The sequence below is a fragment of the Bradyrhizobium sp. MI1.4 genome, assembly GCF_055811315.1.
Genome location: NZ_JBVVPP010000006.1, coordinates 66150 through 122154, shown reverse-complemented (window position 1 = coordinate 122154; position 56005 = coordinate 66150). Strand labels below are relative to the sequence as shown.

Here is a 56005-nt window from a genome sequence, read left to right as displayed (position 1 = left end):
GCGGGCACGGCTGTTCGTCGATGCGATCGCGGCGATCTGCCGGGATTGCAACGTGCCGGCCTCGCTGGCCGATGTCGGCATTGCGAGGGGTGACCTGAAGAAGCTCGCCGAGGATGCGATGAAGCAGACGCGGCTTCTCGTGAACAATCCGCGGGAATTGAGCTTCGACGATGCGCTGGCGATCTACACCGAGGCGTTCGGCAACCGCGCGGCGGCCTGAGCGGCACAAAGAGTGAGCAGCATGAGCGAGAACGACAAATCGGCTTCCGCTGATTCCGATCCCGGCCTCGAATGGGCGAAGCTGTGGCAGACGATGGCCGAATCCTCGAACCGCATGGTCGAGGCGTGGTCGGGGTCGATGGCACCGTTCATGCTGGCGCGTCTGTCGGAAAAGCCGGGTGGTTTTGGCGACGGCAACGAACTGTCGGCAGCGATCGAGCGGATGGCGCAGGGGCCGCGGCTGGCCGACGTCTGGGACATCGACCGGAAAATGGCGTTGGCCTTTGGGGCCTGGATCGAGATGCGCCAGCGGCTTGCGAGCTACAATGCGGTTGCTGCCGCTCCATGGCCTGAAGCGTCGAAGCGGTTTTACGAGACGATGTCCGCCACCGGTAGCGATGGCTCCCCGCATCCGGAGTGGCGCGAGGCGTTCGCCAAATGGAGCGAAATCTCCAACGAGGAACTGATCCGGAATCAGCGCACCGACGGCTTCTTGCAAGCTCAGAAGGAACTGCTGCAGGCGGGATTGAAGTTACGGAGCCGGCAGGATGATGTCGCTGAGGCCGCGTCAGCCATGTTGGGGCTGCCGACCCGCAAGGATTTCGACGACGTGACGCAGCAATTGACCGAACTCCGCCGAGAAGTCCGTACGCTCGCCCGCCAGATCCGCGACCAGAAGAGCGAAGCCGCACGATGAGCGATCAGGAGAACCAAACCTCGCGCTTCGCCCGGGACATGGCGGCCAACGCCGAGAAGATGTTCAAGGCGACACAGTTGATCGCCAATACGCGGGATGAAGACGTCGCCATCGGCACGACACCGAAGCATCTCATGATGCGCCGCGACAAGGTCGAGCTGTTCCATTATGAGCCGATGGCGGAAGCGACGGCGAAGACGCCCGTCCTTTTGGCCTACGGCCTGATCGGGCGGTATACCATGGCTGATTTACAGCCTGACCGCTCGCTGGTGCGCAGCCTTCTCTCAAAAGGGCTCGATCTCTGGCTGATCGACTGGGGCCAGCCGGGCCGAACCGAGCGATGGCTGAAAATTGATGATTACGTCGATGACTACATCGATGCCGCAGTCGACCGCATCGCGCAGGAAACCGGCCATGACAAGATCACGCTGCTCGGCATCTGCGAAGGCGGCGTCTTTACGACGTGCTACACCGCTCTGCATCCGGAAAAGGTCAAAAATCTCGTCATCACCATTACCCCAATCGACTTCCATGCCGATGTCAAGGACAAGGCCGCGCACCACGGCTTCCTCAACCTTTGGACCCGCAGCCTCGATCCTGATGACATCGACAAGCTGGTCGATACTTACGGCGTGCTGCCGGGCGAGTTCATGAGCTCGGTGTTCTCGATGATGACGCCGATGCGCTCACTGACGAAATACAATGTCGATCTCATCGACGTCGTCGATGACGAGGCCAAGTTCATGAATTTCCTCCGCATGGAAAAGTGGCTCGCGGACCGTCCGCATCATCCTGGCGGAGCGGCGAAGCAGTGGCTGAAGGATCTCTACCAGGAGAACCGCCTGGTCGATGGCAGCTTTGAACTGTCCGGCCGTCGGGTCGATCTGAAGTCTATCACGGCTCCCGTGCTGAATGTTTTTGCGTTGGATGACCATATCATTCCGCCGGACTGCTCGCGCGCGCTCGGAGCGAAGATAGGCAGCACGGATTACACCGAAATTCCGCTGCCCGGCGGCCATGTCGGCCTGTTCGTCTCCAGCAAATCGCAGGGCAAGCTGAGCCAGAGCATTGCCGACTGGCTGGTCGCCCGCGACGCCAATCCCGGAAGTGAAGCCTGATGCGCAACAAGATCGTCGACGCCGCCGAGGCGGTTGCCATCATCCGTTCCGGTGACACCGTCGCCTCGTCCGGCTTCGTCGGCGTGGGAACGCCCGATGAAATCATCAAGGCGCTGGAGCGGCGTTTCGTGCAGACCGGAGAGCCGCGGGACCTTTCGCTGGTGTTCGCGGCGGCGCCGGGAGACGGCGCCGATCGCGGCCTCAACCGCCTGGCGCATCCCGGCCTGATCAAACGCCTGGTCGGCGGACATTTCGGCCTGGTTCCGAAGCTCGCCCGGATGGCGGTCGACAATCACGTCGAGGCCTATAACTTGCCGCTCGGATGCGTATCGCATCTGTTTCGTGAAATTGCGGGGCGCAAGGCCGGGCTTCTCTCCAAGGTCGGGCTCGGCACCTTCGTCGATCCGGCCAATGGTGGCGGAAAGCTGAATGCGCGCACCACCGAAGAGCTGGTGCGGATGATCGAAATCGACGGCGAACAATGGCTGTTCTACAAGGCATTTCCCATCAACGTTGCGATCATCAGAGGTACCACCGCCGACCACAACGGCAACATCTCGATGGAAAAAGAGGCGTTGACCCTCGACAATCTGGCGCTGGCAACGGCCGCCAAGAACTGCAAGGGATTCGTCATCGCGCAGGTGGAGCGCATCGCCGCCTCCGGCTCGCTCAATCCGCGTCACGTCAAAATTCCGAGCGTCTTGATCGACTGCGTCGTCGTTGCGCAGCCCGAAAACCATGTCCAGACCTATGCCACGGGTTACAACGGAGCATTTTCGGGCGAATTGCGCGCGCCGGCCGATCGCAATGTTCCGATGGCGCTGGATAACCGCAAGATCATTGCGCGCCGCTGCGCCCTGGAATTGCCGATGGGCGGCGTGGTCAATCTCGGCATCGGCATGCCGGAGGGAGTCGCCTCGGTTGCCGCCGAAGAAAAGCTGTTCGACTTTGTGACGCTGACTGCCGAGCCCGGCATCATCGGCGGTATTCCGCAAGGCGGTCTCGATTTCGGTGCTTCGATCAATGCAGAATCGATCATCGACCAGAACCAGATGTTCGATTTCTACGACGGCGGCGGGCTCGATCTGGCCTGTCTCGGCATGGCTCAGGTCAATGGCCGCGGCGACGTCAACGTCAGCCTGTTCAATGGCCGTCTGGCCGGCGCCGGCGGCTTCATCAACATATCCCAGAATGCGCGCCGGCTGATCTTCGCAGGCACCTTCACCACCGGTGGGCTCAAGACGTCGGTCGTGGATGGTCAGCTCAAGATCCTCAGCGAAGGCAAGTCCTCGAAATTCATCGACAAGGTGGATCAGATCACGTTTTCGGGCCAGCTTGCCGCAACCAACAGGCAGCCCGTTCTCTATGTGACGGAGCGATGCGTGTTCCGCCTCACTCCCGAGGGTCTCGAACTGATCGAGATCGCGCCGGGTATCGATATGGAGCGCGACATTCTCGCGCTCATGGGCTTTCGGCCCATCATCCGCGCGCCGAAATCCATGGATGTTTCGCTGTTCAGCGAGGCCCTGATGCAGCTCGACGACCGGCTGCTCAATCGGCCGCTGGCGGAGCGGCTGTCGTACGATGCCGATCGCAACACGCTTTTTCTCGGACTTGACGGCTATCGGGTCCATAGAGATGCCGACGTCGAGGTAATCCGGGCGTCGATCCTCGAACTCTTCCATCGTGTCGGACGCCGGTTTTCCGCAGTCGTCAACTACGATTCGTCTTACATCGCTCCCGACATGACGGAGAAATGGTTTTCAATGGCCGCCGAGGTCGAGCGGACCTGCTACGATCATGCCTCGCGCTACACCACCAGCGCATTCATGCGCCTGAAGCTCGGCGACGCGCTGGCCCGCCGCGACGTCGCGCCGCATATCTTCGAAACCTCGGCCGACGCCCACCGGTTTGTCGAATAGACCGATGGGGCTGAAATCCACCGAGTTGCGCCCCACGGACTGGCCTGAAGGACGGCAGAGGGCGCCCGACCGCACCGGATCGGTGCGCGGGCTGACCCGGCGCAGCTTCCATCGTATCGCATTCACGGATTGGGGCCCAGCACCCGCGGTGCGGCCGGTGCTCTGCGTCCATGGGTTGACCAGAAACGGCCGCGACTTCGATCACCTCGCCGCAGTTCTCGCAATGGCAGGGCGGCAGGTCGTCTGCCCGGACTTGCCGGGCCGCGGACAAAGCGAACGGCTGCACGACAGCAGCGACTATGCCTTGCCGCAATATTGCAGCGACATGACCGTGTTGATGGCAGCTCTTGGTGCAACGGAGATCGATTGGGTTGGAACGTCGCTGGGCGGCTTGATCGGGATGGTGCTGGCTGCCCTTCCGGGCAGTCCGATCCGTCGCATCGTCATCAACGACATCGGACCCTATCTGCCCTGGACCGGATTGCTTCGTCTCGGTGCCAATCTCAACGAGGCGCCCAAATCGTTTGAGACGATCGAACAGGCCGAAGGCTACTACCGGCGGGTTCTGGCGCCTTTCGGGCGATTGGAGGATGTGCACTGGCGGCATCTGACAACGCATAGCGTGGCCTGGAGCGTGGAGGGGCGCTGCTTCAAGCCGCTGTGCGATGCGAACATCGCTCAGGCCTTTCGAAACCCTTGGCACTACAGCGTCGATCTCTGGAAATACTGGGATGCGATCGATGTCCCCATTCTGGTCATACGCGGGCAGCAATCGGATTTGCTTTCCGAAGGCGTCCTCAAGGACATGATGCGGCGCAATCGCAATGTCCGCGTTCACACCGTCGCGGACTGCGGGCATGCGCCGGCCCTGATCGCTGACGAACAGATCGAGGTCGTGACGCAGTTTCTGAGCGGCCACGACTCCACTTAGCGCTGAATGCTTCATGCCGAACTGCATCATAACGTGTTAATTCCAACCTGGCTGTCTTCATCATGGCTTCGAAACTCACGCTCAAAGATCCGACCCTGTTGCGCGATGCCTGTCCGGTGGCAGGTGCGTGGGTAGCCGCCGATAACGGCGCCACCATCACGGTCGATAATCCCTCGACCGGCGCCGTGGTCGGACATGTCCCCAACATGGGGATGGCCGAGACCCGGCGGGCGATTGAATTCGCCAACGCTGCGCTACCGGCGTGGCGAGCCCGTACCGCGAAAGAGCGCGCCGTGATCCTGCGACGCTGGTTCGATCTGATGATGGCGAACCAGGACGATCTCGGTGCGATCATGACGGCGGAGCAGGGCAAGCCGCTCGCTGAAGCCAAGGGCGAGATCGCCTATGCCGCAAGCTTCGTCGAGTGGTTCGGCGAGGAAGCAAAACGCGTCTATGGCGATACGATCCCGGGGTTCACGGCCGACCGACGCATCATCGTGCTAAAGCAGCCGATCGGCGTTTGTGCCGCAATCACCCCGTGGAATTTTCCGGCGGCGATGATCACGCGCAAGGCGGGCCCGGCCCTGGCGGCGGGTTGCACCATGGTCGTCAAGCCGGCAAGCCAGACACCACTGTCCGCGCTGGCGCTTGCGCTGCTGGCGGAGCGGGCAGGCGTCCCTCAAGGTGTGCTGTCCGTCATCACAGGTTCGGCGTCGGCGATCGGCGGCGAAATGACCTCCAATCCGATCGTACGCAAGGTGACATTCGCGGGTTCGACCGAAATCGGCAAGAAGCTGATGGCGCAGAGCGCGTCGACGGTGATGCGGACATCGATGCCGCGGTCAAGGGCGCGATGGCTTCGAAATACCGCAATGCCGGCCAGACCTGTGTTTGCGTCAATCGCTTCCTTGCGCAGGACAAGATCTACGATTTGTTTGTCTCGCGTCTGGCTGAGGCGGTTAGTGCGTTCAAGATCGGTGACGGGTTCGAGCCCGGCGTCGCGATTGGTCCGCTGATCGACATCGCCGCCGTGGAGAAAGTCGAAGAGCATGTTTCCGATGCGGTTTCCAAGGGAGCGCGCGTCGCCATCGGTGGGAAGCGCCATGCGCTTGGCCGCACGTTCTTTGAACCGACGGTATTGGCGGACGCCACGCCGGACATGTTGATCTTCCGGGAGGAAGCTTTTGGCCCGGTCGCGCCCGTATTCCGCTTCAAGACTGAAGAGGAAGCGATCCGCCTTGCGAACGATACCGAGTTCGGACTTGCGGCCTATTTCTACGGCCGCGATATCGGACGGGTCTGGCGCGTTGCCGAAGCGCTCGAGTACGGCATCGTCGGTATCAACGAAGGCCTGATCTCGACCGAGGTTGCACCGTTCGGCGGCGTCAAGGAGAGCGGCAACGGCCGTGAGGGTTCGAAATACGGCATCGAGGACTATCTGGAAATCAAATACCTCTGCATGGGTAGCATCCAGAGTTCTGCCACTTGAGCGGCTGCCGGCATCGCGGAACAACGCATGGGCGGAAACCGTTTCGGGCCGTAGCTTGAATGGGGAGGGAGCGGCCACGTAGGGAATAGTCGCAACATTCAGCGGTTTAGTTTTGTTGCTCGGAATATCGAAATTCGCCGCGAAAATTTTTCCGACACTCCGGAATCGAAGTTGCCGAATAAGTGGTCGTTATCATTTATATTCGTGGGACAGGCGCCACTAACAATTCGCTTCACAGCTCAGCTCAACGCGTGAGCGGCCAATCCGTAGACCCACGGCTCGTTTTCCTTTCGGTTGAGGAATCGCCGCCCCTTGGACATGGTTGTGACCGTCTCGCTGATCGCGAGGCGGCTCTGCTGAAGATAGTCAGCAAACAGGCCCGTCTGCTCCCGGGTATCGACGCGGGCGAAACGGCCGGTGAGATCCTTAAGATGCACGGCCGTGAGATGGATCGCGTCATAATCATTGCTGGCGACAATGGGACCGATCACGTGACCACGCCCGAATTCGCGCTTCATGGAGTAGCCGACGGTCTTGCCGTCGCGGCGCAGTACACAGATTGACGCACCTTCCGAAAGCAGAGCAAGCAGCTCCCGGCGGCTCGTGCCGAACGCGCGCTCATCCAGCGCCGCAATCTCATTGAGAGTTTCGGCTGACGCCGACCTCAATTCGCCATCCAGAACTGATGTCGGTGGAAGGGGTGATACGATCTCTCCCTGCCACTGATACACGACCGCTTCCTTGGTGAAGCCCAGCGACAGATAAAGATGATAGGCAGCATCGGTCGAGTTCAGGGCAAGATTCCGATCCTCGCACCGTTCGAACACCTGTTCCATCAGCCATCGGCCGGTACCTTGTGCTTGGGTGCGCGGCGATGTGAGTACCAGGCCGATGGTGGCGAATTCGCGTCCGTGGGGGAACCACATCGCACTTCCGAAAACGCGCCCGATGCCGTCAACAGCGACGATGCCCTGACCGGCGCGGCGCAGGAAATCCCAGTCCTTTGGCCGATGCGGCCAGCCGACGGCAATCGAGAGCGCGTGGAGCAGCTTCACATCAACGTCTCGAATGTCGCGCGCGACCAATTCGAAGGACTTCAGGCGTACGGATCGTCCCATCTCAGTTCATTCCTTCGCGGAATGCCAACGTCTATGGCTTGTCGTGCTTTATGAACCTGCTGCCCAGTTGCGACAGCAGACGTGTTTGCCGCAGCATTGCACGGAAAGCCAGCAGGTTTCACCTGTTTTGGTGCAAGTGTTCGAAATGTTCGGCATATAGCGCACCGATATTCGGCAGAGAAAGCTTCTGCTTGCCGCTAGGCTGTAGATGTCCGGCGAGCTCGCTGCGCGCCAACAAGTCATCGAGCATCTCGCCGCGTGACACGAAGGGTCCCTAGATGGGGTTTCTTTTCAATTCCGATGCCGCTCGGGGCGCAATTTTCCGCCAGATATTTGCGCGCGAGCTCCCCGATCTGGAATTCTACCAGGGTAGGAAAAGCATCGACCCGGAAAAGGTGCGGTATCTGCTGACCTGGAACGTGCCGGACGACGTCTCGCGTTATCGCAATTTGGAGGTGCTCTTTTCGATCGGTGCCGGAGTCGACCAGTTCGTGCCCGAGATCATACCCGATCATGTGATGCTGGTGCGTATGGTCGAGGATGGCATCATACGCATGATGCAGGAATACGTCGTGCTTGGCGTGCTGGCGCTCCATCGCGAGATGCTCGCATATCGGGAGCAGCAGAGAAGGGGCGAGTGGCAAGATATTGTCACTCCACAGGCGACCGAACGCCGCGTGGGTTTCCTGGGCGTTGGGATGCTGGCGCAAGCGGCAATCGATCGCCTCAAGCCCTTTGGATTTTCCCTTGCCGCATGGAGCCGCAGCAAAAAGGTAGTCGAGGGCGTCACCTGCTTTCATGGCGACGATCGGCTGGGCAGTTTCCTGAGAGGAACGGATATTCTCGTCTGTCTTCTGCCCCTGACGGAGCAAACCCGCGGCCTCCTGAACGCAAAACTCTTCTCGCTTTTGCCGATGGGAGCGCGACTGCTGCATGTCGGCCGCGGCCCGCAGCTCGATCAGGCCGCACTCATCGAGGCGCTCGACAGCGGCCGCCTCGCGGCAGCTATGCTCGATGTCACTGACCCCGAGCCGCTGCCGGAAGGCCATGCGCTCTGGGCACATCCGAAGGTCATGATAACGCCGCACATCGCATCCGTGACGCAACCGCATACGGCGGCACAATCCGTCGTAGAAAACATCAGGCGCCACCGCGCGGGAAAAAATCCGATCGGGCTTGTTGATCGAACACTCGGCTATTAACCAGGGATAATGCCATGTCACTTCTGATTACTATCGATACCGATCCGGACTTCGCACCAAAGAACACCTTGCCTGCTCCGGAACGACTCATTTCGGGCAATCCATCCTTCAAGACCTGGGCGCAGGACGCCTCCAAAGCCGAGAAGGTGCTGACCGGCGTCTGGGAAGCAACGCCCGGCGAGACCCATTCCATCAAAGGCACCACTTACGAGTTCTGCCACATCATCTCGGGTCTCATCGAAATTGAGGAAAAGGGTGGTGAGACCAGGACTTACCGCGGCGGCGACAGCTTCGTGATGAAACCGGGCTTTGTCGGCGTCTGGCGCACGATCGAGACCGTGCGAAAGATCTACGTCAGCGCTTATGACTGAGCGCAATGCTCAGAGCGGTCGAAATCTGGCTTGGCAGAACAATCGACTTTCAAAGTCGCGCCTGACCGGCTTCAGCGCCGTCAGGCAATTCTCGATGAAAAAATGCGGTGTGCGGCCTTTATTGCTCAAATGAGCCGGCTTTGCTCGCCAGTCGCAAATCCAAGAGCGTTCTCGTCGTGCAGACCTGCTCGGTTGGCAAGCAGGAATGGCGGAGTTGGGCCCGAAGGCAAAGGAACATGTAGATGATTGCATTGAAGGACAAGGATCTGTTTCGCCAGCAAGGGCTGATCGGCGGCAATTGGCGAGATGCGAGCGCGAAAGCCACTGTCAATGTCATTGATCCTGCCAGCCAGAACGTCCTTGGTACCATCCCCGATATGGGGCGTAACGAGACTGCGGCTGCAATCAACGCTGCGGCTGATGCGTTCAAAGCTTGGAAGAAGACTACTCATGCAAAACGCGCGGCACTTTTGGAGCGTTGGTATGAGCTGATGCGGCAGCATGAGCAGGATCTGGCGCTCTTGTTGACTCTGGAACAGGGCAAGCCGCTTGCTGAATCGCTCGGAGAAATCCGCTATGGGGCATCCTTCGTAAAATGGTTTGCGGAAGAGACACGCCGGATCAACGGATCGACCATCCCTTCACCCACTGCCGATCGCCGCATTCTGGTGCTGAAAGAGCCGGTAGGCCTCTGCGGGATCATCACCCCCTGGAACTTTCCTAACGCCATGATCACGCGCAAGGTGGCACCTGCGCTTGCTGCGGGCTGCACCGTGGTCATTAAGCCATCTGAATTTACGCCGTTTTCGGCGCTCGCGATCGGCGTTCTTGCGCAGCGGGCAGGGATCCCGGCGGGCGTGATTAATATCGTGACGGGCATGCCCGCGGAAATCGGCCAGGAACTGATGGACAATGAAACTGTCCGCAAGATCTCGTTTACCGGGTCGACTCGCGTCGGCGCATTGCTGATGAAAGGCGCCGCCGCCAACATCAAGAAGCTCAGCCTCGAGCTCGGCGGCAACGCGCCGTTCATCGTCTTTGATGATGCCGATGTTGACCGGGCCGTCGAGGGCGCGATTGCGTCGAAGTTTCGTAATGGCGGACAGACCTGCGTTTGCTGCAATCGCATTCTGGTGCAATCCGGCGTTTACGGTGCCTTTGCGAAAAGGCTCGCCAGCCGGGTCGCAAAAATGAAGGTCGGTGCCGGCACCGAAGAAGGTGTCGAAATCGGACCAATGATCAATGGCGCGGCGATAGAAAAGATCAAGCGGCACGTCACAGACGCCCTGGACAAAGGCGCGAAGATCATCTCGCAGAGCGAACGTATGCCGGAAGGTCGGCAGTATGCGCGCCCCGTCGTGCTCGGTGAGGCAACGACTGACATGCTCTTGGCCTCAGAAGAGACGTTCGGACCAGTCGCGCCGCTTTTCCGCTTCGAGACGGAGGACGAAGCGATCGCGATCGCGAACGGCACGCCCTTCGGCCTTGCCGCCTACTTCTACACTGAAAACCTCAAGCGCTCGTGGCGCGTTGCCGAGGCGCTGGAATTCGGCATGGTGGGCCTGAACACCGGCCTGATCTCGACCGAGGTCGCGCCGTTCGGCGGTGTAAAGCAGTCCGGGCTGGGGCGCGAAGGATCCCAGCTCGGGATAGATGAATATCTTGAGATCAAAACGCTTCATGTCGGCGGATTGGAATAAGGGGGCGATTCCTGGTTTCAGGAGAGGAATCGAAGGGTTCTCCGATTTTGCGGCGGACCGCATCCGCGCGACAACACCATGATGCCTCGACAGCGAAGTAACACAATTCTGTCGGATGAGTAGTTCGAACACAGAAAAAGGGAGCGGTTGAACCGCCCCCTTTATTCATCACGCAACAGTCTCTACTGAAATTTTCGAAGGTCTACGTGCCGCGAAAGAGCCCGAAAAGGATACGCCTTCACGCACTTCTTCGAAGGGGCTCCAAGCCGACTGCGGCGGCGAGCCCGCCGATGTCAGCGACCTCACTGTATTCATAGAAGGGATTCGCGGGCTCATGACCGCGGTTCACCCACACCTTGCTCTTGATGCCCAGGTCGTAGGCTGTCATCAGGTCGTAGCGGAAGGAGGATGAGACGTGGGTGATATCTTCCGGACCGCAGCCAAGCTTGTCCAGCATGTATTCAAAGCCTTTCATGTGCGGCTTGTAGGCGCCGGTTTCCTCGGCCGTGATGACCGTGTGGAAGGGCGCGCCGAGCTTCTCGACGTTCGACATGATGAGGTTCTTCATGGAATTCGACAGGATGACCAGCGGAATCTCCCTGGCAACTTTGGCCAGACCCGCCGGGACGTCGGGGTGTGGACCCCATGTGTGGATCTCTTCATTGATGCGCTGGGCATCCTCCGGCCGAAATACGACACCGTTGCGCTTGCACGCGCGCTCTACCGAATTATGCACGACCTCGAAGTATGGCTTCCACGCGCCAAGAACTTCGTCCAGGCGATAGGCGGCGAAATCCTTGATGAAACTTGCCATCGTCGTGGCAGAAAGCTGGGAGGCGTAGACTCGCCTTGCCGCACCGGCCATGTCGAAATTCGTCAGCGTGCCGTAGCAATCGAAAGTGATATATTTCGGTCGGAACTCGGTCATGTCGTGGTATCCTCCAATCCTCTCGGCACCGCGTGCCAGTACGACAAGCATCATAATGAGCATCGCGTAAGATAAAGCGCCGCTTTCGCTGGAGCCGGAAGCAGATTGTGTCGTATCGGCTCGAAGCCTTGGCAGAGAGTTGCGCCAAGCAACCTTTCGAGTTGAACAGCACCGCCACGCGGCGGACGCCGCCGCGGTATAAGATGCGGCGTCGATCAAAAACGAAAGTCAAAACTCCTTTGGCTCAGGCGCAGCTTGGGAGGAACTGCTGTCGTCGATATCCTACTTTGCGTTTCGGGTTGATATGGAGGCCGAAATGTTGAGCAATTCGCTGATCGAGCTGGACCGCGCACATCTGGTTCACCCGGTCTCATCCTATCGCGGTCACGAGGCCTTGGGTGTGCGGGTGTTAAGATCAGCGAAGGGCGCGACCCTGACCGATGCATCGGGACATCAATTGCTCGACGGGTTTGCTGGTCTGTGGTGTGTCAACGTCGGGTACGGACAAGAGAGCATCGTTGAAGCTGCCACGAAGCAGTTGCGCGAGCTGCCTTACGCGACGGGCTATTTCGGGTTGGGCTCCGATCCGGCCATCCGGCTGGCCGCCAGGTTGGCCGAATTGGCGCCTGGCGATCTGAACCATGTTTACTTCACGCTAGGTGGCTCCGATGCCGTCGACAGCACAATCCGATTTATTCGGTACTATTATCATGCCAAGGGTACGCCGCAGAAGGATCAGTTCATTTCCGTCGAGCATGGCTACCACGGATCGTCGACGGCAGGGTCCGGCTTGACCGCGATCCCCGCCTTTCATGCGGGCTTTGGGGTACCTTATAGCTGGCAGCACAAAATTCCGTCGCACTATACCTATCGTAATCCTGTCGGTTCCCATCCTCAGGCTATCATTGCTGCGTCGGTCGCGGCCCTGCGAGCCAAGATCGCCGAACTTGGCGCAGATCGCATTGCGGCTTTTTACGTCGAGCCAATTCAGGGATCAGGGGGTGTCCTCGTGCCACCGCCATCTTGGTTGAAAGCCATGCACGCCGTTTGCAAGGAGAACGATATTTTGTTCGTAGTCGATGAGGTCATCACTGGCTTTGGTCGTGTCGGCCCATTTTTCGCCTGCGAAGAAGACGACGTCGTGCCGGATTTCATGACCACCGCAAAGGGTCTGACGTCGGGCTATGTGCCGATGGGAGCCGTTTTCATGTCCGACCGCGTCTACAACACGATTGCGGACGGAGCCGGCAAGACGGCCGTCGGCCACGGCTACACCTATTCCGCGCATCCCGTCAGTGCAGCGGTCGGGCTCGCGTGCCTGGATCTTTACGAAAATGGCTTGTTGGCAAACGGCCGAAAGGCGGGGCACCGCCTGATGGAAGGCCTTCGCGCGCTTGCCGATCATCCACTTGTCGGCGATGTCCGTGGTCGCGGCATGCTGGCCGCAATCGAGCTCGTCACGGACAAGGAGCGCAAGACGCCCCTGCCGGCGGAAGCTGACGCCGCGCGCCGCATATTCGACCGCGCATGGGACAACGGTCTCGTCATCCGCGCCTTTGCCCAAGGCGTGCTGGGTCTTGCGCCCCCGCTCTGCTGCACGGATGCGGACATCGACGGCATCATCGAACGAACTCGCATGACGCTCGACCAAACCCTCGAAGACAGGGACGTCCGCGCGGCGATGAAAGGATAATCACTGCGCCTGTCATTCCGAGGCCAGAAAAAGCCTGAGCCGTAGCGCCGGCCCGGCGATCTGCCCATGCTCCCCGGGGTGGAGGATTGTTCTTCAGCTATTGAATATGCTTTCGAGAGGCAGATGGGATTTCACGATCGGGGACTTCAGCACGACAAAACTGAAGTATTTGTCGATTCCGATATCCATCTCGACGAGACGTTCCATCAGCGCTTGATATTCGCTGATTCCCGCTGTGATAAACTTCACCAGGTAGTCATATCCGCCCGAAACCAGATGACATTCGACGACCGAATCTATCTTTTCGATGGTCGTGAGAAAGCGCGCGAAATCGATCTGGCGATGATTTTTGAGCGTGATCTCGGCGAACACAGTCAGAGTTTGTCCGAGCTTGGAGACGTCGATCTGGGCGGAATAGCCGGTGATGAAGCCCTCCGTCTGGAGCCTCTTGACGCGCATCAGGCACGGGCTCGGGGAAAGGTTTATCAGCTCTGCGAGCTCGACGTTGGAAGTCCGCCCGTTCTTCTGCAGTTCGCATAAAATCCTGATGTCGATCTTATCGAGCTTCATAGGCAATGCCATGAGATGGGAGCCATAGCGGCGTCAAGGCTTTGAGGCTTCAGCGTCATACGCACTGTCATAGCACCAACCAGCATCCTTTCCCACCGGGCGGAGAGATTGCTTTTCAGAACTCGGCGACCTTGCCCCAGGCACCCGTTTTCAGCCGCTCCGGCCTGTATGGACGCGGGTCGACGATCGGTGCAGTACCAGTAATGATGTCCGCGATCAGGTGCCCTGCGCCGGGACCAATCCCGAAACCGTGTCCGCTGAACCCGGCCGCAAGGATAAAGCCCGGAATCGCCCCCACCTCACCGATGGCGGGAACGCCATCCGGTGTGCTGTCAATATAGCCGGCCCAGACATTGGAGATTGCGACGCGACGGAGTTCAGGCAGCAATTCGCAAGCTCTTTTATGTGTCAGCCGAATCTGCCGCATGTCGGGACGGGGATTAAGTGTCCGGTTCAGCTCCATCGGGGTCGTCTCATCGAGCGCCCACTTCGCCAAGGATTCATGACCTTGGCGCATGCCCTCGAATGCTCCAGGGGCGAGACTGCGCCAGCGGCGAGCAAACATCGGCACGAATTCGCGGGCGAACCTGAATTGCTGCGGCGTTGGATCGACTCGCGCGCGCCCGCTTATCGCCAGCGTGTACCCGCCGCTGCTACGCCGCGTGAGCGACACGACTGCAGTGTGCAGGGCGTCGGGCAGACCCGCCGCGCCAGGAGCCACGGCGAGAATGGACTGGCGCATGGACGCCTGTGGGAAGCGAATGCCGAGCTGGTTGCAGAACGAAGAGGCCCAGGCCCCTCCTGCCATGACCACCGTGTTGGTCCGGATTGTGCCCATTTCGGTCACTACGCCGTTCACCCGGCCGGCACGGAGCTCTATGCCGCGAGCGGCGCAGTGCTGGTGCACCGTGCCGCCAGCCGTCATCATCGCACGCGCGACCACGGGCACAGCCTTCGAAGGGTCTGCCGTTCCGTCGGTTGGAGAGGAGACGCCGCCTTTCCATTTGCGGCCCGTCGCTTTGCCTCTCTCGCTCGCTTCGTTCGTGCTCAACATGTGTGTCGTAACGCCGACCGTCTTTGCAAAATCGCGCCATTTCGCCCAGCCGGTCAGCTCATTCTCGTCATTCGACAGATAGAGAAGCCCGCAGCGGCGGAAGCCCGTGTCTTCCCCGGTCTCCTGTGCTACTCTCTCCCAAAGATCGAGACTCTTGGTGGCGATCGGTAGCTCGCGTGCGTCGCGATTCTGTTGACGGCACCATCCCCAATTGCGACTGGACTGCTCGGCGGCGACACGCCCCTTCTCTAGCAAGGCGACCTTAACGCCGCGGCGGGCGAGATAGTAAGCCGTGAACACGCCCACCACGCCGCCGCCAATGACGACGACGTCAGCCTCTTGAGGCAGAGACGGGCTTGATTCAATATGGATGAGCGGCGCACTCATGAAGCGAGGACTCCCGGCGTTTGACCTATCGTAGCTGAGCATTCGCGGCAGGTGCTCTGCGGGAATTTGTGATTAGACGGAATATTCTGCGGTTTGCCGACTACTGTTCAAGCTATTATTGCGAGAACACGTTGCTCGCGCCCACCTCATTCGCCAAAGCACCAGGGCATCAGGCGTTGAGCGCGTGCAGCCGTGCCGTGCACAAGGCAGGCCGCCTGAGAGTTCTCTCGTCGCGGCGCAGACTGAAATGCCAGATGGCACTTCGTTTTCAGAACTTCCTGCTGCCCATACGGCGCGTTTCGGCGACTCTGGGGTGATTGAAGCAGTCAAACTCGCGAATGCCGGGTCAATGTCGATCAGTGGCAGAAGTTCTAAAGGGACGCTGGATGAGCCTTGTCCAGGAACAGACCTCCACAAGAGCAATCAAGCTGGATGGGACTGTTAGCTCCACGAACTTCGATTCAGTGATCGAGTTGGCCGCTCGTCCGATGTTTTGGCTTGAGCGACAGCTTTTTCCTGTCGAGCACCAAGCTTTGAATCATGTCGCACTCTCCGAACAGGGAATGGCAAAATGAGCGGCGAATTTTCGACCTGTCCGATCGTCGCGGCGGCAACAATGGCCGAAGAGCCAATCCGCAGCAGAATGACCCAACGCCGTTGAAAGGGGAGACTGTTCAAATGGCCTCTGCCTCTCAGGCTGTAGCTTCGGAAGATGTGGCACTCTCGGTGCGCGACCTGACCGTGAGCCTGCCGGCCGGGATGGAGCGGGCTCACGCCGTCGAGAACGTCTCCTTTGATCTGAAGCGCGGTCAGATACTGTGCATCATTGGAGAGTCCGGATCGGGCAAGTCGGTGACAGCCAATGCGATCATGGGGCTTCTGCCCAAGGCGATACGTGTTACCTCGGGTTCGATCGACCTGAATGGGACCGACATCGTAGCCATTTCGCCCGATAAGCTCCGCAACCTTCGCGGCCGCGTCGTCTCGATGATCTTTCAAGATCCGCTCTCAGCGCTCAATCCGCTGATGACCGTGGGCGCGCAGATCGAGGAAGTGATGGCAGCGCACGACGTTGGGACCGCGAAATCCCGTCGCAGCCGCGCCATAGACTTGTTGGTTGAGGTCGGCCTTCCCGATCCGCAACTCATGTATCACCAGTATCCATTCCGGCTTTCGGGCGGGCAACGGCAGCGGGTGATGATCGCCATGGCTCTGGCTCTTGAGCCCGCGATCCTGATTGCGGACGAGCCGACGACCGCCCTCGACGTGACGACGCAGGCGCAGATCCTCAAACTGATCCGCGACATTCAGCGCCGCAAGGGAATGAGCGTGATGTTCATCACCCATGACTTTGGAGTCGTGGCGGAGATTGCCGATTCCGTTGTGGTGATGGAGAAGGGTCATTGCGTGGAGCAAGGCAGTGCCGAGCAGGTGCTCAAGTCGCCCAGTCACCTCTATACGCGCCGCCTGATCGCGGCCGTGCCGCACCTGACCGGCAAGGACCGCAATCCCTTGGAAGCCGCCGACAGGGCGTCAATCCTGAAGGTCGAGTGTCTGGTCAAGACCTATCGTAGCGGCAGTGCGCTTTTCCGTACGCAGCGCATCGTGCCTGCGGTCAATGGTGTCTCGTTCGATCTCACGCAGGGCCGCACGCTAGGCGTTGTCGGAGAAAGCGGTTCGGGCAAATCGTCGCTCGGGCGGCTGCTGATCAAGCTCATGGAGAGCGACGGTGGCTCGATTTTCTTCGAAGGCCGCGACGTCGCCCGGCTTACCGAGGCCGAGTTTAGGCCGCTAAGGCCAAAAATCCAGATGATCTTCCAGGATCCTTTTGCGTCGCTCAACCCGCGCTCGACGGTCGGGCAAATTCTCACAGTCGGGCCGGTCGCGCATGGCGTGCCGCACAGAGAGGCTGGTGAGCGGGCGCGGGAGCTTCTGTCCCATGTCGGCCTGGATTCAGGCGCCTTCGACCGCTATCCGCACGAATTTTCCGGCGGTCAGCGCCAGCGCGTCGGCATCGCCCGTGCGCTGATGTTCAAACCACAACTGCTGATCGCCGACGAAGCCGTCTCCGCGCTTGATGTCTCGATCCAGGCCCAAATCCTGAAGCTGCTGGATCAGATTCAGCGGGAGACCGGCGTCTCGATGATCTTCATCACGCATGATTTGCGCGTTGCCAGCCAGATTTGCGATGAGATCGCCGTCATGCATCGAGGACAGATCATCGAACGCGGACCGCCGTCGCAGATCTTCCTGGACCCGAAATCCGCCTACACGCGCGAGCTCGTCGCTGCCATCCCCGGCGGGCAGCCAAGGGGCGCTCGCGCGCTCGCGGGAGTCAATGAATACCGGCGGGACACAGCCAAGAACGAGGAGAGGTCATGACGGAAGCCTATTTTGACTCGAGCTATTCACGGCGCAATGCACTTCGATTGATGGTGGCCGGGGCTGCCGGCCTCGCTGCACCAGGCCTGTTGGGTACGCCCGCCTTCGCTCAGAAGGCCCCCGCCAAACCGAGCGGTCGCATCGTCGTCGGACTTGGACAAGAGCCGACCGTCTTCAATCCGCTGATGGCGCACATTGAAGTCGATGATGGTGTGCATTTCTCGGTTTTCGACGCGCTCTTCCGGATCGACCCAAAGGGTGAGATTGAGCCCAACCTTGCCGTCGAAGTACCGAACCAGAAGAACGGCGGCATTTCGGAGGACGGCCTCAAATGGCGCATCCGTCTGCGTGACGGTGTGCGCTGGCACGACGGCAAACCCTTCACGGCCGAGGATGTGAAATTCACCCTCGAACTGATCACCAATCCCGCCTTCCGGAGTTGGCGCACAGCTGGCCATGCCCTCGTGCGCGACATCACGGTGATCTCGCCCACGGAGATCTCGTGGCGAATGGAACAGGTTTTTGCGCCTTATCTTTCGTTCCTGACCGAAACCTTCATCGTGCCCAAGCACATCCTCGAGAAGGAGGCCAATCCAAACAACGCCGCCTTCAACCAGGCGCCGGTCGGCACCGGCGCATTCAAATGGGGTAAGCGGGTTGCAGGCGATCATCTCGAACTCGTGGCTAACCCCGAATATTTCGGAGAAGGCCCACACATCGAGAAGCTGATCTTCAAATACATTCCCGATCTCACCGTCCTCTACACTCAGTTCAAGAGCGGTGATGTGGACCTGATGGGGCAGCCGTACATCACAGCTGATCATTACGAGGAAGCCAAGGCGCTGGCGAACCGAGTGGTGACACTGGTCCCAAAGGCTTCATTCGAGTCCTTTTACCTGAATTTGGAGCGTCCACAGTTCAAGGAACTTGCAGTCCGTGAGGCGCTCTACGCAGCCATCGACAAGGAATCGATCATCCAGGGGCTCTATTACGGCGTGCCGACTCCGACGGAGACCTTCATGCCGAGGCAGTCCACCTACTATAACCCCAATCTTCCGGCACACGCATACAATCTGGACCGCGCGCGCCAGATCCTCGACCAAGCCGGCTGGGCGCCCGGGCGGGATGGCGTTCGTGCCAAAAGCGGCGTCCGTCTGTCCTTTGCCAGCTCGACCACGTCAGGCGATCCGCTTCGCGAGCAGGTGCAGCAGTTCTTGCAGCAGACATTTGCTCAGTTGGGCGTCGAGATGAAGATATCGAACTTGCCCGCCGCGGTGATGTGGGGCGAGTTCTGGCAGCAATCGCAATTCGATTCCGTGATCGTCGGCAGCACGTATCTGATCGGCGCCGACCCGGACGTGACCAATCGCTTGCACTCGCGTGCGATTGCAGCGAAGGGCGGGCGTGGTTCGAATAATGCGCAGTATTCAAATCCAGAGGTCGATGCCTTGCTCGACCAAGGCGCTCGCAGCTTCGATCCGGACGCGCGGCGCTCGATCTACCGTCGCGTACAAGAGCTCGTTCGCCGCGACCTGCCCTTCTTGCCGCTGTACCAGACCAATTCGGTCCAGGGTAACAAGAAGGGCATTTCCGGCGTCGTGCCGAACGTCAACACGCGCACCGAATCCTGGAACGCGCTGGCTTGGTCTTGGGCGAGTTGACGTATCGCCGCCCGAGGCCCGTATAGGCGCAGGGCGGCGCCTAGGCGCTGTCAAGCTAACATGGAGACTCGAATGCCCGGGTTCCTGCTTAATCGCTTTTCGCAGAGCATCGTGCTGTTGGTGATCGTCTCGATCATTGGCTTCACGGTGCTCAACTTCATGCCGGGCGGTCCTCTCGCGCAGTTCGGGCTGGATCCCGGCATGACCCAGAAGGACATTGAGCGACTGGCAGAGCAGCTCGGGCTGAACCGGCCGTTGTGGATTCAGTATTTTGATTGGGCCTGGCGGTTGGTTCAGGGCGACTGGGGTCACTCTTTCCGCGACGGAACGCCGGTGCTGGCGGTGATTGGGCGTCACCTCTTCGCTACGCTGCTGCTGATGGGGACGTCCACGGCACTGGCCATCGCCCTTGGTTCCTGGATCGGGATCCGCGGTGCCACCCACCGCTATTCCCTGTTCGATTATTGCGCGACGATTGGCGCCATGGTCGCGCTGTCGGTCCCGACCTTCTGGTTCGGCCTCGTCGGCATCTATATCTTCACGTTGAAGCTCGGTTGGGTGCCTGCAGGGAACATGTACACGATCGGCGACGGATCGGTGCTGGACTACTTGCATCACCTGATCTTGCCAAGCTTGGTGCTGTCGCTGGTCCATGTCGCGGTCTGGAGCCGCTACATGCGCACCGCGACCCTTGATGCGCTGAGCCAGGATTTCGTCAAGACGGCTCGTGCCAAGGGCCTAAGTGAGCGCCGCATCCTGCTGAAGCATGTCGTCGGCAATGCGCTGTTGCCGATGATCACCCTGGCTGGGGTGCAGTTGCCGAGCATTCTGACCGGCGCGTTGGTCACTGAGACCATCTTTACCTGGCCGGGAATGGGGCGGCTGTTTCTCGACAGCCTCGGCTACAGTGACTATCCGATGGTCATGGGGCTGTTGATATTCTCAGCCATCCTTGTCGTGCTGGGCAATCTCGTCGCAGACATCCTTGTCGCACTCGTCGATCCGCGCATTCGTCTCAGCTGAAGACGCAGGTTCGTGCCGTCAACAGGAGTCCCCCGTTATGACTGATATCTCCGCCCACCTCCCTCCAATTCGCTGGTGGCACAGCCGCGGGGTGCGCCGGTTCATGCGACACCATCTGGCGCTGCTCGGGTTCGCGATGATCGCCCTGCTCGTGTTGGCGTGCGTCGTGGGCCCCTACGCCTTGCCTTACGATTCGCTCTATATAGATCTGCGCGCCCGCTTTGCTCCTCCCTTGAGCGGTCATCATTATTTCGGCACCGACCCGTTGGGGCGAGACTTGGCCGTGCGACTCTTGATGGCCGGGCGTGTCTCGCTACTGGTGGGATTCTCCGCGATGTTGTTGTCAACGCTGATCGGAACGCTCGTCGGCGTGACCGCAGGCTATCGCGGGGGCTGGATCGGAGCCGCGCTGATGCGCACGGTGGATGGCTTTCTTTCCTTCCCCTCGATTTTCCTCGTGCTGGCGTTGGCCGCGACGCTCCGGCCCAGCCCGATGATGATCACTGTCATCATTGCTGTCACGAGCTGGATGGAGGTTGCCAGGATCGTCGAAGCCGAGGTCCGTTCGCTGCGCGAGCGCGAGTTTGTCCAGGCCGCGCGCATGGTCGGTCTGAGCGGCAGGCACATCATGCTTCGCGAAATTCTGCCCAATGCCACGGGTCCGATCATCGTGGCCGCAAGCCTCACCGTCGCCCGTGCGATTCTTCTGGAGGCCTATATCAGTTTCCTTGGTTACGGCATCCAACCACCGCTGCCCAGCTGGGGCAATCTGCTGAACGGCGCCCAGCAATATCTGGCCAGCGCTCCCTGGCTTGCCATCATTCCAGGCGCTGCGATTACGATCGCAGTGACCAGCTTCAACTTCATCGGCGACGGGCTGCGCGATGCGCTTGACGTTAGAGATGACCACATTTGACGGCTTGAGCCCAGGTGGCAGGCAGCGGACAGCGTTGAAGGCTATCCAGCAGAACCTCTTGATAGCGTAGACGTCGCAAGCATCGCGTTGGCTGATCAGAATCCGTCTTGTCAGTAATCCAAGGCCACTTTTAACACACGAGAAGTCAGCGACATGCATGAGCCCAGAGCCGCAGAGAAGGACACGCCCTATTGGTGGGAAGCCGCACCACTTAGGTCGCTGCCTCAACAGACTCTTCCCAAGAAACTTGACGTGCTGATCGTGGGCGCTGGCTATGCCTCTCTTTCGGCCGGGCTGGTGCTGGCGCGCGAGGGACGCTCGGTTGCGGCCTTTGACGCGATGAGTCCGGGCGAGGGAGCCTCGACGCGCAACGGTGGAATAACCAGCGCGAGCATACGGCCGGATTACGCCGCGATCTCCCGACGCTTCGGCGCAGACAAGGCGCTGGCAATCGAGGCGGAAGGCAAGATCGCCCGCGAGTTCCTTTACGATTTCATCAAGACCGAGGGGCTTGCCTGCGATTTCCAGCTGGTCGGGCAGTTCAAGGGCGCGTTCGGATATGAGCAGTACGACACGATGGCGCGTAGCGCGGAAGTATTAGCGAAGAGGCTGCGGATCGAGTCTCACGCCGTACCTTATGCCGAGCAGCACAGCTACATCGGCACCGATGTCTACCGGGGTGGAACAGTCCGGATGGATATCGGAGGGCTACAACCGGCGAAGTTTCACGCTGAACTGCTTCGCGTGGCGCTCGCTTCGGGCGTCGCGGTTCATGCGGATACGCCCGTCATCTCCATCGAGAGAGATGGTTCCGGATTCCGTATCGTGACCTCGGCCGGTTCGGTGCAGGCGCGTCAGGTGCTGGTTTGCACGAATGGCTATACTGATAGCGCCGTTCCCTTCCTGCGCCGCAGGCTGGTCCCGGTTCGCAGCCGGATCATTGCAACCGAGGAGCTCGCACCTGACGTCATGGAGCGGCTGATGCCCAAACGCATGATGATGACCGAGAACCGCCAGGTCGGGTTCTATTACCGCCCATCGCCCGACGGCAAACGTATCCTGTTAGGGGGGCGCGACAGCTCTCGTGTCGGTAACCCGGTGGCTCCAAAGCTCCTGCTGCGCAAGGGGTTGGTGAACCTTTTCCCCGAACTCGAGAATGTTCGCCTTTCGCACAGCTGGTTCGGCAATGTGGCGATGAATCGCGACATGCTCCCGCGCATCTTCGAAGAGGACGGTGTGGTTTATGCCACTGGCTTCTGCGGTTCAGGCGTCGTCTGGGCGCCTTGGATCGGGATGCACGCGGCCCACAAGCTGATCGGAAACCACGAACGGGCGCGCACCGCCTTTGACTTCCGTCCGCCGGACTCCATCCCGCTCTATCGTGGCGATCCCTGGTTCATGCCCGCCATGATCTGGGGATATCGGATGCAGGATCGTTTTGCACTGTGGCGCGACCGCCGCTGACGGCTGGAAACTCCATCGGGCATTCCCAAAGGTACAACTCAGGTCATGGAGCTGGCGGCACTGCCGCCTCTCGAAAGAAGAGCATCGATGCACTACGTATCCACGCGCGGACATTCAGGTCGCAGACAGTTCTGCGAAACATTGCTTGAAGGCCTCGCCGAGGATGGCGGGCTGTACGTACCTGAGACCTACCCGCGTGTGGACGCCGCTACATTGGATGCGTGGCGTGCCTTGTCCTATCCCAGCCTGGCCTTCGAGGTCCTGTCGCTCTACGTCAGCGATATTCCGCCCGCTGACCTGAAGGCAATCTGCGAAAAGACCTACACGCCCGAGATCTTTGGAACCTCGAACATCGTTCCGCTTCGAAAGCTGGAGACGCGGCTTTACCTCCAGGAATTGTCGAACGGTCCTACGCTGGCGTTCAAGGACGTGGCCATGCAGTTGCTCGGCAATCTGCTCGAGTACGAACTGGCACGGCGGCACGACGAATTGAACATTCTTGGGGCGACCAGTGGCGACACCGGGAGCGCTGCGGAATACGCAATGCGCGGCAAGAAAGGGGTGCGGGTCTTCATGATGTCGCCCCTCGGACGGATGAGCTCCTTTCAGCAAGCTCAGATGTTCAGCCTGCAGGACGACAACATCCACAACATCGCCATAGATGGCGTGTTCGACGACTGCCAAGACATCGTCAAATGTGTGTCCAGCGATCTGGAATTCAAACGACGATATAAGATAGGTGCGGTGAATTCGATCAACTGGGCCCGACTGGTCGCGCAGGTCGTCTATTACTTCTCCGGCTATTTTCAAGTCTCCGAAGGGAGGTCAGCAGGCGTTGACTTTTCCGTGCCTTCAGGAAACTTCGGAAACATCTGCGCTGGTCATGTTGCGCGCATGATGGGACTTCCAATATCCCGTCTCGTCCTTGCGACCAACGAAAACGACGTGCTCGACGAGTTTTTCCGCAGCGGCATTTATCGCGTCAGAAGCCGAGCTGACACGCTTGAAACATCGAGTCCTTCCATGGACATCTCCAAGGCGTCAAATCTCGAGCGTTTCGTGTTCGACTTGCTCGGTCGCGACGCCCGTCGGACGAAATCGCTGTTTGAGAACCAACTTCGGGAATGCGGTTCGTTTGACCTCAGCGGTGATCCCAGCTTCGTAACGGCGGCGGCGCGTTTTGGATTCCGCAGCGGCAGGAGCACCCATGCCGATCGACTGGCGACGATCCGTGACACGTGGGATCGCTACCACACAATGATCGATCCTCACACTGCGGATGGTGTGACGGTCGGGCGCATGCATGCGAGCCCCGAGGCGCCGATGCTTGTGCTCGAAACTGCACAGCCAATCAAATTCGCTACGACGATCAAGGAAGCGTTAGGCCGGCAGCCAGATCGTCCGCTACGGTTCGATGGACTAGAAGGGTTGCCGAGGCGAGTCAAAGTCCTTCCCCCGGATACACAAGCTGTAAAGAACTACATTGCGGACATCATGCAGGGTGCAACCTGCTGAAGGGCCGATTCCGGATCGAGGAGTGTTTCAGCCGTGGCTGTATTTACGGTGCTGTCACCCGACGAGGTCGCAGCGTTCGTTCGAGCGCGCTATCGGAGCAATCCGCGGTTGATGTCCGGTATCGTTCCGGGCCATGGGATGCCGGAACGGGATCGCGCTGCGGCGTGGCGAGACACTGACAGCACATCGTCCCTTCTACCGTATCATCAATGCAATTCCCTGCCGAACTCTGCGTCAGTCTGATCGCGTAATGCTGTCGCAGCCAAGATACGCTGCAATTCGCGGGAACATCGTCAGATGGACCTCGCCGTGTCAGGCACTGACGATTAGTCCGCTAACCCAAGCATGAGACGTCGACGCATCATGGCAACCGAAGCTACCCAAGCCGGAGAACGCGAGATTGAAGACGTGGCCCTAGTCCCTTTCGCGAGAGCGCATCTGAAAGGTGCCTTGAAGCTCTCGCAGGAGATGTCTTGGCCGTATCTGCTCAAGGATTGGGAATTTGCGCTGCAGCTTGGCCGCGGTTTCGTGGTGACGAGTGCGGGTGCTGTGGTGGGGACCGCGCTGTGGTGGCCTTACGGCGACACCCATGCTTCCGCCGGAATGGTCATCGTCTCGAAAGCCGTTCAGGGACGGGGGTACGGGGCCCGGCTGATGGACGCGCTGCTCGCGGCGGCACGACCACGAATCGTCACGCTGAATTCGACCGCCGAAGGCCTTGCGCTTTACGCACGCCGCGGCTTCGCCAGCATCGGCATGCTGCACCAGCATCATGGCGTTCCTGGCCAGGGCCGCGACATGCCGCCGGTCGGAAACGTCAGAGCGATGGTTCCGTCGGACTTCGAGGCCATAGTCGGTCTCGATCACGAGGCCACCGGCTGGATGAGGCGCGAGATGCTGAACCGGCTGATCGAGGTCGGTTGCGGCTATGTCCTGCTGCGTGACGGCATACCCCGCGGCTACGCCATTTCCCGTCTCTTCGGCCGCGGGCATGTCATCGGCCCTGTGATCGCCGAAAGCCCGACCGATGCGCGCGCATTGATCGAGGCCGCGCTCGCGCCCCTCGGGAGTGTTTTCGTCCGGATCGACACCTCGGCCTCCTCGCAACTCGGTGACTGGCTTGGAAACATCGGCCTGCAGAAGGTCAGCGACGCCACCACCATGGTCTTGGGGACGCAGATGCCATGGACCGGGCCGGCGCGCACGTTCGCGGTCGCCAACCAGTCGTTCGGCTAGGAGACCTTGAGATGCAACGCCCCGATATGCGCCGGACGGATAGCCAGAACGCCGCGCCACGCGAGATAACCGCGACGGTCGGCGCACTGGCGACGCCGGCCCTCCTGCTCGACAAAGACCGGCTGGATCGCAATCTCGCCCGTCTGTCCTCTCGTATGGCCGCGGCTGGCGTCGTGCTGCGCCCCCATATGAAAACCGCGAAATCCATCGAGGTTGCCCAGCGCGCCTATCCCTCCGGGCCGGGGCCGATCACGGTCTCCACCTTGGCGGAGGCTGAGTACTTCGCGCAGTACGGTTTCCGTGACGTGACATATGCCGTCGGCGTGGCACCGCACACCGCTGAAAGGGCGATGCGTCTCCGCAAAGCCGGCGTTGACCTTAAGGTGCTGCTCGATTCGCCTGAACAGGCGGCGATGTTGGGCACGGCAGCGCGTGCCGCCGGCGTGACGCCCTCCGCCTTCATCGAGATCGACTGCGACGGCCATCGCGGCGGGCTGACCGCCACCGATCCCAAGCTCATCGCCGTCGCGGCGGCCCTGGCCGAGGCCGGCGTCACGCTCGCCGGCATTCTCACCCATGCCGGCGAATCCTACAGCCTTTGCTCGTCCGATGCCCTCGTCGCGGCCGCAGAGAACGAAAGGGCCGTGGCCGTGGCGGCCGCGGAGACATTGCGGGCGGCGGGGCATGAATGCCCGGTCGTAAGTGTCGGTTCGACGCCGACCGCCCATTTCGCCGAAGGCCTGACCGGCGTCACGGAGATGCGGGCCGGCGTCTACATGTTCTTCGATCTGGTGATGCACGGCGTCGGTGTCTGCACGACCGACGACATCGCGATCTCGGTTCTCGCCACCGTCATCGGCACGAAGCCGGAGAAGGGATGGATTTTGGTCGATGCGGGCTGGATGGCACTGTCACGTGATCGCGGCACCGCGGCGCAGCGGGTCGACCAAGGTTACGGTCTCGTCTGCGATCTGTCCGGCCAACTCTATCCGAATCTGATCGTCGCGCAGGCGAGCCAGGAGCACGGCATCCTCGCCATAAGGTCCAGATCGGCTGCAGCCCTCCCGCATATCCCGATCGGCGCGAAGGTCAGGATTCTGCCCAATCATGCCTGCGCGACGGCGTCACAGCACGAACTTTACAATGTCATCTCGGCGGGAAGTGACGCAATCGAAGCTCAGTGGCCGCGGATGCGCGGCTGGTAGATCTGAAACAGAATCGGGCGGCGATTTGCGCATGCCCAGCTTCCGCTGGTCGGCGTCTATTACCGGATCAAGGATCGCTTCCAATGACCTCGGCCGTTCGACACCTGACGGAAGCCGGCTTCCTCGGCAAATTTTACATCGACGGAGAATGGCGGAAGCCGACAGGGTTGGCGACGGCGATCGTCGTCAATCCGGCGATCGAGCAGCCGGTCGCAGAAATCGCGCTCGGCGATGACGAGGATGTAGACTGCGCGGTCGTAGCCGCGAGAAAAGCCTTTACCGGCTGGTCCCGTAAGCCGGCTGCCGAGCGGGCGGCGCTGCTCGACCGGGTTCACGGTTTGCTTCTCGATAGGCTGGAGCTGTTTGCGCAGGCCATCACGTGCGAGATGGGGGCCGCCATCACTTACGCGCGCCGCGCCCAGGTGCCGCTCGCTGCCGAACATATCCGCGTCGCGCGTGACAATCTCGCGGCCTATCCGTTCATCGCCACGCGCGGCAGCACCGCGATTATGCGCGAGGCAATCGGCGTCTGTGGTCTTATCACCCCCTGGAATTGGCCCCTCTACCAGATTACGGCCAAGGTCGCTCCGGCGCTGGCAGCTGGCTGCACGGTGGTGTTGAAGCCGAGCGAACTTTCGCCGCTGAGTGCCCTGTTGTTCGCCAAGGTGATGGACGATGCCGGCTGTCCGCCCGGCGTCTTCAACCTCGTCAACGGGACAGGTCCAGTCGTGGGGACCGGTCTGGCGTCGCATCCGCAAGTCGACATGATCTCGATCACCGGCTCGACGCGGGCAGGCGTTCTCGTCGCGCAAGCAGCGGCGCCCACCGTCAAGCGCGTCGCACAGGAGCTCGGCGGCAAGTCACCGAACATCATCTTGCCGGATGCGGATTTGAGCCGGGCTGTTCCGCTCGGTGTCGCCGCCGCCTTCCGCAATCTCGGCCAATCCTGCAGCGCACCGACGCGTATGCTTGTGTCCCGCTCACAGATGGCAAAGGTCGAGATCCTGGCGGCGGCGGCCGCTTCTGAATTGGTGGTCGGCGATCCGCTTGCGGAAAGCACGACCCATGGTCCGATCGCCAACCCGCCGCAGTTCGAGCGTATCCAGGCCATGATCGGCATCGGCCTGGAGGAAGGCGCCAAGCTTGTCATTGGCGGGCCGGGGCGGCCCAACGACCTTCAGGTCGGCTTCTATGCGCGGCCGACCATCTTCTCGAACGTCAATCGCGACATGAGAATTGCGCAGGAGGAGATCTTCGGCCCGGTGCTGTCGATCATTCCCTACGATACGGTCGACGGGGCGGTCGAGATTGCCAACGACACGGTCTACGGCCTCGGCGCGCATGTGCAGGGCACGGATATTGAAACGATGCAGGCGGTCGCCGGGCAGATCCGGTCTGGTCAGGTTCATCTCAACTATCCCGACTGGGACCCGAACGCACCTTTTGGCGGATACAAGCGTTCCGGAAACGGCAGGGAATACGGCCGCGAGGGCATGGAAGAATATCTCGAGACCAAGGCCGTTCTCGGATTCTATCGATGAAATTCATCTCGGAAAGCGAATCGGCTTCCGCTGACGCGAAAGTGTTTCCGGCGGTGATCGCACACGCGTCGAATCGCAGAACACCTTCTCAAGTCGGGTTCAACGCCTGATAGCGCCGAGCCCTTGAGGAGCGCGAAGTTGAATCATTAGATCAGATTGCACTGTTCCTGCAGCCATGAAGCAAGATAGTTCGCTTTCCCAGACAGTTCAGTTTCTCCCGCCCAGATGAGGCCATAGTGGCTTTCGTCCGGATCGAAACCGGCAGGCGCGATGAGCCGCCCTCTATCTACGTCGTCCGTTGCAAGGACCCGCGGGCTGAGGGCAACGCCCAATCCCGCCAATGCTGCTTCGACGATGAGGAAGTGGTGATCGTAGAAGCGTATCTCCGCGGGGCGCCGCACCGACGGGTGGGTGGAAAGCCATCGCGACCAAGCGTCCGCCCGAGTCTTCGAACCTAGGGCGATGTAGTTTCCTGAGGCAAACACCGCTGCGAGCTGAGGGCTCATGACCGGTCCTACCCTTTCAGGAAAAAGGCGCCGGACGTGCCACGCCTCTGGGAGCGCAAAGTCGAGCCGACGTATAGCCAGATCGATCCGATCGCGGCGAAACTCGACGGGGCCGCCGGCGACTGACAGATGTAGAGCGATGTCGGGATGGACGGCCTGAAAGCTTGCAAGCCGTGGAATAAGCCAGCGCATAGCGACTGAAGGCTCGCATGAGAGAACGAGGGAGTTCTGCTGTGCGTTGGCAGCACGCAAGCTCTCAACGGTTGTCGCCAGCTCGGTGAAGAAACGGCCGAGTGTGAGGTTGAGCACTTCTCCAGAGGCAGTGAGACTCAAGCCACGTCCGCTTTTTTCGAAGAGTTTGAAGCCAAGGTCTTCCGACAGTTTGGTGATACGGCGACTCACAGCCCCATGGGTCAAGGCAAGGCTGTTCGCGGCAAGCCGAACCGACCCCAGCCGCGCAGCGGTCTCGAACGCACGCAAGTCGTCCAATGAAGGTATTTCTGATCGCCTCATTGGTGATCTCATATCACCAATGTAGCGCAAAAAATATCGCTTTTTATGTTGAATTTGCTTAGCATAATTGATCCATGCGAACCAATGGCGAATACACAATCGGTATCCTAGCCGACGACCTGACCAGCGCCGCCGATGGGGCCGGTCCGTTCGTCGAGCGCGGTTTGCGAGCCGTTGTCGGCCGACGCCGGCTGCCGCACCAGGAGGCCACGATTGTCGCCGTTGATAGCGGATCTAGATCAGTGCCGGTTTCGCAAGCGGCGCGGCGGCAGTCAGAACTTGCCGAGCAACTCGCTTCGCGGGTTGTCCTCTACAAGACCGTCGACTCGACTCTTCGCGGGCACGTGACGGCCGAGATGGAAGCGGCCTTCACCGTAAGCGGCCGCAAGATGCTGGTCTTTGCACCTGCGTTCCCTGGCGCTGGGCGTACAACCGTCGACGGCGTTCAGCTTGTGGACGGCATTCCTGTAACGGAGACCGAATACGGTCGCGACCCCGTCCATCCGGCGCGACATTCTCGGCTGGCTGAGCTCGTTCCGGCCTCCATCGGAAGCGTCGTCATCCTTGATGCTGCGACACAGGCCGATCTCGACAAACAAGTTGCGGCCCTGCCGGATCCGGAGTCGATCCTATGGGTGGGCTCTCCGGGCATGGCCCTTGCCCTGGCGAAGCGTCTTGCGCCGCTTGCGGTTGCGTCGGACGTGACCGCCGCGGTTAGTGGCGACATTCTTGTTGCGATCGGCAGCGCCAATCCGCGCAACCATCGTCAGGCCGACTGCATCGCAATGGAGCCTGGAATCGCTCTGCTGCAGGCTCCGATCGAACGGATGAATGATCCCGGATCCGTCCTGCGCGACATTGCTCAAAATGCGGCTCGACGGCTGGCCGACGAGCGTTTCGATATGGTGATCGCCACAGGCGGGGACACCATGGAGGCGATTCTGGACGGCCTGGACATTTATGAGTTCGAGATCCTGCAAGAGCTCGAGCCAGGCTTTCCGCTTGGCCGCACGTCCCTCGGAGATGGACGAGAGCTGCTGATCGCCATGAAGGCAGGCGGCTTTGGCGACGACGATACGCTGCGTCGTGCGATCACGCGGCTCCGCCTTGGCACCTCGGTATCAGAACTGGTTGTATCATGACCCAATCCGCTCCCCTCGCCGTCACAATGGGCGATGCCTCCGGCATCGGCCCGGAGATCGTGGCGAAGACATTGGCCAAAGCCGGCGAAGGCACGGTCGTATTCGGCAGCTACGTCGTGATGGAGAATATCGTCCATCGTCTGGGTCTCGAGCTGACGGTCAGGCGTATCGCCCGACCTGAAGAGGCGCGCTCTGAGCCGCGGTCCATCGAAGTTGTCGAGGCGACGCAAATCATCGCGCCGCCTCCGCTCGGGAGCGTCAGCGCCATGTCCGGCCAAGCTTCCTTCGATGCCATCGTCGCCGCCGTCGCGGCAGCCAAGGCCGGCAAGGTCAGCGGCATCGTCACCGCACCGATCAACAAGGAAGCGATGGCAAGCGCGGGCATTCGCTATCCCGGGCACACCGAAATCCTCGCCGACTATGGTGGTGCGGAGCGCGTTGCGATGATGCTGGCCAACGATGATATCCGCACGGTTCTCGTCACCATCCACATGTCGCTGCGCAAAGCCATCGACCAAGCGGATTTCGATGCCCAGATGTCGGCGATCCGGCTCGCAAATGAGGGCGGCAAGGCCCTCGGGATCGCGGCGCCGCGCATTGCAGTGGCAGGGCTCAACCCCCATGCCGGCGAAGGTGGTCTCTTCGGCGACGAAGAAATCCAGATCATCCGGCCTGCGATCGAAGCGGCCCGCGCCGAGGGCATCGACGCCAGTGGCCCCTGGCCCGGGGACACTGTCTACATGCAGGCCCGCAAGGGCCGCTTCGATGTGGTCGTGGCCCAATATCACGATCAGGGCCTGATTCCGGTGAAATATCTCGGCCTCGAAAAGGGTGTGAACATCACGCTCGGCCTGCCGTTCGTCCGTACAAGCCCTGATCACGGCACGGCATTCGACATTGCGGGCCGAGGCATCGCCGACACCGGCAGTCTCGAGACCGCGCTGGCTTACGCGCGAAGGCTCGTCGCCGCGCAAATTAAGACCAAAGAAGGGGTAGTCTAATGGGCCTTCGCTTTATCTTCATGCTCACGCGCAACGATCGCACCGTCGGGGACGCCTCTGAACAACTCAAGACCGCCCTGAGGCTTGGCGTTCGCCACATCGGTTTCAAGGACATCGGCCTGCCGATTGATCGACTCAAAGTTCTCAACCGGGTCATCAAGGCAGACGGCGCCACCTCCTATCTCGAAGTCGTCTCACTCGACCGGCAAAGTGAGATCGTTTCGGCGAAAGCGGCGGTTGAAATCGGCGTCGACGTCTTGCTCGGCGGCACACATGTTGACGACGTGTTGCCGATCCTTGCTGGCACCGGCATTCAATACTGCCCCTTCCCGGGTCGCATCACCGGTCATCCGAGCGTGCTCGAAGGGAGCATCGAGGAGATCGTTGAGAGCGCCCAGGCGCTCGCCGTGCGGGAGGGCGTGTATGGCCTCGACCTGCTCGCCTATCGCTCCAAGGAAGACGTCCCGGCCCTCATCAAGGCGGTGTGCGCGGCGGTGCCCAAGCCCGTCTACGTGGCCGGCTCGATTGATACGCCTGAGCGGATCGCCATCCTGAAGGACGCAGGAGCCGCCGGCTTCACTATCGGCACGGCCGCGTTGGACGGCAAGTATCCGGCCGACGACAAGGACGTCGCTCGCCAGCTTGGGGCCATCATCCGTGACGTGGCCGCTCTGAACCGGCATCTCTCGCCGCTCCACAAGAAGAACCTGGCCAGCTCGTTCGGGCAGCTCAAGGAGACTTGGTCTCCGAAGATCGCGGGTCAGATTAACGACATGCAGATCAAGCTCGCCAAGTTCGCGGGCGAGTTCGCCTGGCGCTTTCACAGGAGCGGTGACGAACTCTTCCTGGTGCACAAAGGCCGCCTGCTGATGAAGTTTCGTGATCGGGACGAGATCATCGAGCAAGGCGAGTTCATCGTGGTCCCGCATGGGGTAGAGCATTGCCCTGTCGCGCTGGACGACGTCTGCGAGGTCGTGCTGCTCGAACCCGGCACATCCATGGATGCCGGCACCGCTCACGACCTCGAAGGCTAGACCGTCTGCCTGCGATCGGAGCAAACGCTTGACGCCGTCGACCGGCCTTCGCCGGTCCGGCCTCGATGACCTCAGGAGCTGGGAGCAGGACTCCTCCCGCGCCGACTCGGTGAAGACCGGAGTCTGGGAAGCCACGCCTGGCAAGAACCGCTCGATCAAGGGCGAGACCTTCGAGTACTGCCACATCCTTTCCGGCGTGGTGGAGCTGACCGAGGAAGGCAAGGAGCCTCGCATTTTCCGCGCCGGCGACAGCTTTGTGATGAAACCCGGCTATGTCGGCGTCTGGAAGACGATCGAGACAGTGCGGAAGATGACTTCGGGCGCCGAAATGGGCTTTGCCGCCGCGCTGGTACCTGATCGACGCTCGTGGTTCAGGACATCACTCGTCCCGGTGTCGCCGAGCCAATCGCGACGGTCTGGGTCCATTTTGCTGGGGCATCGAAAAGCGGTCCAGTCTCCGTGGACAAGCAGGTCGCGCCGCCGTTGCGCCGAACTGGGACGATCGCGCTTGAGCAGCTCGTATCGCTCAAGCGCTCAAAAACCCGAACATCTTGCGAAGTCCTAGATGATTTCAGCACATTCTATCGGGCGCCTGATGCGATGAAGGGTTGATCGGAATTTTGCTTCCGCGTTCTTGGCAGCCGAGGTTCGTTGGAACATGTCGCCCCATGTCGAGCGCATTCACAGCGATGAGCGTCTCCCGGCCGAGGCCGATGTCGTTATAGTCGGCGGCGGTATCCTCGGCGCTACGGCCGCCTATTACCTGGCGAAGCGCGGCCTCTCTGTGGCGCTCCTCGAGAAGGGTCACGTCGCCTGTGAACAATCGAGCCGAAACTGGGGTTGGTGCCGGCAGCAGAACCGCGATCGCCGCGAACTGCCACTCTCGGTGATCTCTATGCGGCTGTGGGACGAGCTCACGCGCGATATCAATCGGGACCTCGGATTTCGGCGCTGCGGACTCGTCTATGCGACCCACGACGAGGCTGTGCTCGCCGGCTGGGAAAGGTGGCGCGAGGTCGCCAGGGAGTACGACGTCGACACCCGCGTGCTGAGCCGGGCGGAGGTGGCCGAGCGCGTCCCCGAAGCGCGCGACAAATGGGTCGGCGGGACCTATTCGGCTCGGGACGGCAAGGCCGAACCTGCGCTCGCCGCGCCGGCTATCGCCGAAGGGGCCAGAATTCTGGGCGCCACGATCCACCAGGGATGCGCCGCGCGGGCGCTCGACTTGGCCAATGGCAAGATTGCAGGCGTGCACACGGAGAAGGGCTATATCAGAACCAGCGCGGTGCTTTGCGCCGCCGGCGCCTGGTCCTCGCGCTTCCTTCGGCCGCTCGGGATCAGTTTTCCCCAAGCGAGCATCCGTCAGACCGCGCTGCGTTCCACCCCGACAACCAACATAGGCGAGGCGGTCTCCACACCCTACTGCACGATCACGCGTCGACTGGACGGCAGCTATACGCTTGCGATCAGCGGCAAGGCGAACCTCGAAATCACGCCCCAGGCTATCCGGTACAGCCGGGAATTCATGCCGCAGTTCTTGCGTCGCCTGAAGAACGTCAGGATTGGCGTCGGCCAATCGTTCGTTTCGGGGCCGGATTCAATGACGGCGCTGCTGACCAACGACGATCGGATCTTCGAACAGAATCGCGTGCTGGATCCTCCGCCCTTGAAATGGCTGGTGAGCCAAGTGGTGGCGAGTGTCCGGAAAACCTTCCCCCAACTCGGCGAAATAAAGATCGGTAGCGCTTGGGGCGGTTTCGTCGATTGCACGCCGGATGCAGTGCCTGTCGTGTCGAAGGTGGACCGGGTGGAAGGCCTCGTCCTCGCAGCGGGCTGCTCGGGTCACGGCTTCGGTTTGGGCCCGGGCCTCGGCTATCTGGCCGCACAGCTTCTCGTCAACGACACTCCTTGCGTCGATCCCGCACCGTTCCGGCTGTCGCGTCTGACCGATGGCTCGAAGCTGGACATCTCGGCCATCTGAAGATCGAGCCGGAAGTCGGGCCTGACGCGTACCGAGCAACGCCAGGTTTGGAGTACTGCGGATGGTTGCGGACGATTTAGAACGGGCTTGAACAGCCTAGTTGGTGCCCCTGGCCGGAATCGAACCAGCACTCCTTGCGGAACTCGATTTTGAGTCGAGCGCGTCTACCAGTTCCGCCACAGGGGCCCTCGGTCGGCCCTAGGCGGGCGTCGCGAAGCCGGCGGACTATAGCCATGGACCAAGCGGGGTCAACCCGCGCCAAAGTGATCCGGGCCGTTCTCGACAGCCGCATGAGCCGGGGTTACAGCCTTGGAAAGCGACCCATCGAAAGGAGGCTGCCGTGACAACCCAGAGTGCCGCAATACCTGCGTTCAAACCGGCGGCCACGACCCCTGCGCTGGCCGCTTCGCTCGCGGTCGCGCTGACGGCAGCCGCGACCATCGCGGGCGCCTGGTTCTTCCAGCTGGTGCTCGGGATTGTGCCCTGTCCGCTCTGCCTGGAGCAGCGCTACGCCTATTACCTCGTGATCCCGCTCGGCCTGCTCATCGCACTCGCGGCGCGGGGCGGTGCGCCGAGACCGCTGCTGCTCGCGGGCCTGGCGATCCTTGCGCTCGCGAGCATCGCCAATGCCGGGCTCGGCACCTATCATTCCGGCGTCGAATGGGGCTTTTGGAAGGGACCGACCGACTGCTCCGGTCCCGTCGTCAATCTCGGCAGCGCCACCGACCTGCTGTCGCGGCTCGACACCGTGAAGGTGGTCCGCTGCGACGAGGTGCAGTGGCGCTTCCTCGGCCTCTCGCTTGCCGGCTACAACGTGCTGATCTCGCTCTTGATGGCTGCGATCGCCGCGTGGGGATTCGTTGCGACGGTGAAGCGCTGAGGCTCAATCATCCACATCGTCCTGCGTCCGGCCGAACAGGTGCACAATGCCCGGCGTCGCGATCGTCACGAAGACGAAGCGCGAGAGGTGATGTGCGCCGACGAAGATCGGATCGATGTGCAGCGTCAGGGCCAGCGCCAGCATGGCGTCCATCGCGCCCGGTGCGTAGGCGACCACGACGTCGGAGAATTTCACCTGCGTGGTGAGCGCCACGATGCCGACGAAGATCGCGGAAACGGCGATGGCGATGGCAAACGAGCCCAGTGCCGCGTTGATGTGGCCGGCGAGCGTCTTGATCCTCATCCGCGCGAAGCGGCTGCCGATCAGGGCGCCGATGCCGACCAGCGCCACGCCGCGTACCCAGTCCGGCAGGCCGCCCTCGACCCAACCGGCGCCATGCAGCACGCTTGAGCCGATCATCGCACCGAACATCCAGCTCGCCGGAAACCTGATCAGCCGCAGGAGGAGTGCCGCGGCCAGCGAGGCCGCGACCAGCTCGACGAGGTCGAGCGGCGAGGCGATCGTCGTCGTCAGCGATGGCGCGACGGAGGGCGCGACGCCGGCGAACGCCAGCACCATCGGCAGGGCCGCGGTGAGGATGATGACGCGCATGGTCTGCACCACCGCGATGCCCGGCAGGTCGGCGCCGCGCTCGACCGCCAAAATCGTGATCTGCGACATCGCGCCGGGGCTGCCGGCGAGGAAGGCCGAGGTGCGGTCCCAGCCGTGAATGCGCTGGAGATAATAACTGGAGCCGAAGGTCGAGCAGAAGGTCGCGAGCGCGAGCAGCCCGATGGTGAGCGGATAGGCACTGACCTGTTGAAGCAGGTGGCGAGAGACGACTGATCCTAACGAAATGCCGAGCAGCACCAGCACCGTCTGGGTCAGGATCGGCGGCAGCGTCAGCTGGCGACCGGCGATCGCGGCGATCCCTACCGCGATCATGGAGCCCGAGATCAATCCCCCCGGAAGGCCCGCGAGCAGAAACACGAGGCCCCCGGCGGTGCCAATGACGAGCGTTTCCACCGTGCTCAACATCTTGGCACGGCTCGGCCATTCGAACGGCAGGGAGGCGGTGATTTGCTTCACACCACCTTATCGCAAATCAACAAGAGGCGCACAATTGCGGCCACGTCATACCGCAATGCGCGCGCCTCTCGCCGAAGCCGCGAGCAGGGGGGGAAGGATTTACTTCTTCTCCGCAGCCGGCGCGGCCATGCCGGCCTTGGCGGTCTTGATGCATTCGGAGCGGAATTTCTTGCGCTCCTTGCCGTGCAGGCCCTTGGCGTCGGCCTGCTTGGAGCATTCGAGCGACTCGGCCGAGTGCTCCTTCGGTGCCTTCTTGTCCATGGGGGCGGCGGTTGTGGTTTTGGTGTCGGTCTTTGCTGCCGGCGCGGCGGTCTGCGCGAAGGCGGTGCCGGTGGCGAGCAGGGAGGCGAGAGCGACGACGGCGAGGCGAGATGTGAGGGTCATGGTGCTGCACTCTTCTTGCGGGAATTGCGAAGGGCGCGAAAGTCGGCTGGCGTTGCTGAACGCGACATGAATAATTGGAACGTGGAGGATCACTATATTTTGGCGGCAGCAGCCATCGCTTCCTTGTCGCGGGCGGGCGGCACGCTAGGATAGCAATCCTCGGTTCACTTCCCTCGGGGGAAGATCAAGGAGGAGACCAAGGATGACCATTCAATCAAAGTTGCTATGTGCAGTTGCGCTGTCGGGCTTTGCCGCGCTGGTGGCAAGTGCGCCGGCGCAGGCGCTGACCTCGCAGGAGTGCAGCGCGAAATACCAGGCCGCCAAGAAGGACGGGTCGCTCGGCACCACGAAGTGGAATGACTTCCGCAAGGCCCAGTGCGGCGCGGACGCGACGCCAGCGGCTGCGCCGACCGCGGCCGCTCCTGCTGCGCCCGCCGCTCCCGCCGAGCCGAAGCAGGCGAAGAAGGAGGCCGCCCCGGCTGCTGCCCCGACCCTGCCGGCCGGCCCCGCGATCTATCCGAACGCGGTCGATCCGAAATACGCCAAGGAGACCCCCGGCAAGGGGCGCCTGCACACCTGCGTCGACCAGTACAACGCCAACAAGGCCACCAACGGCAATGGCGGCATGAAGTGGATCGAGAAGGGCGGCGGCTATTACAGCGAATGCAACAAGAAGCTGAAGGGCGCCGCCTGACGCTTCAAGACGACGCAGAGGCCGGAGCCAAGCTCCGGCCTCTTGCTTTAATCCAGGAGCTTCTCGGCCGATTTTGCCACGAGCTGCGATCGCTTGCGCGGGCCGCGCTCGACGAACAGCAGGCTCTGGCCGAAGATGAAGCAGTAGAACAGGAAGGCCTGCGCTTCGGCTGCATCGGTATCGAGGCCGGTCGCGCGATAGAGTTCGGCGACGTGCTTCAGCCGCGCGGCGTCCACGTTCGCCACCGCTGCCGCGGCGCCCTCGTCCGAGCGAGCCCATTGCCGGATCGCAAGCTCGATTGCCATCCCGTCCGGATTGAGCCGCTCCGAATAGAGCTGGATCACCGCCCGCAGCCGTTCACGGGGCTCTTGGCCATCGAGACTCGTTTGCTGCGCGATCGCCGTTGAGCGCCCCTCGCGCCAGCGTTCCAGCATGGCACCGAGCAGTGCGGCACGGTCGGCGAAGCGGCGGTAGAAGCCGCCCTTGGTGACGCCCAGATTCTTGGCGAGCACCTCGACCCGAACCCCCTCGACTCCCGATCGGGCGAGCTCGGTGAGCCCTGCCTCGACCCAGACATCGCCTTTGCCGTCACTCATGCAGGCAGCCTCGCCGATTCTTGATACGGTGCCGTATTGCTAACGCGGGAGGAGGTTGATACGCTACCGTATCGACAATCAAAGGCAGAAAAGGCCAGGGAGAATTGCGATGGAGCAGGAGGCGACCTATCGCGGCACGGTCTATCCATGGCAGTGCGATCACGTCGGCCATATGAACATCATGTGGTATGTCGGCAAATTCGACGAGGCCAACTGGAATCTGTTCGCCCGCCTCGGGCTGACGCCGAGCTATCTGCGCGGCTCCGGCCGCGGCATGGCCGCCGTGCAGCAGAACATCACCTATAAGCGCGAGCTGCGCGCCGGCGACATCGTCGAGATCCGCAGCCATCTGCTTGAGATCCGCGACAAATCGATCCGCTTCCGGCACGACATGACCAATGCCGAGACCGGCGAGATCGCCGCGTTCTGCGAGATCACGGGCGTGCACATGGACCGGAGCCAGCGCAAATCGGTGCCGTTCACGGATGCCATCCGCGAGGTGGCCTTGAGGCACCTCGCCGAGAAGGCGGAGGCCTGAGCCATGGCTGCATATGAGCCGAAGAACCCGGGCTATCGCGCGGCTGCCATCGCCATGTTCGACGGCCAGCCGGCGATGCACACGCTCGGTATCGTGATCGTCCGCCTTGCGCCGGGCGAGGCTGAATTAGCCATGCTGCATTCGCCGGCCCTCACACAGCAGAACGGCTTTGTCCACGCCGGCATCATTACCGCAGGCCTCGACAATGCCTGTGGTGTCGCCGCCTTCACCCTGATGCCGCGCGAGGCCGATATCCTCACCGTCGAGTTCAAGACTACGCTGCTCGCGCCGGCACGGGGCGAGCGTTTCGTCTTCAAGGCAGAGGTGGTCAAGCCCGGCCGCACGCTGACCTTTTGCGAGGCCAGGGCGTTTGCCGAGCACGAGGGCAAGGTCACGTTGATCGCCACGATGACCGGCACGCTGATGGCAATGCTGCCCCGCGTTGCCGCTTCCCAAGCGCCGGCCCCGATACCGGCATAGCGTGGCGATGACATCGGCGCCGCGACACTCTATATGACCTGTAACAATTCCCAGTCTCGGACCGTATCCACGGAAATGGGACCGAAATGGAACGAGATATGGCTGGATTCAGGAATAAGAGCCTTGTGCCGACGCGGCGCGCGGCGCTGACGCTGATTGGAGCGGGCGCCCTTGTCGCCGGTGGGATCACCGCGGCGCGGGCGGCAACCGACGAAGACGAGGTGCTGACCGAAGCCAAGGTGCTGCGCGATCCCGACGTTCCCGTGGCCGGCAATCCCGACGGGAATATCAGCATCATCGAATGGTCCGACTATAACTGCCCCTATTGCCGCAAGCTCGAGCCCGAGTTGCGTCAGGTCATCCAGGACGACGGCAAGGTCCGGCTGGTGATGAAGGACTGGCCGATTCTCGGTCCGGTTTCGGTCACGGCGGCGCGGACCGCGCTGGCGGCGAAATTCCAGGACAGGTACCACCAGGCCCATGACGCCATGATGGGCGTCAGCTCGCGCCTGACGGAGCCGCGCATCAACGAACTGCTCGCGGCGGCCGGCGTCGACATGGATCGGTTGAAGCGCGATCTCGCCGATCACGCCAAGGACATCGACGCGGTGCTCAAGCGCAACAACGAGCAGGCCGAAGCCTTCGGTTTCCGCGGCACGCCGTCCTTCATCGTCGGCAAATACCGCGTGCCCGGCGTGCTCAGCATGAACGAGTTCGAGCAGGTCATCGCCGACGCCCGCAAGGCCAAGATGAACTGAGCCGAGCGATATTCACCGCGCAATACGAAGGCGCCGCCGCGGACCCGCGACGGCGCCTCATTCACGATACCACGTCGTTACTTGGAGGAGATGCGGACCCAGTCCTTGTGCGCGCGATCGCGCAGCGCGTCCCAATCGGCTTTGGCGACATCCCAGTTTACGATGGTGCGATTGGTCGTCGCGACCTCGCCATGAGCAACCGACGACGTCTGCATGGAGTCATAGACATACACGCCGCAGCCGAGCAGCAGCGCGCCCAAAACCATTCCAAGAAACATCCGCATGGCGAAACCTCCGATGACGGGCGATAACGTCGGCCCGGATCGATTGTTCCGCGGCAGTAGGGCGCAGGTAAGGAGAGGTTGTTCATTCTCCATTCAGCCACTGCACCAGCTCCGCGTTGATCTCGCGAGGATAGGTGTGGCTGAGGTCGTCGATCTCGCGATAGGTGACGTCGGCGCCGGCGGCGGCGAGGGCCGCCTGCGTCTGCCGCGCGGTCTGCACCGGAAACATCCAGTCGAGCTTGCCGTGCGCGATGAAGATCGGCAGGCGCTGCAGACGCGCAGCGTCAGCCATTTCGACCATCAGCGGATGGAAGGTCGCCGACACCGGCGCGAGATGCGTGAAGGGCGAGGCGCCGTCGAGGCCGGTGACGTAGCAGAAGGTGCCGCCGTCGCTCATGCCGGTGAGCAGCATGCGCGAGGCGTCGATGGTCCAGCGGCTGCGCACGGTTTCGAGAATGCGCATGAGGTTGGGCGTGTCGGAATCGTCACCCATCAGCGTCCAGGTTGGGCCGGTCGCGGTCGGCGCCACCAGGATCGCACCAAGACTGCGGGCATCGCGCAGCCAGCTCCACAGGAAACCGCGGCCGTTGCCGCTGCCGCCGTGCAATGCCATCACCAGCGGCATGGCGCGATCGGGCGTATAATATTCGGGCACGTAGACCGAAAAGCCACCGCGGCTGCCGGGCTCGTTGTGATCGTGGATGATGCCGGTGTGCGCGTCCGCGCCGGCTTCGAGCCGCGACAACAGGTCGGCATTCTCGCGATTCGCGGCGTTGAGGAAGAAACTGCTGACCGGCGGAAACCGCACGGCCAGCGGATAGAGTGCCTCCTGCGCGCGCGGCACATGACGTAGTGCGCGGAAGACCGCGACGAGGTCGCCATTGCCACGTTCGACCTCGCGCAGGCCGGCAAAGGCGGCGAGCGTCTCGTCGCAGGCACGATCGAGCCGCTCGCGCAGTCCGGTGAACTCCTCCGGCCATTCTCGGATTGCCGCGCGCGCCGTTTGCAACGCCTCGTCGGGAGCGCCAATCGCATTCATCACGGAGCCGAAGGCCGGCGGGTGCAGGTTGCGCTGAAAAAAGGCGAGCGCCTCCAGCGCATTGAGCAGCGGCGGCAGCACGGCCACGATATCGTCAACGACGGCCTCGCTCATCGTCGCTTCCTTGCGTCAGTTCTGATCGTCAGTGCAGCTTCGGCGCCTTCAAGAGCTTGTAGCGATCGGTCGAGGTCACCGTGACGTCGAAGGTGACGCCTTCATGATGTACCGTCAGCGGCACGTCGACGCCGGCAGCGCCGAGGCCCCACAGCTTCTTGTAGAAGCCGGTTTGGCTCGTGACCTTCTCGCCGTCGACCGCGAGGATGACGTCGCCGGTCTTGAGCTCGGCACGGGCGGCGGGACCATTGGCGGAGATCCCGATCACAACCACGCGGTTGTCGATCTCGGTCGAAAACAGTCCGAGCCACGGCCGTGCCGGCTTGTTGACGCGGCCGAATTTGCGCAGATCGTCCAGGATCGGTTTCAACAGGTCGATCGGCACGATCATGTTGACGTGCTCGGCCTTGGCCTCGCGCTCGCGTTCGAGCTGCAGTGAGCCGATGCCGATCAGCTCGCCGCGCTCGTTGAGGAGCGCCGTGCCGCCCCAATTCGGGTGCGCGGGATGGGTGAAGATGGCCTCGTCCAGCAGATATTCCCAGTAGCCGGCGAATTCCTGCTTGGCCACGATCTGGCTCGCGACCGAACGCGTGCGTCCGCCGGCGCCGCCGACCACGACGCGGTCGCCGAGCCGGGTCTCGGCCGAGATCCCGAGCGGCAAGGGGGCGACATCGAGCTGGCCGAGCGCCTGCACCAGGCCAAAGCCGGTGACGGCATCGAAGCCGAGCACATGTCCTTCCACCACGCGCCCGTCTCCGACATGCAGCCACACGGACTCTGCTTCGGTGATGAGGTAGCCGATGGTGAGTACCAGCCCGTCGTCGATCACGACGCCGTTGCCGGCGCGTTCGGTCCCCAGTGTCTCGGCGCTGAAGGCGTCCGGCGGGATGATGGCATGCAGGCCGACGACGGAGGCGAGCGCGCGGTCGAGATCGAAACCGTAATCGCTCGCACGCGGCTGATTGGCCGGTGGCACTCTCCATTCGGTCAGGGCGGGCATGGAGTTCTCCTGGCTGAGAGCATCGCTCCGCCGATTAGCGGAACGACGCGCGAAGCACGGATAATTTAGGCCGGAGGAGGCCGTCTTGAAAGCCTCGTTCCCCAACTATTCCCGAGGCACCGGATGAAATCTTTGAAAGGCGCGGGAAGGCTTGATGCACGGTCGGTCGAGCGGGCCTCCGGCATTGGCCGCATGGCTGCTGTCCGGCGAGGTGCTAGGCGCGGTACAATGAAGCTGCTAACCATTGCCGCTTCGTTTGACCGAGGGATCACGGGGCCGAAGCATGGACAACCGCAGCGACATCTGGCGTGGCATCGACACGATCAAGGCACGTTTCATCGACCTCAGCGACAAGGTCTGGGGCATGCCCGAAGTCTGCTACACCGAGGCGCGATCCGCCGCCGAGCATCTCGCCGAGTTGCGTCATCAGGGTTTCCGCATCACCGAGCAGGTCGCGGGCATTCCGACCGCGGTGATGGGCGAATGGGGCGAGGGCGGACCGGTCATTGCCTTCATGGGGGAATATGACGCGCTCCCGGGCCTGAGCCAGGAGGCCGGCGTCGCGGAGCATCGTCCGGTCGAGACTGGCGGCCACGGCCATGGCTGCGGTCACAATCTGCTGGGTTCCGCAGCTCTCCTCGCCGCGACGGCGGTGAAGGACTGGCTTGCCGAGAACAAGGTGCCGGGCCGCGTGCGCTATTACGGCTGCCCCGCGGAGGAGGGCGGCGCGGCAAAAGCCTTCATGGTGCGCTCCGGTGCATTCGAAGACGCCGACATCGCCATCACCTGGCATCCGCACAGCTTCTGGGAAGTCGCGGTGACGCCGTCACTCGCCAACACCCGCGCCGATTTCATCTTCACCGGCCGTACCTCGCATGCGGCGGCCTCGCCGCATCTCGGCCGCTCCGCGCTCGACGCCGTGGAGCTGATGAATGTCGGCGTGAACTATATGCGCGAGCACATGCCGAGCGACGCGCGCGTGCACTACGCGCTGCTCGACACCGGCGGCATCGCCCCGAACGTGGTGCAGGCGCATGCGCGCGTGCGCTATTCGATCCGCGCCCGTGATCTGCCCGGCATGAACGAGCTGGTCGGACGCGTGAGCAAGATCGCGGACGGCGCGGCGCTGATGACCGAGACCAAGGTCGAGATGAAGATCATCTCCGCGGTCTCCAACATCCTGCCGAACACGCCGCTGGAGCAGGCGCTGCATCGGGTCATGGAAGAGCTCGGACCGCCGCATTTCGACGACGTAGACAAGGGCTTTGCCACGGAGATCCGCGCAACGCTGAGCGACAAGGACATCGAGTCGGTCTATTACGCGATCGGCATGGAGCCGACCGACCGGCCGCTGGCTGACTTCCTGGTGCCACTGGATGCCAAGCGCAATCCGCTGGTCGGCTCGACCGACGTCGGCGACGTGAGCTGGGTGGTGCCGACCGTGCAGGTCCACGCACCCACGGTTGCAATCGGTACGCCCTTCCACACCTGGCAGGTGGTCGCGCAGGGCAAGAGCGCGCATGCGCACAAGGCCATGGTGCAGGCCGCCAAGGCGATGGCCGGCATCGGTATCAAGGCGCTGACGGACCCGGAGCTGATCAAGGCTGCCAAGGCTGACCTCCAGAAGCGGACAGCCAAGACGCCTTACGTCTGTCCGCTGCCAGACCACGTCGCGCCGCCGCTCGACATGTCCGTGGCGTAGAATTTCGCCTCGATACTTCGTCTGATGCGGCGATCAAATTTTCTGCAGTGCAGCGCGGAATTCAGCGTGTTTTGATGCTGGATTGCCGATCGGATGGGCTGCGGAATATGGTTTTGCCCAACAGACAGTCAGAAGACCGTTTGCATACACACGGTCGCAGTTGACGCGCACCCCATTCGGTGTGCCATCTACCGCCAGCCAAGCCCGGTGGTCGCCTCGCGCGACCGCCTGCATCCATACGGGAACCAGACGGGGACAACCATGCTGGATAAACAACTGCGTTCGATGATCGGTGACGTGAAGGACGGGCGGATGGATCGCCGCGGCTTCATTCAGCGTCTTGCCGCCGTGGGTCTCACCGCGCCTTTGGCCAACCAGATTCTCGCCCTTGGCGGCGTCGCCATGGCCGAGGGCGCCTCGACCTACAAGCCGACCAAGCGCGGCGGCGGTGGCGCGCTCAAGCTGCTGTGGTGGCAGGGGCCGACCCTGCTCAATCCGCATTTCGCCACCGGCACCAAGGACCAGGACGGCGCGCGTCTGTTCTACGAGCCGCTCGCCTGTTGGGATCCCGACGGCAACATGAAGCTGGTCCTGGCCGCCGAAATTCCCTCGATCCAGAACGGTGGCCTCGCCGCCGACGGCAAGTCGGTGACCTGGAAACTCAAGCCCGGCGTCAAATGGCATGACGGCACGCCGTTCACGGCCGACGACGTCGTCTTCAACTGGGAATATGCCAAGGATCCGGCGACCTCCGCACTGACCATCGCGACGCTCCGCGACATCACCGTCGAGAAGGTGGACGACCTCACGGTCCGCATCCTGTTCAACAAGCCGACGCCGTTCTGGGCCGACGCTTTTGTCGGGGCTCCCAATACCATCATCCCGAAACATCTGTTCAAGGACTATATGGGGTCCAAGTCGCGGGAGGCGCCGACCAACCTCTCGCCGGTCGGTACCGGCCCCTACAAGTTCGTCGAGTTCAAGCCGGGCGATCTTGTCCGCGGCGTGATCAATCCCGATTATCACATGGCCAACCGCCCCTATTTCGATTCGATCGAGATGAAGGGCGGCGGCGACGCCGTCTCTGCCGCGCGCGCGGTGATCCAGACTGGCGAATATGATTTCGGCTGGAACATTCAGGTCGAGGACGACGTGCTGCTGCGCCTGGAGAAGGGCGGCAAGGGAAAAACCGTCTACGCCGTCGGCGGCGACACCGAATTCATCGCGCTGAACTTCACCGATCCCAACACCGAGGTCGATGGCGAACGCTCCTCGATAAAGACCAAGCACCCGCTGTTTTCTGATCCAGCGGTGCGCAAGGCGCTCTCGCTGCTGATCGATCGCGAATCGGTCAAGAAGGCCATCTACGGCCGCGCCGGCCGCACCACCGCCAACTTCCTCAACGGGCCCGAAAAATTCGTGTCCAAGAACACCTCGTGGGAGTTCAGCGTCGAGAAGGCCTCGAAGATCCTCGACGACGCCGGCTGGAAGCCGGGCGCCGACGGCATCCGCGAGAAGGACGGCAAGAAGCTGAAGCTCCTCTACCAGACCGCGATCAACGGGCCGCGCCAGAAGACGCAGGCCATCGTCAAGCAGGCCTGCCAGAAGGCGGGTATCGACGTCGAACTGAAATCGGTCGTCGCCTCCGTGTTCTTCTCCTCCGACGTCGGCAATCCCGACACCTATTCCAAGTTCTACGCCGACATGGAGATGTTCCAGATCCCGCTGAGCCAGCCCGATCCGTCGCAGCACATGCGTCGTTACCTTTCGAACCTCGTCGCCACCAAGGAGAACAAGTGGCAGGGCACCAACTTCCCGCGCTGGGTCAACAAGGAGTACGACGCGACCATCCTGGCCGCCGACGGCGAAATGGATCCGGTCAAGCGCGCGGCGCTCTACATCAAGGCCAATGATCTCATGTACCAGGACATCGTTTTCATCCCGGTGCAGCACCGTCTGAAGGTCGAGGCGGCCGCCAACAATCTGCGCCCGGTCGTTTCCGGCTGGGCCAACGAGACCGACAATTTGTTCGACTGGTACCGCGAAGAATGATCACGCACGCCTAGAGCGGTCCTTCTTCATGAGCCAGTATGTCCTGCGTCGCCTCCTGATCGCGATTCCGAGCCTGCTCGGAATTTCGCTCGTGCTGTTCGTCGTGCTCGCACTCGCCCCGGGCGATCCCTTCTCCGAGCTAGCGACCAATCCGAACGTGCCGCCCGAAGTCGCTCTCGCGCTTCGGGCGAAGTTCGGCCTCGACGATCCGATCTACCTTCGTTACCTGCACTGGCTCAACGCCATGCTGCACGGCGACTGGGGTTTCTCCTTCGTCAGCCGAATGAACGTGGACACGCTCATTCTCCAGCGACTGCCAACGACGCTGTACGTGATCGGCTCGGCGCAGATCCTTGCGCTCCTGATCGCGATCCCGGTCGGGGTCTACGCCGCGACGAAACCTTATTCGCTGTTCGACCAGGTCGCCAACACGCTCGCCTTTGTCGGCTTCTCGCTGCCGACCTTCTTCACCGGCATCCTGTTCATCCTGATCTTCTCGGTCACGCTGGACTGGCTGCCTTTCGTCTACACGACCGACATCAAGGGCACGGGGATTCACTGGGTGCTGGAGATGATCCGTCAGGCGATCATGCCGGTGGCGGTGCTCGGCCTGTTCCAGGCTGCGTCGATGACGCGTTTCGTGCGCTCGGCGATGCTCGACGTGATCCGGCTCGACTACGTCACCACCGCGCGCGCCAAGGGCATCGGCCAGAGGCGGGTGATCATCAAGCATGTGATGCGCAACGCGATGATCCCGGTCGTCACGTTGATTGCGTTGCAAATCCCGGCGGTGTTCGGCGGCGCCATCGTCACCGAGCAGATCTTCCGCATCCCCGGCATCGGCTCGCTGCTGATCTCCTCCATCCTTTCCAACGACACGCCGGTGGTGATGGCCGTCACCTTCGTCTTTGCGTGCCTGGTCGTGCTGTTCAATCTCATCGCGGACGTTCTTTATGGCTGGCTTGACCCTCGCATCTCCCTCCGCTGAGCGGCGCGTCTACTCGCCCTGGCGCGAGACGTGGCGGCGCTATAGCCGCCACAAGCTTGCCGTGGTCAGCGCGTTCCTGCTCCTCGTTCTGATCCTGGCGGTGGTGGTCGGCCCCTTTATCTGGCGGGTCAAGATCGACGACATCGACATCGTGGCGGGCATGCAGGGGCCGTCGCTGGCCCATCCCTTTGGCACCGACGATCTCGGGCAGGATATCCTCGCCCGCATGATCTATGGCGGGCGCATCTCGCTCGCGGTCGGTCTCGCCGCGATGCTGGTCTCGGTCTTTGTCGGTGTGCTGATCGGCGCGCTCGCCGGCATGTCGCGCGGCGCGCTCGGCCATGGGCTGATGTGGCTCACCGATCTCTTTTTGTCGCTGCCGCAATTGCCCCTGCTGCTGCTGCTGATCTATCTCTTCCGCGACGGGCTGAAGGCAGCGTTCGGCCCCGAGGGCGGCATTTTCATCCTGATCGTGCTCGTGATCGGTGGCTTGCGCTGGATGCCGGTCGCCCGCCTCGTTCGCGCCCAGTTCCTGTCGATCCGCGAGAAGGAATTCGTCGAAGCCGCGCGCGCTCTCGGAGCCAGCCCGGTACGGCAGGTGGTGCGCCATATCCTGCCCAATGCGCTCGGTCCGGTGATCATCGCCGGCACCATCGACGTGGCCGCAGCCATCATCGCGGAATCGACGCTGTCCTTCCTCGGCCTCGGCTTCCCGCCGGATACGCCGACCTGGGGCCGGCTGCTTTATGACGCGAAAGACTTTCTCGACATCGGCCCGCACTGGGCGCTGTTCCCGGGCGGCGCGATCTTCATCGCAGTGGTCGCCATCAACTTCATCGGCGACGGCCTGCGTGACGCGCTCGATGCGCGGCGGGTGATCTGATGGCGCCGCTGCTCGAGATCAAGGGACTGAAAACCCACTTCTCCACCGACGACGGCATCCTCCAGGCGGTCGACGGTGTCGACATCTCCATCAACCGCGGCGAGACGCTCTGCGTCGTCGGCGAATCCGGTTGCGGCAAGACCGTCACCGCGATGTCGATCCTGAAGCTGATCGCGATGCCGCCGGGCCGCATCGCGGCAGGCGAGATCATCTTCGAGGGCCGCGATCTCGTGCCGCTGACGAGCAGTCAGCTCGACGAGATCCGCGCCAAGGAGATCGGCTTCATCTTCCAGGAGCCGATGACCTCGCTCAATCCGGTGCTGACCATCGGCGAGCAGATCGCCGAAAGCCTGCGCCGCCATGAGAATGTCACCAGGAAACAGGCGCTCGATCGCACCATCGAGATGCTCAAGCTGGTGCAGATTCCCAACGCCGAAGGCCGCGTGCACAACTATCCGCATCAGTTCTCCGGCGGCATGCGCCAGCGTGTGATGATCGCGATGGCTCTCGCCTGCAAGCCGAAACTGATCATCGCCGACGAGCCCACCACGGCCCTCGACGTCACTATTCAGGCGCAGATCCTCGACCTGCTCCAGGACATGAAGGAACGCTTCGGCATGGCGGTGATGCTGATCACCCATGCCATGGGCGTCGTCGCCGAGACCGCGCAACGCGTCGTCGTGATGTATGCCGGCAAGGTGGTGGAGGAGGCGCCCGTCGACGACCTCTTTGGCAATCCCGGCCATCCCTATACCCAGGGACTGATCCGCTCGATCCCGCGCATCGATCTCGCCAGCGAGCACAAGGTGCGGCTGGAGGCGATCGGCGGCTCGGTGCCGATCCTGATCAATCCGCCGGTCGGCTGCCGCTTCGCCCCGCGCTGCCGCCACGCCATGAGCGTCTGCACCGAGAGGGAGCCGCTGCTGCGCGAGATCGCGCCCGGCCACCGTATGGCCTGTCATCTGGGAGATACGCAGTTGGGAGGCGCAGCATGACCGAGCCCCTGCTCCGCGTCAGCGGCCTGAAGAAATATTTTCCCGTGCATGGCGGCCTGTTGTCGCGCCAGGTCGGCAGCGTTTATGCCGTCGATGGGGTCTCGTTCTCGGTCAACCGCGGCGAGACGCTCGGCCTCGTCGGCGAATCCGGCTGCGGAAAGTCGACGACGGGACGCTGCGTGCTGCGCCTGATCGAACCGACCGACGGCGAGGTCGTGTTCGACGGTCAGGATGTCCGCCAGCTCGGCGGCAACGATTTGCGCGCGATGCGGCGGAACATGCAGCTTGTGTTCCAGGACCCGTTCGCCTCCCTCAATCCGCGCATGACGGTCGGCGCCATCCTCGGCGAAGCCCTCGTCATCCATAAGCTCGGCTCATCCGCCAAGGAGCGTGAGGATCGCGTCGCGAGCCTGCTGGTGAAGGTCGGGCTCAAGGCCGAGCACATGCGCCGCTATCCGCATGAATTCTCCGGCGGTCAGCGCCAGCGCATCGTGATCGCGCGTGCGCTCGCGGTCGAGCCGAAACTGATCGTCTGCGACGAACCGGTGTCTGCGCTCGACGTCTCGATCCAGGCGCAGGTCATCAACTTGCTGGAAGATCTCCAGGCGGAGCTGAACCTCACCTATCTCTTCGTTGCGCACGATTTGTCGGTGGTCGAGCACATCTCCGACCGAGTCGCGGTGATGTATCTTGGCCGTATCGTCGAGCTCGCCAAGGCCAGCGACCTCTACCGCAATCCGCAGCATCCCTACACGAGGGCGCTGTTATCGGCGGTGCCGGTGCCCGATCCCAAGCTCAAGCGCGAGCGTATCCGCCTCAAGGGCGACGTTCCGAGCCCGATGAAGCCGCCGTCGGGCTGCCACTTCCACACCCGCTGTCCTATCGCCCAGCCGCGTTGCGCGGAAAGCGCACCGGAGCTGAAGGAGGGAGCAGGCGGGCACTTTGTGGCGTGCCATCTCGCCTGACGCCGGGAAAAGCGGATCGCGCATTCATGCGTGAAGCAGGCCGTGCTCCGACAGGGCCCGCCTGAAAGCCTCAACCGAGGTGTGGTGATGCGCGAACAGGCCCGCCTCTCGCGCACCGGCGACATTGGCCATGAGATCGTCGACGAACAGGACGTTCTCCGGTTTGACGTCGAGCTCCGACAGACAGAGGCGGAAGCAGCGCGGGTCCGGCTTCGCCGTCTTGAACCGGGCCGAGGCGTAGATTCGCGAGCCGAACAGCGGTGGCAATTCCGGCAGCAGCGCTGCGATATGGTCGGCGACCAGCGTCGTGTTGTTGGTCAGGACGGCAATGTCGACGGTTTGACGCAAGCTGCCGACAATCTCCAGCATGGCACGATCGGCCTGCATTGAACGGCGTCGCGCCTCGATCCACTCGTGCAGTGACAGCGGATAGCCGATGCGGTCGCCGAAACCCCGCAAATAGTCCGCGGCATCGAGTGTGCCGGAATCGCCGAGCAGCTCGAAGCCGCTGTCCCAGATCGCCTTGTGGACGGATTCGCTCGTGGTCCCCGCAACCTTCGCCAGCCATGCGACACGCTTTGCCCTGTCGTAGTCGCAGAGGACATTGTCCATGTCGAAGAGGACGAGTTTGATTTGACCGGTCACCGCAGCACTCTCGGATTGGCCGAACATCCGGCCGTGATCCAAGCCATACCGCGCTGGAGCGCAGGCAACAAATCGGGCCAACGGTCGATCCGTCACGCGCTCCTGGCGGGCCAGGGAACGACCTGTCCCGACATCACCAGCCGGTCACGGCCGTTGTCCTTGGCGGCGTAGAGCGCGCGGTCGGCGGCGCCGACCAGCGTGCTGCAGTCCGCCGTGGTTTGGGACGGCAGACTCGTCGCGCCGCCAACGCTTGCGGTCACCAGGCGCGAGGGGGGACTTTGCGCATGCGGCATGGCGAGATCGTGCAGAGCCTTGCGAATCCCTTCGCCGACCTCGGCGCAGCCCTCGGGACCGGTGTTCGGCAACAGCACGGCGAATTCTTCGCCACCGTAGCGCGCCGCGACGTCGGCCTGGCGCTTGGTGTGGGTTGATAGGATCCGGCCCAGCGCGCGCAGGCATCCGTCGCCCGCCAGATGCCCGTATTGGTCGTTGAACTTCTTGAAATGATCGACATCGATCAGCAGGAGCGAGAGCTGCGTGCCATCGCGCCGGGCCCGGGCCCATTCCTCGGCGAGGCGCTCGTCGAACGCGCGCCGGTTGACGAGTCCGGTGAGGCCGTCGGTCGTTGCAAGCGAGGCGAGCTTGTCCTGAAGATCCTTCTGCTCGGTGATGTCGCGCACCACCGCGACGACGCCGTCGATCTCACCGCTGTCCGACGCCAGGGTCACGTGCAACGCCGCCTCCGCCCAAATCTCGCCCTTGTCGCGATGACGGTGGCGATAGACGAACCGCGTCTCCTCGGCCTCGCCATTCTTAAGCGCGGCGATAGCCTGCTCGACCCGCTCCATGTCGTCGGCGTGAATGCCGGCCAGGGCCGAGGTGGATAGCAGCTCGTCGGAGGACCAGCCCGTGATGCGTACGCACGAGGGGGAAACGTAGAGCAGCCGGTTGTCCAGCCCGATCCGGGTCACCATGTCGCTGGATTGCTCGGCCAACAGGCGGAAGTTTGCTTCGTTGACGACGAGGGCCTGGGCCGTGCGCTGCCGCTGTACGAGCTGACGGACCAGGTAGAAGCCGATCACCGCGATCAGCAGCACGAGGCCGAGGACGAAGGTGGTGCGCGCAGCCGCGGCTTGCCGCCACGGCGCCAGCACGTCGTCCCGCGACTTGCTCGCCAGCACCATTAGGGGATAGCGGCTGCTGCGTTGGTAATAGCTCAGCCGCTGGACGCCATCGAGCGGCGACTTGAAATAGTAGACTGCTGCGGCGGGGCGACTTTCCCATCCCTTGAACAAGGGCGCATTGGACAGGTCGCGTCCGACAAAGCCGCCACTGTCGTCGCGGCTGCGCGCCAGCATGATGCCGCTATCGTTGAGCAGCGATGCCGAGCCGTTCGTACCGATGTCGAACCGCTCGTAGAACTTGACGAAATAGCCGACGTCGATCGTGAGCAGGGCAACGCCGGCGAAGCCGCCGTCGGCATCGTTGATCCGGCGGGACGCGGTGACGACCCATTGGCCCCCGGCTCGACTCTTCACGGGCGGTCCGATCAGCGTGCCCATCTCCGGCGAGTCCCGATGACGCTGGAAATATTCGCGGTCGCTGTTGTTGAGCTTGGAGAAGTCGAGCCGCTCGGTCGTGGCAAGCCACTGCCCGCTCGCGTCATAAACGAAGATGCCGCGGATCCGGTCCGATGATTTTCGTGTCGGCAGATAGGCCTGAAGCTTGGTGATCGTGTCCGGACCCGTCCCGTCGATTTCGAGCCGGTGGACCAGGCCTACGAGGATTGTATCAACGAGTTCGAAGGTGTCGTCCGCGTGCTGGATCAGCGAATGCGCCAGATTGGCGACGTCGATCTCGGCGTTCTTGAGATCGGCATTGCGGGTTTCCCATTCACGCCAGGCGCTCAAGCCGAGGATGGCGAAGCAGGTCAGGATGACGAAACCCGCTGCCCAGAGCGGAAGGCGCGTCTTTCCGAGTTCGCGGCCCGTGGTCATCAGGCTTGCTCCATTTCGGCGCAAACCTCTCACTTTGGCCTTAACGGGCTGTTGCAACTTCCGTGCGGATTGTGCGCTTCCGGTCGGAACAATCCTCGACAATTGACGGGCTATCGTCGAGCTAACCAGGCTGACCCCGCGCGCCGGGCCTTTCTGCCTCACTCATCCAGCGTGAAGCCGACCCGCAGCGTCACCTGGTAGTGGCGCACGGCACCGTTCTCGATATGGCCGCGCGTTTGCACCACCTCGAACCATTTCATCTCGCGAACGGTCTTTGCGGCCCGGCTGACCGCGTTCTTGATCGCATCCTCGATCGACGTCTCGGACGATCCGACCAGTTCCAGGATCTTGTAGACGTGATCCGTCTCGCTTGTGGCCATGACTATTCTCCCCTCGTGCTGTGGCGGGACCGGATATGTCTGTCGCGGACAACTGGCGCCCGCGCGACATCCGGCCTCGACTCTGAACGGATGCCGGCGCCCCGAGTTCCGTCCCGGCAGGAGCCTGCCGCTCGCCTTCCGAGCGCTGCCTAGGCGTCCCAATTTTTCTAAGTGCACGAAAATCTGGATCGCGTGTGCAAGCGGCGCTCCTGAATTGGCGCGCGGTCGCCGGCCCGCTCTTGCCGGTTCCGATATGAGTAAGCTAACCTCGGCCTTTCCTCTGGCGTCTTCGAAGTGCGGTGATGATCGAGCGTTGGACGAGGGGCGCTCTGGCTGCGATCGGTCTCTGCGTTGTGCCCGCGCCAGCCATCGCGCAGGACGATCTCGACGGTGCCCCGATGAGCATGTCGCTGCAGGTCACGACCGATCCCTCCACCATCGAGTGCCGTCGGCTGGAGAAGGTCAATCCGGCCTCGCTGGTCTTCTTGCCGCTACGCCGGACCTTCAACGAGGATTTTGACGAGCATCCGCTGGCAAACGGACGCTGGGTGCCGCATTACGCCGGCGGCGCGGCCTGGCCGGAGGCGCGTTACTGGGGCGGCGACGGCTCCGACTTCAAGCGCAAGACCAGCGCCAATGGCGAGCAACAGATCTATGTCGATCCGCGGTATGCGGGGCGCAACGCGGCGCCGCTCGGGCTCGATCCGTTCAATGTCAAGGACGGCGTGCTGTCGATCGTCGCCAGCCGTACCCCGCCGGGGTTGAAGCCGGTGCTGTTCGACAACGAGTACATCTCCGGGATACTGACGACCCAGGGCACGTTCGCGCAGAAGCACGGCTATTTCGAGATCCGCGCCAAGGTGCCGGTCGGGCACGCAGTGTGGCCGGCGTTCTGGATGCTGGCGGATGACGGTGGCTGGCCGCCGGAGGTCGACGTGCTGGAAGGCCGCGGCGAAAAGCCGGGCGATCTCGTGATGACGACGCATTGGCGGATTCCCTCGACCCAGAAGATTCAGTCCTGCGGCTTCGACTTCGCGGTCGGCGACGCGTCGAGCGCATTCCACACTTACGGTGTGCTGTGGGAGGAGGATCGCCTGGTCTATTTCATCGACCGCAGACCGGTGTCCGACATCAAGGTGCCGATCGGTTTCGACGATCCCATGTACATGATCGTCAATCTCGCGATCGGATCCAAATTCTTTCTCGGCGTCGGTCCGGTCGACGCGGAGTCGCCGCCTACCGTCGCATTCGAGATCGACCGGATTTCCGTCTATCAGATCGATCTGGAGCAGGCGCGCAGATAGAAGCTCGCTGATCTCTCCCGGCGTTGGGCGGCGCGAGTCAACGATGGATTGCCGAGGGCCTGCACGCCGACGTTACGGATCCAGCTCCGTATCCCAGTAGAGATAATCCAGCCAACTGTCGTGCAGATAGTTCGGCGGGAACAGGCGGCCGTTACGGTGGAGCTGGTGCACGGTCGGCGCGAAGGCGTGCTGGCGTGGAAACATCTTGGCCTGCACCGGCGTCAGATTGCCCTTGCGCAAATTGCAGGGCGAGCACGCCGCGACCACGTTCTCCCAGGTGGTCTGGCCGCCTTTGCTGCGCGGGATGATGTGGTCGAAGGTGAGGTCTTCGGGCGAGCCGCAATATTGGCAGGCGAAACGATCGCGCAGGAAGACGTTAAATCGGGTGAAGGCAGGGTGGGTGGTCGGCTTGACGAAGGATTTGAGCGAGACGACGCTCGGCAGCTGCATTTGCAGCGTGGGGCTATGGACCGCCTGATCGTAATGCGCGACGATGTTGACGCGGTCGAGGAATACCGCCTTGATCGCGTCCTGCCACGACCACAAAGACAGTGGGTAGTAACTCAGCGGCCGGAAGTCCGCATTCAGCACCAACACCGGCCAATGGCCTTGCGAGACATGTGCGTTCAAGTAACGCTCCTGGCCTCCAATGTACGCTGCGAAGCAGCACGTAACTGACATACTACATGCAGCGTGACGGGATTGTGAAGCCCGTTGAGCGACTTATTCCGGCACAAGCAATGCGGCCGGGGGGTGGCAAAGCGCGCAAAACGCTGTGATTTCCAAGTCCGAGGCCGTTGAGGCAGCGTCATCCTGACAGCGCGACGTGGATGTGCCGAGGCAGCTACTCCCGCACGCGCTCCAGCTTCTGCAAACATCGCGTCGCGCGCACCACGGCCGGCATCTCCTCGTCCGGAAAGCTGGTCTTCCAATCGGTGACGCCGACCTCGCCGACATAGATGTCGCCCCTGGAATCCAGTGCGATGCCGTGCGGCGCCAGGAACTTGCCGCTCGCAACGCCCGGGCCTTCCTCGCCACCGAGCCGCGCGATGCGGTTGCCCTTGGCGTCCACGATCGAGAGCCGCGGGCCGAGATTGGGCACCTTGCGGTTGACGGCCAGGCCAGGGCCGAGTTCCCCGATGACGAAGGTCGGGCTCTTAGCCCCACCGCAACAGCATAGCGCACAAGGGCGGTGCAGATTGTTCCACTGCGTCTCGTACTTGCCGTTGCCGTCGAACACCTGCACGCGGTGGTTCTCGCGGTCGGCGACATAGACAAAGCCGTCGGCGTCGGTGGCGATGTTGTGCACGATGTTGAACTGGCCGGGATCGGTGCCGGGTTCGCCCCAGCTTGTCATCAGCTTGCCGCCGGGCGTGAATTTGTGCACGCGCGCATTGCCATAGCCGTCGGAGACGTAGATTTCACCCTTCGGCGACAGCGCGGTGTGGGTGCAGCGGTGGAAGGGATCGCCGCTCATGAACGGCGACGGTTTCTCGGGGATGCCGATCGTCAGCAGCACCTTGCCGTCGGTGGTGCACTTGCGCACGGTGTGGTCGCCGTCATCGGTGCAATAGAGATTGTCGTCGGCATCGATGTGCAGGCCGTGGGCGCGCGAGAACAGGCCTTCGCCCCAACTTCGCAAGAAATTGCCCTCGCGGTCCAGCACGACCATCGGATGGGCCCCGCGGTTGAAGACGTAGACGCGGTCCTTGCTGTCGA

The 56005-nt window shown here is 62.2% G+C and carries 51 protein-coding genes, 1 tRNA gene and 2 pseudogenes (2 of these 54 only partly in view); 37 read left to right on the top strand and 17 right to left on the bottom strand.

Annotated features, from left to right (window positions below; all coding sequences use genetic code 11):
- The 6 genes and pseudogenes from AC0L23_RS09310 to AC0L23_RS09285 form a co-directional block, all read left to right on the top strand.
- Positions 1-220: the end of an iron-containing alcohol dehydrogenase gene (locus AC0L23_RS09310; protein ID WP_018453175.1), read on the top strand. 953 nt of this gene lie to the left of the window's left edge; the window shows 220 of its 1173 coding nt (coding positions 954-1173); its start codon lies beyond the left edge, outside the window; the stop codon is at positions 218-220.
- A gap of 21 nt (positions 221-241) precedes the next feature.
- The gene (locus AC0L23_RS09305) at positions 242-916 is read left to right on the top strand and encodes a poly(R)-hydroxyalkanoic acid synthase subunit PhaE (RefSeq protein WP_039798611.1); all 675 of its coding nucleotides are present in this window, start codon (positions 242-244) and stop codon (positions 914-916) included.
- A complete protein-coding gene (gene phaC, locus AC0L23_RS09300) occupies positions 913-2034 on the top strand; it encodes a class III poly(R)-hydroxyalkanoic acid synthase subunit PhaC (protein ID WP_018453177.1) in 1122 nt (373 codons plus the stop codon). The genes AC0L23_RS09305 and phaC overlap by 4 nt, the downstream gene beginning before the upstream one ends.
- A complete protein-coding gene (locus AC0L23_RS09295; protein WP_085361112.1) occupies positions 2034-3956 on the top strand; it encodes an acyl CoA:acetate/3-ketoacid CoA transferase in 1923 nt (640 codons plus the stop codon). The genes phaC and AC0L23_RS09295 overlap by 1 nt, the downstream gene beginning before the upstream one ends.
- Positions 3957-3960: 4 nt before the next feature.
- On the top strand, positions 3961-4887 hold the full coding sequence (locus AC0L23_RS09290) for an alpha/beta fold hydrolase (protein ID WP_085361111.1): 927 nt from the start codon (positions 3961-3963) through the stop codon (positions 4885-4887).
- A gap of 62 nt (positions 4888-4949) precedes the next feature.
- Positions 4950-6376 (top strand): annotated as a pseudogene (locus tag AC0L23_RS09285) (succinate-semialdehyde dehydrogenase).
- A 239-nt stretch (positions 6377-6615) separates the two neighbouring features.
- Here AC0L23_RS09285 and AC0L23_RS09280 read toward each other — a convergent pair.
- Entirely contained in the window at positions 6616-7494 is an 879-nt protein-coding gene (locus AC0L23_RS09280; protein WP_085361110.1) for a GNAT family N-acetyltransferase, read from the bottom strand.
- Between the two features lie 278 nt (positions 7495-7772).
- On the opposite strand from AC0L23_RS09280, the gene AC0L23_RS09275 reads away from it, so the two are divergent.
- The 3 genes from AC0L23_RS09275 to AC0L23_RS09265 all read left to right on the top strand — a co-directional run bounded on the left by AC0L23_RS09275 (position 7773) and on the right by AC0L23_RS09265 (position 10767).
- Positions 7773-8696 (top strand): 2-hydroxyacid dehydrogenase, encoded by a 924-nt coding sequence (locus AC0L23_RS09275; protein ID WP_085361109.1) that lies wholly within the window; start codon positions 7773-7775, stop codon positions 8694-8696.
- 14 nt (positions 8697-8710) lie between these two features.
- Positions 8711-9067, top strand: a complete 357-nt coding sequence (locus tag AC0L23_RS09270) for a cupin domain-containing protein (RefSeq protein ID WP_085361108.1) — start codon at positions 8711-8713, stop codon at positions 9065-9067.
- 242 nt (positions 9068-9309) lie between these two features.
- Positions 9310-10767, top strand: a complete 1458-nt coding sequence (locus AC0L23_RS09265) for an NAD-dependent succinate-semialdehyde dehydrogenase (RefSeq protein WP_085361107.1) — start codon at positions 9310-9312, stop codon at positions 10765-10767.
- A gap of 238 nt (positions 10768-11005) precedes the next feature.
- Here the strand turns inward: AC0L23_RS09265 and AC0L23_RS09260 are convergent, their stop codons facing one another.
- Entirely contained in the window at positions 11006-11695 is a 690-nt protein-coding gene (locus AC0L23_RS09260; protein ID WP_085361106.1) for a haloacid dehalogenase type II, read from the bottom strand.
- A gap of 316 nt (positions 11696-12011) precedes the next feature.
- Between AC0L23_RS09260 and AC0L23_RS09255 the strand changes: the two genes are divergently transcribed.
- Positions 12012-13388, top strand: coding sequence for an aspartate aminotransferase family protein (locus AC0L23_RS09255; RefSeq protein ID WP_026232478.1), 1377 nt, complete (start codon positions 12012-12014; stop codon positions 13386-13388).
- Between the two features lie 93 nt (positions 13389-13481).
- On the opposite strand, the gene AC0L23_RS09250 is transcribed toward AC0L23_RS09255, so the two are convergent.
- Together AC0L23_RS09250 and AC0L23_RS09245 are read right to left on the bottom strand one after the other, a co-directional pair.
- On the bottom strand, positions 13482-13958 hold the full coding sequence (locus AC0L23_RS09250) for an Lrp/AsnC family transcriptional regulator (RefSeq protein WP_018453188.1): 477 nt from the start codon (positions 13956-13958) through the stop codon (positions 13482-13484).
- A gap of 115 nt (positions 13959-14073) precedes the next feature.
- Positions 14074-15399 carry an NAD(P)/FAD-dependent oxidoreductase gene (locus tag AC0L23_RS09245; protein ID WP_085361181.1) on the bottom strand — a complete coding sequence of 442 codons (1326 nt, stop codon included), beginning with the start codon at positions 15397-15399 and terminating at the stop codon, positions 14074-14076.
- Positions 15400-15785: 386 nt separating this feature from the next.
- On the opposite strand from AC0L23_RS09245, the gene AC0L23_RS09240 reads away from it, so the two are divergent.
- The 10 genes from AC0L23_RS09240 to AC0L23_RS09195 all read left to right on the top strand — a co-directional run bounded on the left by AC0L23_RS09240 (position 15786) and on the right by AC0L23_RS09195 (position 28342).
- Positions 15786-15974, top strand: coding sequence for a hypothetical protein (locus tag AC0L23_RS09240; RefSeq protein ID WP_018453189.1), 189 nt, complete (start codon positions 15786-15788; stop codon positions 15972-15974).
- Positions 15975-16077: 103 nt separating this feature from the next.
- Positions 16078-17781 (top strand): ABC transporter ATP-binding protein, encoded by a 1704-nt coding sequence (locus AC0L23_RS09235; protein WP_473356819.1) that lies wholly within the window; start codon positions 16078-16080, stop codon positions 17779-17781.
- Entirely contained in the window at positions 17778-19442 is a 1665-nt protein-coding gene (locus AC0L23_RS09230; RefSeq protein WP_085361104.1) for a peptide ABC transporter substrate-binding protein, read from the top strand. The genes AC0L23_RS09235 and AC0L23_RS09230 overlap by 4 nt, the downstream gene beginning before the upstream one ends.
- Positions 19443-19514: 72 nt before the next feature.
- On the top strand, positions 19515-20465 hold the full coding sequence (locus AC0L23_RS09225; protein WP_018453192.1) for an ABC transporter permease: 951 nt from the start codon (positions 19515-19517) through the stop codon (positions 20463-20465).
- A 37-nt stretch (positions 20466-20502) separates the two neighbouring features.
- On the top strand, positions 20503-21381 hold the full coding sequence (locus tag AC0L23_RS09220) for an ABC transporter permease (RefSeq protein WP_026232479.1): 879 nt from the start codon (positions 20503-20505) through the stop codon (positions 21379-21381).
- Positions 21382-21534: 153 nt separating this feature from the next.
- Complete coding sequence (locus tag AC0L23_RS09215) at positions 21535-22845, top strand: NAD(P)/FAD-dependent oxidoreductase (protein ID WP_085350773.1); 1311 nt, start codon at positions 21535-21537, stop codon at positions 22843-22845.
- A gap of 87 nt (positions 22846-22932) precedes the next feature.
- Entirely contained in the window at positions 22933-24360 is a 1428-nt protein-coding gene (gene thrC, locus AC0L23_RS09210; protein ID WP_085350828.1) for a threonine synthase, read from the top strand.
- 363 nt (positions 24361-24723) lie between these two features.
- Positions 24724-25596 (top strand): GNAT family N-acetyltransferase, encoded by an 873-nt coding sequence (locus AC0L23_RS09205; RefSeq protein WP_026232481.1) that lies wholly within the window; start codon positions 24724-24726, stop codon positions 25594-25596.
- An 11-nt stretch (positions 25597-25607) separates the two neighbouring features.
- The gene (locus AC0L23_RS09200; protein ID WP_198293338.1) at positions 25608-26801 is read left to right on the top strand and encodes an alanine racemase; all 1194 of its coding nucleotides are present in this window, start codon (positions 25608-25610) and stop codon (positions 26799-26801) included.
- An 83-nt stretch (positions 26802-26884) separates the two neighbouring features.
- A complete protein-coding gene (locus AC0L23_RS09195) occupies positions 26885-28342 on the top strand; it encodes an aldehyde dehydrogenase family protein (protein WP_473356818.1) in 1458 nt (485 codons plus the stop codon).
- Between the two features lie 146 nt (positions 28343-28488).
- On the opposite strand, the gene AC0L23_RS09190 is transcribed toward AC0L23_RS09195, so the two are convergent.
- Positions 28489-29460 carry a LysR family transcriptional regulator gene (locus AC0L23_RS09190; protein ID WP_240543311.1) on the bottom strand — a complete coding sequence of 324 codons (972 nt, stop codon included), beginning with the start codon at positions 29458-29460 and terminating at the stop codon, positions 28489-28491.
- Between AC0L23_RS09190 and AC0L23_RS09185 the strand changes: the two genes are divergently transcribed.
- From AC0L23_RS09185 to AC0L23_RS09165, 5 genes and pseudogenes are all read left to right on the top strand, one after another.
- Positions 29436-30503 (top strand): four-carbon acid sugar kinase family protein, encoded by a 1068-nt coding sequence (locus tag AC0L23_RS09185; protein WP_085350770.1) that lies wholly within the window; start codon positions 29436-29438, stop codon positions 30501-30503. The two genes, AC0L23_RS09190 and AC0L23_RS09185, sit on opposite strands and share 25 nt — an antisense overlap.
- Positions 30500-31504, top strand: coding sequence for a 4-hydroxythreonine-4-phosphate dehydrogenase PdxA (gene pdxA / locus AC0L23_RS09180; RefSeq protein WP_026232485.1), 1005 nt, complete (start codon positions 30500-30502; stop codon positions 31502-31504). Before AC0L23_RS09185 ends, pdxA begins: the two co-directional genes overlap by 4 nt.
- Entirely contained in the window at positions 31504-32538 is a 1035-nt protein-coding gene (locus tag AC0L23_RS09175; RefSeq protein WP_085350769.1) for a cupin domain-containing protein, read from the top strand. The genes pdxA and AC0L23_RS09175 overlap by 1 nt, the downstream gene beginning before the upstream one ends.
- A pseudogene (locus AC0L23_RS09170) lies at positions 32507-32851 on the top strand (cupin domain-containing protein); the annotation flags it as partial. The gene AC0L23_RS09175 and the pseudogene AC0L23_RS09170, both read left to right, overlap by 32 nt.
- A gap of 345 nt (positions 32852-33196) precedes the next feature.
- Positions 33197-34519 (top strand): NAD(P)/FAD-dependent oxidoreductase, encoded by a 1323-nt coding sequence (locus tag AC0L23_RS09165; protein WP_085350768.1) that lies wholly within the window; start codon positions 33197-33199, stop codon positions 34517-34519.
- A 101-nt stretch (positions 34520-34620) separates the two neighbouring features.
- On the opposite strand, the gene AC0L23_RS09160 is transcribed toward AC0L23_RS09165, so the two are convergent.
- Positions 34621-34705 (bottom strand) — tRNA-Leu (locus AC0L23_RS09160).
- A gap of 154 nt (positions 34706-34859) precedes the next feature.
- Here AC0L23_RS09160 and AC0L23_RS09155 point away from each other — a divergent pair.
- The gene (locus tag AC0L23_RS09155; protein WP_018453208.1) at positions 34860-35399 is read left to right on the top strand and encodes a disulfide bond formation protein B; all 540 of its coding nucleotides are present in this window, start codon (positions 34860-34862) and stop codon (positions 35397-35399) included.
- Between the two features lie 3 nt (positions 35400-35402).
- On the opposite strand, the gene AC0L23_RS09150 is transcribed toward AC0L23_RS09155, so the two are convergent.
- Both AC0L23_RS09150 and AC0L23_RS09145 read right to left on the bottom strand, forming a co-directional pair.
- Positions 35403-36488 (bottom strand): AbrB family transcriptional regulator, encoded by a 1086-nt coding sequence (locus AC0L23_RS09150; protein ID WP_085361102.1) that lies wholly within the window; start codon positions 36486-36488, stop codon positions 35403-35405.
- A 99-nt stretch (positions 36489-36587) separates the two neighbouring features.
- Positions 36588-36872 (bottom strand): PsiF family protein, encoded by a 285-nt coding sequence (locus AC0L23_RS09145; protein ID WP_018453210.1) that lies wholly within the window; start codon positions 36870-36872, stop codon positions 36588-36590.
- Positions 36873-37074: 202 nt separating this feature from the next.
- Between AC0L23_RS09145 and AC0L23_RS09140 the strand changes: the two genes are divergently transcribed.
- The gene (locus AC0L23_RS09140; protein ID WP_085361101.1) at positions 37075-37566 is read left to right on the top strand and encodes a hypothetical protein; all 492 of its coding nucleotides are present in this window, start codon (positions 37075-37077) and stop codon (positions 37564-37566) included.
- 47 nt (positions 37567-37613) lie between these two features.
- Here the strand turns inward: AC0L23_RS09140 and AC0L23_RS09135 are convergent, their stop codons facing one another.
- Positions 37614-38162 (bottom strand): TetR/AcrR family transcriptional regulator, encoded by a 549-nt coding sequence (locus tag AC0L23_RS09135; RefSeq protein ID WP_085361100.1) that lies wholly within the window; start codon positions 38160-38162, stop codon positions 37614-37616.
- 109 nt (positions 38163-38271) lie between these two features.
- On the opposite strand from AC0L23_RS09135, the gene AC0L23_RS09130 reads away from it, so the two are divergent.
- The 3 genes from AC0L23_RS09130 to AC0L23_RS09120 all read left to right on the top strand — a co-directional run bounded on the left by AC0L23_RS09130 (position 38272) and on the right by AC0L23_RS09120 (position 39938).
- Complete coding sequence (locus AC0L23_RS09130; RefSeq protein WP_018453213.1) at positions 38272-38700, top strand: acyl-CoA thioesterase; 429 nt, start codon at positions 38272-38274, stop codon at positions 38698-38700.
- Between the two features lie 3 nt (positions 38701-38703).
- The gene (locus AC0L23_RS09125) at positions 38704-39180 is read left to right on the top strand and encodes a PaaI family thioesterase (RefSeq protein WP_085361099.1); all 477 of its coding nucleotides are present in this window, start codon (positions 38704-38706) and stop codon (positions 39178-39180) included.
- Between the two features lie 98 nt (positions 39181-39278).
- Positions 39279-39938, top strand: coding sequence for a DsbA family protein (locus AC0L23_RS09120; protein ID WP_085385482.1), 660 nt, complete (start codon positions 39279-39281; stop codon positions 39936-39938).
- A gap of 77 nt (positions 39939-40015) precedes the next feature.
- On the opposite strand, the gene AC0L23_RS09115 is transcribed toward AC0L23_RS09120, so the two are convergent.
- The 3 genes from AC0L23_RS09115 to AC0L23_RS09105 all read right to left on the bottom strand — a co-directional run bounded on the left by AC0L23_RS09115 (position 40016) and on the right by AC0L23_RS09105 (position 42375).
- Positions 40016-40222 carry a hypothetical protein gene (locus tag AC0L23_RS09115; protein ID WP_085361097.1) on the bottom strand — a complete coding sequence of 69 codons (207 nt, stop codon included), beginning with the start codon at positions 40220-40222 and terminating at the stop codon, positions 40016-40018.
- Positions 40223-40304: 82 nt separating this feature from the next.
- Positions 40305-41375: an alpha/beta hydrolase gene (locus AC0L23_RS09110; RefSeq protein ID WP_085361096.1), complete on the bottom strand. Its 1071-nt coding sequence runs from the start codon at positions 41373-41375 to the stop codon at positions 40305-40307.
- A gap of 28 nt (positions 41376-41403) precedes the next feature.
- Positions 41404-42375 (bottom strand): S1C family serine protease, encoded by a 972-nt coding sequence (locus tag AC0L23_RS09105; protein WP_018453218.1) that lies wholly within the window; start codon positions 42373-42375, stop codon positions 41404-41406.
- A 283-nt stretch (positions 42376-42658) separates the two neighbouring features.
- On the opposite strand from AC0L23_RS09105, the gene AC0L23_RS09100 reads away from it, so the two are divergent.
- The 6 genes from AC0L23_RS09100 to AC0L23_RS09075 all read left to right on the top strand — a co-directional run bounded on the left by AC0L23_RS09100 (position 42659) and on the right by AC0L23_RS09075 (position 49960).
- Positions 42659-44077, top strand: a complete 1419-nt coding sequence (locus AC0L23_RS09100; protein WP_085361094.1) for a M20 family metallopeptidase — start codon at positions 42659-42661, stop codon at positions 44075-44077.
- A 261-nt stretch (positions 44078-44338) separates the two neighbouring features.
- On the top strand, positions 44339-46129 hold the full coding sequence (locus AC0L23_RS09095; RefSeq protein WP_085350827.1) for a peptide ABC transporter substrate-binding protein: 1791 nt from the start codon (positions 44339-44341) through the stop codon (positions 46127-46129).
- 28 nt (positions 46130-46157) lie between these two features.
- Entirely contained in the window at positions 46158-47117 is a 960-nt protein-coding gene (locus AC0L23_RS09090) for an ABC transporter permease (protein WP_007597394.1), read from the top strand.
- Complete coding sequence (locus AC0L23_RS09085) at positions 47083-48000, top strand: ABC transporter permease (RefSeq protein ID WP_007597392.1); 918 nt, start codon at positions 47083-47085, stop codon at positions 47998-48000. Before AC0L23_RS09090 ends, AC0L23_RS09085 begins: the two co-directional genes overlap by 35 nt.
- Positions 48000-48995, top strand: a complete 996-nt coding sequence (locus AC0L23_RS09080) for an ABC transporter ATP-binding protein (protein ID WP_085350758.1) — start codon at positions 48000-48002, stop codon at positions 48993-48995. Before AC0L23_RS09085 ends, AC0L23_RS09080 begins: the two co-directional genes overlap by 1 nt.
- A complete protein-coding gene (locus AC0L23_RS09075) occupies positions 48992-49960 on the top strand; it encodes an ABC transporter ATP-binding protein (RefSeq protein WP_007597389.1) in 969 nt (322 codons plus the stop codon). Before AC0L23_RS09080 ends, AC0L23_RS09075 begins: the two co-directional genes overlap by 4 nt.
- A 24-nt stretch (positions 49961-49984) precedes the next feature.
- Here AC0L23_RS09075 and AC0L23_RS09070 read toward each other — a convergent pair whose 3' ends face one another.
- From AC0L23_RS09070 to AC0L23_RS09060, 3 genes are all read right to left on the bottom strand, one after another.
- Positions 49985-50632 carry an HAD family hydrolase gene (locus AC0L23_RS09070; RefSeq protein ID WP_085361092.1) on the bottom strand — a complete coding sequence of 216 codons (648 nt, stop codon included), beginning with the start codon at positions 50630-50632 and terminating at the stop codon, positions 49985-49987.
- A 65-nt stretch (positions 50633-50697) separates the two neighbouring features.
- Positions 50698-52602, bottom strand: a complete 1905-nt coding sequence (locus AC0L23_RS09065; protein ID WP_085361091.1) for a sensor domain-containing diguanylate cyclase — start codon at positions 52600-52602, stop codon at positions 50698-50700.
- A 158-nt stretch (positions 52603-52760) separates the two neighbouring features.
- Positions 52761-52982: a dodecin gene (locus AC0L23_RS09060; protein ID WP_018453224.1), complete on the bottom strand. Its 222-nt coding sequence runs from the start codon at positions 52980-52982 to the stop codon at positions 52761-52763.
- 302 nt (positions 52983-53284) lie between these two features.
- On the opposite strand from AC0L23_RS09060, the gene AC0L23_RS09055 reads away from it, so the two are divergent.
- On the top strand, positions 53285-54286 hold the full coding sequence (locus AC0L23_RS09055; protein WP_473356817.1) for a glycoside hydrolase family 16 protein: 1002 nt from the start codon (positions 53285-53287) through the stop codon (positions 54284-54286).
- Between the two features lie 72 nt (positions 54287-54358).
- On the opposite strand, the gene AC0L23_RS09050 is transcribed toward AC0L23_RS09055, so the two are convergent.
- The gene (locus tag AC0L23_RS09050) at positions 54359-54916 is read right to left on the bottom strand and encodes an HNH endonuclease (protein ID WP_007597381.1); all 558 of its coding nucleotides are present in this window, start codon (positions 54914-54916) and stop codon (positions 54359-54361) included.
- Between the two features lie 214 nt (positions 54917-55130).
- Positions 55131-56005, bottom strand: the 3' portion of a protein-coding gene (locus AC0L23_RS09045) for a peptidyl-alpha-hydroxyglycine alpha-amidating lyase family protein (protein ID WP_018453226.1). It continues 103 nt past the right edge of the window; the window shows 875 of its 978 coding nt (coding positions 104-978); the start codon falls outside the window, past its right edge — the gene reads right to left on this strand; it ends in the stop codon at positions 55131-55133.

What these genes read in the sequence shown, in the direction of transcription:
- AC0L23_RS09095 (WP_085350827.1), top strand. Translation starts at nt 44,339, where the DNA reads ATGCTGGATAAACAACTGCGTTCGATGATCGGTGACGTGAAGGACGGG.
- AC0L23_RS09055 (WP_473356817.1), top strand. Translation starts at nt 53,285, where the DNA reads ATGATCGAGCGTTGGACGAGGGGCGCTCTGGCTGCGATCGGTCTCTGC.
- AC0L23_RS09125 (WP_085361099.1), top strand. Translation starts at nt 38,704, where the DNA reads ATGGCTGCATATGAGCCGAAGAACCCGGGCTATCGCGCGGCTGCCATC.
- AC0L23_RS09240 (WP_018453189.1), top strand. Translation starts at nt 15,786, where the DNA reads ATGAGCCTTGTCCAGGAACAGACCTCCACAAGAGCAATCAAGCTGGAT.
- AC0L23_RS09145 (WP_018453210.1), bottom strand. Translation starts at nt 36,872, where the DNA reads ATGACCCTCACATCTCGCCTCGCCGTCGTCGCTCTCGCCTCCCTGCTC.
- AC0L23_RS09120 (WP_085385482.1), top strand. Translation starts at nt 39,279, where the DNA reads ATGGCTGGATTCAGGAATAAGAGCCTTGTGCCGACGCGGCGCGCGGCG.
- AC0L23_RS09200 (WP_198293338.1), top strand. Translation starts at nt 25,608, where the DNA reads ATGCAACGCCCCGATATGCGCCGGACGGATAGCCAGAACGCCGCGCCA.
- pdxA (WP_026232485.1), top strand. Translation starts at nt 30,500, where the DNA reads ATGACCCAATCCGCTCCCCTCGCCGTCACAATGGGCGATGCCTCCGGC.
- AC0L23_RS09075 (WP_007597389.1), top strand. Translation starts at nt 48,992, where the DNA reads ATGACCGAGCCCCTGCTCCGCGTCAGCGGCCTGAAGAAATATTTTCCC.
- AC0L23_RS09115 (WP_085361097.1), bottom strand. Translation starts at nt 40,222, where the DNA reads ATGCGGATGTTTCTTGGAATGGTTTTGGGCGCGCTGCTGCTCGGCTGC.
- AC0L23_RS09085 (WP_007597392.1), top strand. Translation starts at nt 47,083, where the DNA reads ATGGCTGGCTTGACCCTCGCATCTCCCTCCGCTGAGCGGCGCGTCTAC.
- thrC (WP_085350828.1), top strand. Translation starts at nt 22,933, where the DNA reads ATGCACTACGTATCCACGCGCGGACATTCAGGTCGCAGACAGTTCTGC.
- AC0L23_RS09195 (WP_473356818.1), top strand. Translation starts at nt 26,885, where the DNA reads ATGACCTCGGCCGTTCGACACCTGACGGAAGCCGGCTTCCTCGGCAAA.
- AC0L23_RS09090 (WP_007597394.1), top strand. Translation starts at nt 46,158, where the DNA reads ATGAGCCAGTATGTCCTGCGTCGCCTCCTGATCGCGATTCCGAGCCTG.
- AC0L23_RS09165 (WP_085350768.1), top strand. Translation starts at nt 33,197, where the DNA reads ATGTCGCCCCATGTCGAGCGCATTCACAGCGATGAGCGTCTCCCGGCC.
- AC0L23_RS09275 (WP_085361109.1), top strand. Translation starts at nt 7,773, where the DNA reads ATGGGGTTTCTTTTCAATTCCGATGCCGCTCGGGGCGCAATTTTCCGC.
- AC0L23_RS09250 (WP_018453188.1), bottom strand. Translation starts at nt 13,958, where the DNA reads ATGAAGCTCGATAAGATCGACATCAGGATTTTATGCGAACTGCAGAAG.
- AC0L23_RS09065 (WP_085361091.1), bottom strand. Translation starts at nt 52,602, where the DNA reads ATGACCACGGGCCGCGAACTCGGAAAGACGCGCCTTCCGCTCTGGGCA.
- AC0L23_RS09215 (WP_085350773.1), top strand. Translation starts at nt 21,535, where the DNA reads ATGCATGAGCCCAGAGCCGCAGAGAAGGACACGCCCTATTGGTGGGAA.
- AC0L23_RS09060 (WP_018453224.1), bottom strand. Translation starts at nt 52,982, where the DNA reads ATGGCCACAAGCGAGACGGATCACGTCTACAAGATCCTGGAACTGGTC.
- AC0L23_RS09080 (WP_085350758.1), top strand. Translation starts at nt 48,000, where the DNA reads ATGGCGCCGCTGCTCGAGATCAAGGGACTGAAAACCCACTTCTCCACC.
- AC0L23_RS09280 (WP_085361110.1), bottom strand. Translation starts at nt 7,494, where the DNA reads ATGGGACGATCCGTACGCCTGAAGTCCTTCGAATTGGTCGCGCGCGAC.
- AC0L23_RS09110 (WP_085361096.1), bottom strand. Translation starts at nt 41,375, where the DNA reads ATGAGCGAGGCCGTCGTTGACGATATCGTGGCCGTGCTGCCGCCGCTG.
- AC0L23_RS09070 (WP_085361092.1), bottom strand. Translation starts at nt 50,632, where the DNA reads ATGTTCGGCCAATCCGAGAGTGCTGCGGTGACCGGTCAAATCAAACTC.
- phaC (WP_018453177.1), top strand. Translation starts at nt 913, where the DNA reads ATGAGCGATCAGGAGAACCAAACCTCGCGCTTCGCCCGGGACATGGCG.
- AC0L23_RS09175 (WP_085350769.1), top strand. Translation starts at nt 31,504, where the DNA reads ATGGGCCTTCGCTTTATCTTCATGCTCACGCGCAACGATCGCACCGTC.
- AC0L23_RS09235 (WP_473356819.1), top strand. Translation starts at nt 16,078, where the DNA reads ATGGCCTCTGCCTCTCAGGCTGTAGCTTCGGAAGATGTGGCACTCTCG.
- AC0L23_RS09265 (WP_085361107.1), top strand. Translation starts at nt 9,310, where the DNA reads ATGATTGCATTGAAGGACAAGGATCTGTTTCGCCAGCAAGGGCTGATC.
- AC0L23_RS09100 (WP_085361094.1), top strand. Translation starts at nt 42,659, where the DNA reads ATGGACAACCGCAGCGACATCTGGCGTGGCATCGACACGATCAAGGCA.
- AC0L23_RS09255 (WP_026232478.1), top strand. Translation starts at nt 12,012, where the DNA reads ATGTTGAGCAATTCGCTGATCGAGCTGGACCGCGCACATCTGGTTCAC.
- AC0L23_RS09290 (WP_085361111.1), top strand. Translation starts at nt 3,961, where the DNA reads ATGGGGCTGAAATCCACCGAGTTGCGCCCCACGGACTGGCCTGAAGGA.
- AC0L23_RS09140 (WP_085361101.1), top strand. Translation starts at nt 37,075, where the DNA reads ATGACCATTCAATCAAAGTTGCTATGTGCAGTTGCGCTGTCGGGCTTT.
- AC0L23_RS09105 (WP_018453218.1), bottom strand. Translation starts at nt 42,375, where the DNA reads ATGCCCGCCCTGACCGAATGGAGAGTGCCACCGGCCAATCAGCCGCGT.
- AC0L23_RS09270 (WP_085361108.1), top strand. Translation starts at nt 8,711, where the DNA reads ATGTCACTTCTGATTACTATCGATACCGATCCGGACTTCGCACCAAAG.
- AC0L23_RS09295 (WP_085361112.1), top strand. Translation starts at nt 2,034, where the DNA reads ATGCGCAACAAGATCGTCGACGCCGCCGAGGCGGTTGCCATCATCCGT.
- AC0L23_RS09305 (WP_039798611.1), top strand. Translation starts at nt 242, where the DNA reads ATGAGCGAGAACGACAAATCGGCTTCCGCTGATTCCGATCCCGGCCTC.
- AC0L23_RS09260 (WP_085361106.1), bottom strand. Translation starts at nt 11,695, where the DNA reads ATGACCGAGTTCCGACCGAAATATATCACTTTCGATTGCTACGGCACG.
- AC0L23_RS09205 (WP_026232481.1), top strand. Translation starts at nt 24,724, where the DNA reads ATGGCAACCGAAGCTACCCAAGCCGGAGAACGCGAGATTGAAGACGTG.
- AC0L23_RS09135 (WP_085361100.1), bottom strand. Translation starts at nt 38,162, where the DNA reads ATGAGTGACGGCAAAGGCGATGTCTGGGTCGAGGCAGGGCTCACCGAG.
- AC0L23_RS09245 (WP_085361181.1), bottom strand. Translation starts at nt 15,399, where the DNA reads ATGAGTGCGCCGCTCATCCATATTGAATCAAGCCCGTCTCTGCCTCAA.
- AC0L23_RS09225 (WP_018453192.1), top strand. Translation starts at nt 19,515, where the DNA reads ATGCCCGGGTTCCTGCTTAATCGCTTTTCGCAGAGCATCGTGCTGTTG.
- AC0L23_RS09130 (WP_018453213.1), top strand. Translation starts at nt 38,272, where the DNA reads ATGGAGCAGGAGGCGACCTATCGCGGCACGGTCTATCCATGGCAGTGC.
- AC0L23_RS09230 (WP_085361104.1), top strand. Translation starts at nt 17,778, where the DNA reads ATGACGGAAGCCTATTTTGACTCGAGCTATTCACGGCGCAATGCACTT.
- AC0L23_RS09185 (WP_085350770.1), top strand. Translation starts at nt 29,436, where the DNA reads ATGCGAACCAATGGCGAATACACAATCGGTATCCTAGCCGACGACCTG.
- AC0L23_RS09220 (WP_026232479.1), top strand. Translation starts at nt 20,503, where the DNA reads ATGACTGATATCTCCGCCCACCTCCCTCCAATTCGCTGGTGGCACAGC.